Origin of the sequence: Hymenobacter sp. CRA2 (assembly GCF_002007105.1) — a bacterium.
Lineage (GTDB): Bacteria > Bacteroidota > Bacteroidia > Cytophagales > Hymenobacteraceae > Solirubrum.
Window position 1 is genome coordinate 224,248 of record NZ_MVBC01000004.1, and the last position, 55,698, is coordinate 279,945.

Annotated in this window: 54 protein-coding genes and 1 pseudogene (2 of these 55 cut by a window edge); 27 read left to right on the plus strand and 28 right to left on the minus strand. The window is 63.4% G+C overall.

Features of this window, described 5'->3' with window-relative positions; genetic code table 11:
* The 9 genes from B0919_RS08915 to B0919_RS08955 form a co-directional block, all read right to left on the minus strand.
* Window positions 1-798: the 5' portion of a hypothetical protein gene (locus tag B0919_RS08915; RefSeq protein WP_078011883.1), read on the minus strand. Its footprint begins 567 nt before the window's first position; only the first 798 of its 1,365 coding nucleotides appear in the window; its start codon is at window positions 796-798; the stop codon falls past the left edge of the window.
* A 150-nt stretch (window positions 799-948) separates the two neighbouring features.
* Window positions 949-1,491: an LPS assembly lipoprotein LptE gene (lptE, locus tag B0919_RS08920; protein ID WP_254846525.1), complete on the minus strand. Its 543-nt coding sequence runs from the start codon at window positions 1,489-1,491 to the stop codon at window positions 949-951.
* Window positions 1,478-2,788, minus strand: a complete 1,311-nt coding sequence (locus B0919_RS08925) for a sigma-54 interaction domain-containing protein (protein WP_078011884.1) — start codon at window positions 2,786-2,788, stop codon at window positions 1,478-1,480. Before B0919_RS08925 ends, lptE begins: the two co-directional genes overlap by 14 nt.
* Before the next feature lie 157 nt (window positions 2,789-2,945).
* Complete coding sequence (miaB, locus tag B0919_RS08930) at window positions 2,946-4,385, minus strand: tRNA (N6-isopentenyl adenosine(37)-C2)-methylthiotransferase MiaB (protein WP_078011885.1); 1,440 nt, start codon at window positions 4,383-4,385, stop codon at window positions 2,946-2,948.
* Between the two features lie 141 nt (window positions 4,386-4,526).
* Window positions 4,527-5,801 carry an anthranilate synthase component I family protein gene (locus tag B0919_RS08935; RefSeq protein WP_254846526.1) on the minus strand — a complete coding sequence of 425 codons (1,275 nt, stop codon included), beginning with the start codon at window positions 5,799-5,801 and terminating at the stop codon, window positions 4,527-4,529.
* A gap of 50 nt (window positions 5,802-5,851) precedes the next feature.
* Window positions 5,852-7,402, minus strand: coding sequence for a hypothetical protein (locus B0919_RS08940; RefSeq protein WP_078011887.1), 1,551 nt, complete (start codon window positions 7,400-7,402; stop codon window positions 5,852-5,854).
* 67 nt (window positions 7,403-7,469) lie between these two features.
* Window positions 7,470-8,216 (minus strand): zinc ribbon domain-containing protein, encoded by a 747-nt coding sequence (locus tag B0919_RS08945; RefSeq protein WP_078011888.1) that lies wholly within the window; start codon window positions 8,214-8,216, stop codon window positions 7,470-7,472.
* On the minus strand, window positions 8,206-9,309 hold the full coding sequence (locus tag B0919_RS08950; protein WP_078011889.1) for a Nif3-like dinuclear metal center hexameric protein: 1,104 nt from the start codon (window positions 9,307-9,309) through the stop codon (window positions 8,206-8,208). Before B0919_RS08950 ends, B0919_RS08945 begins: the two co-directional genes overlap by 11 nt.
* Window positions 9,310-9,415: 106 nt before the next feature.
* Window positions 9,416-10,105 carry a uracil-DNA glycosylase family protein gene (locus tag B0919_RS08955; protein WP_078011890.1) on the minus strand — a complete coding sequence of 230 codons (690 nt, stop codon included), beginning with the start codon at window positions 10,103-10,105 and terminating at the stop codon, window positions 9,416-9,418.
* Between the two features lie 105 nt (window positions 10,106-10,210).
* Between B0919_RS08955 and lpxK the strand changes: the two genes are divergently transcribed.
* The 5 genes from lpxK (at window position 10,211) to B0919_RS08980 (ending at window position 15,634) form a co-directional block, all read left to right on the plus strand.
* Complete coding sequence (lpxK, locus tag B0919_RS08960; RefSeq protein ID WP_078011891.1) at window positions 10,211-11,278, plus strand: tetraacyldisaccharide 4'-kinase; 1,068 nt, start codon at window positions 10,211-10,213, stop codon at window positions 11,276-11,278.
* Window positions 11,271-13,244: a putative porin gene (locus tag B0919_RS08965; protein ID WP_176132941.1), complete on the plus strand. Its 1,974-nt coding sequence runs from the start codon at window positions 11,271-11,273 to the stop codon at window positions 13,242-13,244. Before lpxK ends, B0919_RS08965 begins: the two co-directional genes overlap by 8 nt.
* A 118-nt stretch (window positions 13,245-13,362) precedes the next feature.
* A complete protein-coding gene (locus B0919_RS08970; RefSeq protein WP_078011893.1) occupies window positions 13,363-14,004 on the plus strand; it encodes a tRNA-(ms[2]io[6]A)-hydroxylase in 642 nt (213 codons plus the stop codon).
* Window positions 13,988-15,067, plus strand: a complete 1,080-nt coding sequence (locus tag B0919_RS08975) for a hypothetical protein (protein ID WP_078011894.1) — start codon at window positions 13,988-13,990, stop codon at window positions 15,065-15,067. The genes B0919_RS08970 and B0919_RS08975 overlap by 17 nt, the downstream gene beginning before the upstream one ends.
* Before the next feature lie 105 nt (window positions 15,068-15,172).
* Window positions 15,173-15,634: a hypothetical protein gene (locus B0919_RS08980; protein WP_078011895.1), complete on the plus strand. Its 462-nt coding sequence runs from the start codon at window positions 15,173-15,175 to the stop codon at window positions 15,632-15,634.
* A 9-nt stretch (window positions 15,635-15,643) separates the two neighbouring features.
* On the opposite strand, the gene B0919_RS08985 is transcribed toward B0919_RS08980, so the two are convergent.
* From B0919_RS08985 to B0919_RS08995, 3 genes are all read right to left on the minus strand, one after another.
* The gene (locus B0919_RS08985; protein WP_078011896.1) at window positions 15,644-17,485 is read right to left on the minus strand and encodes a glycoside hydrolase family 2 protein; all 1,842 of its coding nucleotides are present in this window, start codon (window positions 17,483-17,485) and stop codon (window positions 15,644-15,646) included.
* A 109-nt stretch (window positions 17,486-17,594) separates the two neighbouring features.
* Window positions 17,595-18,743, minus strand: a complete 1,149-nt coding sequence (locus B0919_RS08990) for an arabinogalactan endo-beta-1,4-galactanase (protein ID WP_078011897.1) — start codon at window positions 18,741-18,743, stop codon at window positions 17,595-17,597.
* A gap of 123 nt (window positions 18,744-18,866) precedes the next feature.
* Window positions 18,867-20,141 (minus strand): asparagine synthetase B, encoded by a 1,275-nt coding sequence (locus B0919_RS08995; protein ID WP_078011898.1) that lies wholly within the window; start codon window positions 20,139-20,141, stop codon window positions 18,867-18,869.
* A gap of 282 nt (window positions 20,142-20,423) precedes the next feature.
* Here B0919_RS08995 and B0919_RS09000 point away from each other — a divergent pair, with 282 nt between their 5' ends.
* Both B0919_RS09000 and B0919_RS24670 read left to right on the plus strand, forming a co-directional pair.
* The gene (locus B0919_RS09000; RefSeq protein ID WP_078011899.1) at window positions 20,424-21,674 is read left to right on the plus strand and encodes an ABC transporter permease; all 1,251 of its coding nucleotides are present in this window, start codon (window positions 20,424-20,426) and stop codon (window positions 21,672-21,674) included.
* Between the two features lie 943 nt (window positions 21,675-22,617).
* Window positions 22,618-23,241: a helix-turn-helix transcriptional regulator gene (locus B0919_RS24670; protein ID WP_139362013.1), complete on the plus strand. Its 624-nt coding sequence runs from the start codon at window positions 22,618-22,620 to the stop codon at window positions 23,239-23,241.
* Window positions 23,242-23,316: 75 nt separating this feature from the next.
* Here B0919_RS24670 and mtaB read toward each other — a convergent pair whose 3' ends face one another.
* Window positions 23,317-24,666 (minus strand): tRNA (N(6)-L-threonylcarbamoyladenosine(37)-C(2))-methylthiotransferase MtaB, encoded by a 1,350-nt coding sequence (gene mtaB, locus B0919_RS09005; protein ID WP_078011900.1) that lies wholly within the window; start codon window positions 24,664-24,666, stop codon window positions 23,317-23,319.
* A gap of 142 nt (window positions 24,667-24,808) precedes the next feature.
* On the opposite strand from mtaB, the gene B0919_RS09010 reads away from it, so the two are divergent.
* The gene (locus B0919_RS09010) at window positions 24,809-25,681 is read left to right on the plus strand and encodes a pirin family protein (RefSeq protein WP_176132943.1); all 873 of its coding nucleotides are present in this window, start codon (window positions 24,809-24,811) and stop codon (window positions 25,679-25,681) included.
* Here the strand turns inward: B0919_RS09010 and B0919_RS09015 are convergent.
* Both B0919_RS09015 and B0919_RS09020 read right to left on the minus strand, forming a co-directional pair.
* The gene (locus B0919_RS09015; protein ID WP_078011902.1) at window positions 25,678-26,061 is read right to left on the minus strand and encodes a hypothetical protein; all 384 of its coding nucleotides are present in this window, start codon (window positions 26,059-26,061) and stop codon (window positions 25,678-25,680) included. The two genes, B0919_RS09010 and B0919_RS09015, sit on opposite strands and share 4 nt — an antisense overlap.
* A 47-nt stretch (window positions 26,062-26,108) precedes the next feature.
* Entirely contained in the window at window positions 26,109-27,971 is a 1,863-nt protein-coding gene (locus tag B0919_RS09020; protein WP_139362014.1) for an LTA synthase family protein, read from the minus strand.
* Window positions 27,972-28,231: 260 nt separating this feature from the next.
* Between B0919_RS09020 and B0919_RS09025 the strand changes: the two genes are divergently transcribed.
* Window positions 28,232-30,418: a glutamine synthetase III gene (locus B0919_RS09025; RefSeq protein ID WP_078011904.1), complete on the plus strand. Its 2,187-nt coding sequence runs from the start codon at window positions 28,232-28,234 to the stop codon at window positions 30,416-30,418.
* A 180-nt stretch (window positions 30,419-30,598) separates the two neighbouring features.
* Here the strand turns inward: B0919_RS09025 and B0919_RS09030 are convergent, their stop codons facing one another.
* Genes B0919_RS09030 through B0919_RS09040 form a run of 3 tightly spaced genes read right to left on the minus strand, consistent with a single transcriptional unit; the run spans window position 30,599 to window position 32,452 of the window.
* Window positions 30,599-31,402 (minus strand): hypothetical protein, encoded by an 804-nt coding sequence (locus tag B0919_RS09030; RefSeq protein WP_078011905.1) that lies wholly within the window; start codon window positions 31,400-31,402, stop codon window positions 30,599-30,601.
* Window positions 31,402-31,902, minus strand: coding sequence for a glycine-rich domain-containing protein (locus tag B0919_RS09035; RefSeq protein ID WP_078011906.1), 501 nt, complete (start codon window positions 31,900-31,902; stop codon window positions 31,402-31,404). The genes B0919_RS09030 and B0919_RS09035 overlap by 1 nt, the downstream gene beginning before the upstream one ends.
* 40 nt (window positions 31,903-31,942) lie before the next feature.
* Entirely contained in the window at window positions 31,943-32,452 is a 510-nt protein-coding gene (locus tag B0919_RS09040; RefSeq protein WP_078011907.1) for a hypothetical protein, read from the minus strand.
* Window positions 32,453-32,662: 210 nt separating this feature from the next.
* Between B0919_RS09040 and B0919_RS09045 the strand changes: the two genes are divergently transcribed.
* The 3 genes from B0919_RS09045 (at window position 32,663) to B0919_RS09055 (ending at window position 35,250) form a co-directional block, all read left to right on the plus strand.
* Window positions 32,663-33,637, plus strand: coding sequence for an NAD(P)H-quinone oxidoreductase (locus tag B0919_RS09045; RefSeq protein WP_078011908.1), 975 nt, complete (start codon window positions 32,663-32,665; stop codon window positions 33,635-33,637).
* Between the two features lie 176 nt (window positions 33,638-33,813).
* Complete coding sequence (locus B0919_RS09050; protein ID WP_078011909.1) at window positions 33,814-34,524, plus strand: MarR family winged helix-turn-helix transcriptional regulator; 711 nt, start codon at window positions 33,814-33,816, stop codon at window positions 34,522-34,524.
* A 69-nt stretch (window positions 34,525-34,593) separates the two neighbouring features.
* Window positions 34,594-35,250, plus strand: coding sequence for an NAD-dependent epimerase/dehydratase family protein (locus B0919_RS09055; RefSeq protein ID WP_078011910.1), 657 nt, complete (start codon window positions 34,594-34,596; stop codon window positions 35,248-35,250).
* On the opposite strand, the gene B0919_RS09060 is transcribed toward B0919_RS09055, so the two are convergent.
* On the minus strand, window positions 35,231-35,692 hold the full coding sequence (locus B0919_RS09060) for a hypothetical protein (RefSeq protein ID WP_078011911.1): 462 nt from the start codon (window positions 35,690-35,692) through the stop codon (window positions 35,231-35,233). The genes B0919_RS09055 and B0919_RS09060 overlap by 20 nt on opposite strands.
* Window positions 35,693-35,957: 265 nt before the next feature.
* Between B0919_RS09060 and ispG the strand changes: the two genes are divergently transcribed.
* The 6 genes and pseudogenes from ispG to B0919_RS09090 all read left to right on the plus strand — a co-directional run bounded on the left by ispG (window position 35,958) and on the right by B0919_RS09090 (window position 40,880).
* Entirely contained in the window at window positions 35,958-38,024 is a 2,067-nt protein-coding gene (ispG, locus tag B0919_RS09065; protein WP_078011912.1) for a (E)-4-hydroxy-3-methylbut-2-enyl-diphosphate synthase, read from the plus strand.
* Window positions 38,025-38,044: 20 nt separating this feature from the next.
* Window positions 38,045-38,362, plus strand: a complete 318-nt coding sequence (locus B0919_RS09070) for a hypothetical protein (RefSeq protein ID WP_078011913.1) — start codon at window positions 38,045-38,047, stop codon at window positions 38,360-38,362.
* A gap of 99 nt (window positions 38,363-38,461) precedes the next feature.
* A pseudogene (locus B0919_RS09075) lies at window positions 38,462-38,674 on the plus strand (GIY-YIG nuclease family protein); the annotation flags it as partial.
* Window positions 38,675-38,791: 117 nt separating this feature from the next.
* Window positions 38,792-39,442, plus strand: coding sequence for an HAD family hydrolase (locus B0919_RS09080; RefSeq protein ID WP_078011915.1), 651 nt, complete (start codon window positions 38,792-38,794; stop codon window positions 39,440-39,442).
* Between the two features lie 347 nt (window positions 39,443-39,789).
* Entirely contained in the window at window positions 39,790-40,455 is a 666-nt protein-coding gene (locus B0919_RS09085) for an HAD family hydrolase (RefSeq protein WP_078011916.1), read from the plus strand.
* A 104-nt stretch (window positions 40,456-40,559) separates the two neighbouring features.
* A complete protein-coding gene (locus B0919_RS09090; protein WP_078011917.1) occupies window positions 40,560-40,880 on the plus strand; it encodes a DUF6984 family protein in 321 nt (106 codons plus the stop codon).
* A gap of 26 nt (window positions 40,881-40,906) precedes the next feature.
* Here the strand turns inward: B0919_RS09090 and B0919_RS09095 are convergent, their stop codons facing one another.
* Window positions 40,907-41,257, minus strand: a complete 351-nt coding sequence (locus B0919_RS09095; RefSeq protein WP_078011918.1) for a hypothetical protein — start codon at window positions 41,255-41,257, stop codon at window positions 40,907-40,909.
* A 265-nt stretch (window positions 41,258-41,522) separates the two neighbouring features.
* On the opposite strand from B0919_RS09095, the gene B0919_RS09100 reads away from it, so the two are divergent.
* Genes B0919_RS09100 through B0919_RS09110 form a run of 3 tightly spaced genes read left to right on the plus strand, consistent with a single transcriptional unit; the run spans window position 41,523 to window position 44,526 of the window.
* Entirely contained in the window at window positions 41,523-42,713 is a 1,191-nt protein-coding gene (locus tag B0919_RS09100; RefSeq protein WP_176132945.1) for a sensor histidine kinase, read from the plus strand.
* Window positions 42,710-43,825, plus strand: coding sequence for a sensor histidine kinase (locus tag B0919_RS09105; RefSeq protein WP_139362015.1), 1,116 nt, complete (start codon window positions 42,710-42,712; stop codon window positions 43,823-43,825). Before B0919_RS09100 ends, B0919_RS09105 begins: the two co-directional genes overlap by 4 nt.
* The gene (locus B0919_RS09110; protein ID WP_078011921.1) at window positions 43,822-44,526 is read left to right on the plus strand and encodes a LytR/AlgR family response regulator transcription factor; all 705 of its coding nucleotides are present in this window, start codon (window positions 43,822-43,824) and stop codon (window positions 44,524-44,526) included. The genes B0919_RS09105 and B0919_RS09110 overlap by 4 nt, the downstream gene beginning before the upstream one ends.
* 18 nt (window positions 44,527-44,544) lie before the next feature.
* Here B0919_RS09110 and B0919_RS09115 read toward each other — a convergent pair whose 3' ends face one another.
* On the minus strand, window positions 44,545-45,000 hold the full coding sequence (locus tag B0919_RS09115; protein WP_078011922.1) for a nuclear transport factor 2 family protein: 456 nt from the start codon (window positions 44,998-45,000) through the stop codon (window positions 44,545-44,547).
* 290 nt (window positions 45,001-45,290) lie between these two features.
* Here B0919_RS09115 and B0919_RS09120 point away from each other — a divergent pair, with 290 nt between their 5' ends.
* Window positions 45,291-45,470: a DUF6728 family protein gene (locus B0919_RS09120; protein ID WP_078011923.1), complete on the plus strand. Its 180-nt coding sequence runs from the start codon at window positions 45,291-45,293 to the stop codon at window positions 45,468-45,470.
* 148 nt (window positions 45,471-45,618) lie between these two features.
* Entirely contained in the window at window positions 45,619-46,836 is a 1,218-nt protein-coding gene (locus B0919_RS09125; protein ID WP_078011924.1) for a Bcr/CflA family multidrug efflux MFS transporter, read from the plus strand.
* On the opposite strand, the gene B0919_RS09130 is transcribed toward B0919_RS09125, so the two are convergent.
* Entirely contained in the window at window positions 46,833-47,420 is a 588-nt protein-coding gene (locus B0919_RS09130; RefSeq protein ID WP_078011925.1) for a DUF1003 domain-containing protein, read from the minus strand. The two genes, B0919_RS09125 and B0919_RS09130, sit on opposite strands and share 4 nt — an antisense overlap.
* A 184-nt stretch (window positions 47,421-47,604) precedes the next feature.
* Here B0919_RS09130 and B0919_RS09135 point away from each other — a divergent pair, with 184 nt between their 5' ends.
* The 3 genes from B0919_RS09135 (at window position 47,605) to B0919_RS09145 (ending at window position 49,249) form a co-directional block, all read left to right on the plus strand.
* Window positions 47,605-47,970, plus strand: coding sequence for an MmcQ/YjbR family DNA-binding protein (locus B0919_RS09135; protein WP_078011926.1), 366 nt, complete (start codon window positions 47,605-47,607; stop codon window positions 47,968-47,970).
* A 102-nt stretch (window positions 47,971-48,072) separates the two neighbouring features.
* Window positions 48,073-48,519, plus strand: coding sequence for an Rrf2 family transcriptional regulator (locus B0919_RS09140; RefSeq protein ID WP_078011927.1), 447 nt, complete (start codon window positions 48,073-48,075; stop codon window positions 48,517-48,519).
* Window positions 48,520-48,595: 76 nt separating this feature from the next.
* Window positions 48,596-49,249, plus strand: coding sequence for an NAD(P)-dependent oxidoreductase (locus B0919_RS09145; RefSeq protein WP_078011928.1), 654 nt, complete (start codon window positions 48,596-48,598; stop codon window positions 49,247-49,249).
* A gap of 208 nt (window positions 49,250-49,457) precedes the next feature.
* Here B0919_RS09145 and leuS read toward each other — a convergent pair whose 3' ends face one another.
* The 5 genes from leuS to B0919_RS09170 form a co-directional block, all read right to left on the minus strand.
* Complete coding sequence (leuS, locus tag B0919_RS09150; protein ID WP_078011929.1) at window positions 49,458-52,241, minus strand: leucine--tRNA ligase; 2,784 nt, start codon at window positions 52,239-52,241, stop codon at window positions 49,458-49,460.
* 110 nt (window positions 52,242-52,351) lie between these two features.
* Window positions 52,352-52,606, minus strand: a complete 255-nt coding sequence (locus tag B0919_RS09155; protein ID WP_078011930.1) for a hypothetical protein — start codon at window positions 52,604-52,606, stop codon at window positions 52,352-52,354.
* On the minus strand, window positions 52,603-52,986 hold the full coding sequence (locus B0919_RS09160; RefSeq protein WP_078011931.1) for a hypothetical protein: 384 nt from the start codon (window positions 52,984-52,986) through the stop codon (window positions 52,603-52,605). The genes B0919_RS09155 and B0919_RS09160 overlap by 4 nt, the downstream gene beginning before the upstream one ends.
* Before the next feature lie 266 nt (window positions 52,987-53,252).
* Window positions 53,253-53,963, minus strand: coding sequence for a spheroidene monooxygenase (locus B0919_RS09165; protein ID WP_254846527.1), 711 nt, complete (start codon window positions 53,961-53,963; stop codon window positions 53,253-53,255).
* A gap of 89 nt (window positions 53,964-54,052) precedes the next feature.
* Entirely contained in the window at window positions 54,053-54,568 is a 516-nt protein-coding gene (locus B0919_RS09170; RefSeq protein ID WP_078011932.1) for a pyridoxamine 5'-phosphate oxidase family protein, read from the minus strand.
* 211 nt (window positions 54,569-54,779) lie between these two features.
* Here B0919_RS09170 and B0919_RS09175 point away from each other — a divergent pair, with 211 nt between their 5' ends.
* On the plus strand, window positions 54,780-55,373 hold the full coding sequence (locus tag B0919_RS09175; RefSeq protein ID WP_176132946.1) for an ACP phosphodiesterase: 594 nt from the start codon (window positions 54,780-54,782) through the stop codon (window positions 55,371-55,373).
* Window positions 55,374-55,474: 101 nt separating this feature from the next.
* Here B0919_RS09175 and B0919_RS09180 read toward each other — a convergent pair whose 3' ends face one another.
* Window positions 55,475-55,698, minus strand: partial view of a hypothetical protein gene (locus B0919_RS09180; RefSeq protein ID WP_078011934.1) — the 3' portion only. 211 nt of this gene lie beyond the right edge of the window; the window shows 224 of its 435 coding nt (coding positions 212-435); the start codon falls outside the window, past its right edge — the gene reads right to left on this strand; the stop codon is at window positions 55,475-55,477.

Sequence of the window (55,698 nt, forward strand, 5' to 3'; positions counted from 1 at the left end):
AGGCGGCCGGATGGGCGGGGCGGCGAGTGGTAGCTCGTCGGCTGCCGGTAGGACAGTGGTTGATGAATCTGCCGAAACGGGCAGCAAAGCCAGGTCAGCGGACAATGTCACGGCCAGCGGAGCCGCTTCGTCTGCGCTAACGGGAGCAACGGCTAGCCCGGCGTTTTCGGCCATTTCCGCGGCCACCGGTTCGTTTTCCTCCCGGGTTTCTGCTACAATTGCCTCGGGTGCAGTTCCCACCAAGGCCGGCGTTTCATCGGCCGTAGCATCCGCGGTCGGCAATTCTACTGGTTCAAAAGCAGCGGGTTCCGCTACTGAATCGTCAGGTGCCGGCTGCTCCGCAACTACTTCCTCGACGAGAACCGGGCTAACCTCATCCGGGCCATCGGTAATTGCCACCGGTTCCTCGGCTGCGGTGGGCATTGGGGCTTCCTCTACTGGCTCTTCAAATGCAGAGTCAGCAAAAGCCTGGCTTTCGGGAGCAAGGGACGTCGCTATGATTGCCGGCGCAGGTTCGGCAGCCGCAGCCGCTTCGGGCTCGGCAACTGCGGGCGCGGGCACTGTTGGGGTCAGCTCTATCAGCTGGCGCAGCAACTCCCGGTCCGAAGCGTAGGTGGCGGCGCGGCGCAGGCGCTGGCCTGCCAGCATGCTGCCGCGGTCGTGGGCGGCTTTGGCCAGCAGCAGGTGCGCGGTTTGGCAGTACGGAAAAGCCGTGGCCAGTTGCTCCAGTTCCCGGACTTCGGCCTCCGAAATGCCGGTTGCGTGGTCCAGTAGGTGTAGCAGAGTGGCACGGTTCATCCGGCGGACTGATTAAAAAGGCTTGGGAGGAAGGACGTTAGCCGCTACTGGCAAGCAGGGCCATAGTTCCCGACGGGCAGCGGCGCGGCGAAGAGGGGCGCAACATTACGGCAATTTACCCAATTCACCGCCTCAGAACCGCGAAATCAGCTACCAGTTGGCCACCGATTTATTGAAGACGTCGGTGATGATGCGGTCCGTGATGCGGCGGTTGGCCACGGGGTCGTTCACGATGTTGGCCACGTTTTCGGTAGCCCCAAAGTCGGCGTTGCTTTGGAAGGTTTGCTCGAAGTCCTGCTTGGGGTCCTTCGTGTTGGTGAACTTCATGCGGACCTGAATGGTCAGGCGGTTGATGCCTGCCTGGTCGCGGCCATCGGTGCTCTGGATAGCCGCCGGCGCGAAATCGTACGCCACAATCTGGCCATCGAACTGCAAGTCGCCGTCGCGCGGCACCAGTTTCAGCGTGGTGTTGCGCAGAAAGTAGTCCTTGATATCCTCCGTGAAGCGCTGCGTCAGAAACGACGGCCCGTTGGAGGCGTTGTTCTGAATCGGGGCAATGGAGAAGGTCTTGATCTGCGTATAATCGATGCTGGTGCCGGTAAACGAATACACGCCGCAGCCGGCCAGCGGCCACAGGCTCAGCAGCAGTACCATCAGCAGGCCTACCCGGCTGCCGCGCTTATTCCAAATCATATTGTTTGAGTTTGCGGTACAGCGTACGCTCCGAAATGCCCAGGTCCTGCGCCGCGTACTTGCGCTTGTTGTGGTGCTTTTTCAGGGCTTTGATAATCATTTCCTTTTCCTTGGCCTCCAGCGACAGGCTTTCCTCCTCGGTTTCGTGCGTGATGTCCTCCACGCGCTGCACTTCGTCGTCTTCCTCGTAATCAGCGGTGGGCTGCGTACTGATAATGAAGGGCTCGGTGGGCTCGGCCGGCCGGGCCGTGAGGCGTGCGCCGCCGTCGTAGGGCGCCACACTCAGGTTGGTAAACAAATGGCTGTTTTGGCGCACAAGTTCCTGCGCCTGCCCCGCGTCGCCGTTGCGGGCCGAGCCGGCGGCCACCTCCAGCACCAGACGCTTCAGGTCGGTCATGTCGCGGCGCATGTCGAAGAGTACCTTGTAGAGCAGGTCGCGCTCGGAAAGGCCCTGCGGAGCGGTGCCGTCGGCGGTGGCGCCGAGCAGCATGGGCAGGTTGGAGGACTGGTCTTGCGGCAGGTACTGGCGCAGGCGGCGGTTGTCCACCTCGCGCTCCGTTTCCAGCACCGACATCTGCTCAGCAATGTTCTTGAGCTGGCGGATGTTGCCGGGAAAGCGGAAGCGCTGCAATTCCTGCACCGCGTCGGACGAGAGGGTGATGGGCTTGACGCGGTAGCGCTCGGCAAAGTCAGTAGCAAACTTGCGGAACAGCAGGTAGATATCGTCGCCCCGGTCGCGCAGCGGCGGCACGGTGATGGGCACCGTGTTGAGGCGGTAGTACAGGTCTTCGCGGAAGCGCCCTTCCTGCACCGCGTTGAGCAGGTTCACGTTGGTGGCGGCCACCACGCGCACGTCGGTCTTTTGGACCTTGGAAGAGCCCACGCGGATAAACTCGCCGTTTTCGAGCACGCGCAGCAGGCGGGCCTGGGTACCCAGCGGCATCTCGCCGATTTCGTCGAGGAAGATGGTGCCGCCGTTGGTCACCTCGAAGTAGCCCTTACGAGCCTCGGTAGCGCCTGTAAACGAGCCTTTTTCGTGGCCGAACAACTCCGAGTCGATAGTGCCCTCCGGAATGGCGCCGCAGTTGACGGCAATGAACTGCCCGTGCTTGCGCGGCGACAGGGCGTGGATAATCTTGGAAAACGATTCCTTACCCGAGCCGCTTTCGCCCGTGATGAGCACCGTCATGTCGGTGGGGGCTACCTGCGCCGCCACCTGAATGGCGAAGTTCAGCGAGGGCGCATTACCGATGATGCCGAAGCGCTGCTTGATGCTCTGGATTTCGGAAGGAGTCAAGTCTGGAAGTGGGTTTTCGTGGGGTAGACGCTGGGCGGCGAGAAATATTTTACGTCGCCGCAAAAATGACGGCTGGGCAATAGGGCGCCCGCAAAAAAAGTTATCCTGAGCGCCGCGAAGGTCCTTCGGTGCGCTCAGGATGACAGGCGCGGGGAACTTACGCTACCGCGTTGCCGAGCAGAGTGGTGCTCGTGCACTCGTGCACGAGCACGTTCACGTAGTCACCTTTTTTGAAGTGCTGGCGCGGGAAAATGACCACCTTATTCTGGTCGTTGCGGCCGCTCAGGTGCTCCTCGCTGCGCTTGGAAACGCCTTCTACCAGCACGCGGTGCACCTTGCCCACGGCCTGCTGGCTGCGGATAAGCGAGTGTTTCTGCTGCAGGTCAATAACTTCCGTTAGACGGCGCTTTTTCACGTCCAGCGCAATGTCGTCCTGCAGCTTGCGGGCCGCCAGGGTGCCGGGGCGCTCCGAGTAGTAGAACATGTAGGCCATGTCGTACTTCACCAGCTCCATCAGGCTGAGCGTCTGCTGGTGCTCTTCCTCGGTTTCGGAGCAAAAGCCGGTAATCATGTCGGTGCTGATGCCGCAGTCTTCGCCCAGAATGCGGCGGATGGCCGCTACGCGGTCGAGGTACCACTCCCGGTCGTAGGTGCGGTTCATCAGCTTGAGCACCCGCGAGTCGCCGCTCTGGGCCGGCAGGTGGATGTAGTTGCACACGTTGTCGTATTTGGCCATCGTGTACAGCACCTCGTCGGTGATGTCCTTGGGGTGCGAGGTGGAGAAGCGTACCCGCAGCTCGGGGCTCACCAAGGCCACGCGCTCCAGCAGGCCGGCGAAGTTTACGAACTCGCTGCCATCCTCCGACTGCCACTTGTAACTGTCTACATTCTGGCCCAGTAGCGTGACTTCCTTGAAGCCTTTGTTGAACAAGTCCTGGGCTTCCTGCACGATGCTGTGTGCGTCGCGGCTCCGCTCGCGGCCGCGGGTAAAGGGCACCACGCAGAACGAACACATGTTGTCGCAGCCGCGCATGATGCTGATGAAGGCCGTGATGCCGTTGGAGTTCAGGCGCACCGGCGTAATGTCAGCGTAGGTTTCCTCCCGGCTCAGCAGCACGTTCACCGCCCGCTGCCCGTTGTCCACCTCCTTGATCAGGCGCGGCAGGTCGCGGTAAGCGTCGGGGCCGACCACGAGGTCCACAATCTGCTCTTCCTCCAGAAACTTGCTCTTCAGACGCTCAGCCATGCAGCCCAGCACGCCCACGAGCAGGCCCGGGCGCTTGCGCTTGTGGGCGTTGATCTGCTGCAGGCGCTGGCGCACGGTGATTTCCGCCTTCTCGCGGATGGAGCAGGTGTTCAGCAGCACCAGATCGGCCTCGGCCAGCTCGGTGGTCGTGTCAAAGCCTTCGTCGTACAGAATGCTCGACACAATTTCGGAGTCGGAGTAATTCATCTGGCAGCCGTAGCTCTCGATGTAGAGCCGGCGCTGCCGCCCGGTGTTGGTGGCCTCGGTTACGCGCACATCGGCGGGCAGCTGGTTGGCGGCCGGCGCGGGGGCGTTATCCAGAAAATCGAGCGTAAGCAGGGGTTGAGACATGGCCTCGAAAAATCAGCGTAAGGAGGGCAAAGGTACGGCTTCCGGGGGAGAAATGACAGTTTGGCAGTCAGAGGAAGCGCTGATTAGGTAAACTGCTGGAGGACTGATTGTTCTTTCGGATAGCCAAGAACGGCTAATCACCTAGCCGTTTGACTGTTCTAGAATTTGGCTGCCCAGCACTTCCAGCATGGCCTGCGCTTTCAACAGGCATTCGTCGTATTCGCGTTCCGGAACGGAGTCGTAGGTAATGGCCGAGCCGACCTGGAACGAAAGGTATCCCGTGTCGGTGCGGTACTGCAGGGAGCGGATGACTACGTTGAAGTCGAAGTCGCCACCAGGCCAGATGTAGCCGAAGCAACCGCTGTAGAGGCCCCGGCGGCTGCGTTCGTACTGCTCAATGAGCTGCATGGCACGTACTTTGGGCGCCCCGGTCATCGAGCCCATTGGGAAAGTGGCCCGCAGCACGGCCTCCACATCCTCTTCGGGGCGCAACTCGGCTTCGACAGTTGAAATCATCTGCCAAACGTGCCGGAAGGGATAAAGGCCGAACAGCTCGGGCACCCGCACGGTACCGGTGCGGGCCACGCGGGCGAGGTCGTTGCGCACCAAATCCACTATCATCAGGTTCTCGGCCCGTTCTTTTTCGTCATGCAGCAGGCGTTGGCGCTGGGCCTCGTCGGTAGCGGGCGTGGTGCCGCGGCGGATGGTGCCCTTGATGGGCTGCGAAACGATGGTGGAGCCTTGGCGCGCCAAAAATCGCTCGGGTGAAGCGCAGAGCAGGTAATGGTCGTGGTAGCGGCAGAAGCCAGCAAAGGGCGTGGGCGAGGCGGCATTGAGCTGCTCGAAGACGCTGAGCGGGTCTAACGCAACGCGCTCAGCGTAAAACTCCTGGCAGAGGTTCAGTTCGTACACCTCACCGTTAAGAATGTCTTCCTGCACGGCCGCCACGGCCCGCAGATAGTCTGCTTTGGCCATGCGCGGCCGCAGCTGCGGCCCGGCCGGAGGCTGCGAACCAGGCAGCGCGGTGGCCAGAATCTGCTGCAGCGTGGCTGCGGGAGCGGTTCCGTGAATGGTCACGGCGGCTGCTTCCCAACATAGCCACGTGTGTGGAGTGAAAAAATGCAGCTGCGGCCAGGCCAGCCCGGTGGGGTTGAGGCTGTGCAGCGCCTCAATTTCGTTTTTGACGTCGTAGGTCAGAAAACCGCAGCGCGGCGCCTCCATCGCGGAGCCGGACAGCCAGGGACGCAGCTCCGCCAACGCGGTGGGGGCGACCGTAGCGGCATCGGCTACGGCCAGCAGGCGGCTAAAAGAGCCGCGCGGGTAGGGCAGGTCGTTGGAATCGAAGTAGGCGCAGTGCACAAAAGCCGCCGCCCAGCGCAGGGCGCGGGCCCGGAAATCGGCAGGCAACTCGGACAAGGGAACGGAAAGCACGGCGTAAAATTACGGCAACAAGCTTGGCGCTCCGCCTAGCGCAGGCTGGCCAAGGCCACCTTGGCCTTGGCGTCGGTGCTGGTTTTGTACTCGTGCTTGCTGTAGCTCAGGGCCTTTTCGAAGTAGGCCTTGGCCTGCGCTTTTTGGCCGGCTTCCTGGGAGAGGTAGCCCATTTGAAGGGCCGACTGCGGCGCGAAGTAGTACGGCGCCGTGCCGCTGAGGCTGATGCAACGCGTGTAATACTGGCGGGCTGAGTCCAAGCGACCCAGGCCGTGGTAGGCGCGGGCACGCCGGTAGGGCTCCTCCAGCCGGTCGCGCAGCGGGGTACCCGTTGCGGGCCGAAACTCATCGAGCGTGGCCAGGGCCGGGCGGTAATAGCCGCCGTCGAGCTGCAGGCGGGCGCGGGTCAGGTAGCGGTTCAGCGGCACGTTGTCCTCCACGAAGCGCTGGGCGTAGCGGTCCTCTTCTATCACGGTTGCGCCGCCCTCCTTAATCTGGCGGCGGCAGCGCTCGGCCTGGGCCGCGTCGCCGCTGAGCCAGTAAGCTAGGTAGAGCTTAAACCAGGCATCCTTGCGGTAGTGCACGCCGCGGTAGTCGCTGATGAACTGCTGATTGGCCCGGGCTGAGGCGGCGTACTGGCCTTGGTAGAGCAGCAGGTCGGCGGCCATGTGGTGCAGGTAAGGCACCGACACGTAGGCCGCCCCCGTGGGGCGGCTGCGGTAGGCAGCCAGCGCGGCGTCGGTGCGGTGCAGCTTTTTCTGCACCGACATGCCCAGATAGTTGAACAGCAGGTTGTCGGGCTGCTCGCGGCGCAGGCGGTCGGTCAGGGCCGCGGCTTCCTCGTCGGCGCCGTAGTAGGTCTGGCCGATGAGGGCCAGTAGAATCTGCGACTCGGGCTGAAAGTCGTGGGGGCGGTGCGCGGCGGTGCGCAGGTGCTGCAGGCCGGCGGTGGTATTGCCGGGCAGACCCAACAAGTTCAGAAACCAGCGGTAGCCCTCCGGCACCGAGCCGATAAGGAACTGGCACAAGCCCAGGGTTTTCTGCGTGGGTAGGTAATTGGGCCAGCGTTTGGCGTTTTGCTGCACTTGCAGGTAGGCCTGGCGCAGGCTCCAAGCGCCCTGCAGCTCGTGGCCGAACATGACTTGCGCCGCCGCTTGGTGCAGGCGAATTTCGGCCCGAGCATAGTCGCGCAGGGCGGAGCGGGGCAGCTCGTCCAGAATGTCCAAACTAGCGTCCTGGGCCTCGATAACGGCGTCGTAGCGACTGGCATCCTGGGTGACGACCAACTCGGTGAAGCCCACGCCTTCGCTCACGAGCAGGGCGCCCGGGCTGCGCGGCTGCTGTCGCAACTCGCTCTGCACCAAGGTGCGGGCGCTGCCAGTGCGCAGCTTCAGCAGCTCGGCGTAGGCCCGGCGGCAGGTTGGGGAGAGTTGGTCAGTGGCCGAGGTGGCGTCGGCGGCTTGCTCCTCCTGTGTCGGCAGCTGAGCGGCGCTTGCTACTGGCCCGGGGGCCAGCACGGCCGCCAGCAGCAGGGCGGCGGTCCATGCCCCGCGGCACACCCGTCTGTATACCTTGGCAGTCTGCATCCGGAGCTATAACAAAAAAGGAACGACACGAAGGCCGTTCCTTTTTTCTAACACAACATCGGGTTGGTTACGCGCGGGCTTCCACATCGGCCAGAATACGGCCGCAGTGCTCGCACACGATGATTTTCTTGTGGGCGATGATGTCGGCCTGGCGCTGCGGGGGCACGGTGTTGAAGCAGCCGCCGCAGGCGTCGCGCTTCACCATCACCACGGCCAGGCCGTTGCGGGCGTTGCCGCGGATGCGGGTGTAGGCCGACAACAGGCGCTCTTCCACGGGCTGGGCCGCCGATTCGCGCTCGGTCATCAGCTTCTGCTCGTCGGCTTCGCTTTCGCCCACGATAACCTGCAGTTCCGACTGCTTGTTGATCAAGTCCTTGCGGCGCTCGTCCAGGCGCTGCTTGGTGCCGCTGATTTCCTGGTTTTTCTGGTCGATCTGGTACTGGGCCTCGCGGATCTTCTTCTCGGAAATCTGGATTTCGAGCTTCTGCAGCTCCATTTCCTTGCCAATGGCTTCGTACTCGCGGTTGTTGCGTACGTTTTGCTGCTGGTCCTCGTAGCGGCGGATCAGGGCTTCAGCATCCTTGGCGGCTTGCTTGCGCTGCTTGATCTGCTCGTTGAGGGCGGCCACTTCCTCGTCGAATTTTGCCACGCGGACTTCGTAGCCGGCAATTTCGTCTTCCAGGTCGCGCACTTCTTCCGGCAGGTCGCCGCGTACGCGCCGAATTTCGTCGAGCTGCGAGTCGATGCGTTGCAGGTTGAGCAGGGCTTCCAGCTTACTGGCTACGGTGATGTCCGAAGCGGAGTTAGAAATCATAGCGAACAGGGTTCGTGGGGGTCTCGGCTAACAAGACCGCAAAAGTACGCGCAAATTTCTCTATAAGCAATTCCTGGAACAGCTCGCCGGTATATTGTTCGCTTTCGTAGTGGCCCACGTCGCAGAGCAGTAGCCGGCCTTCGGGGGCGAAAAACTCGTGGTATTTGATGTCGCCGGTCACGTAGGCGTCGGCGCCGGCGGCCACGACTTTCCTGGTGAGGAAAGAGCCCGCGCCCCCGCACACGGCCACCCGCCGAATCACAGCATGGAACTCGGTGTGCTTGACCACGGGCACGCCGAGCCGCTCGCGCAGCCGGTGCAGAAACTCCTTGGCCGGCAGCGGTTCGGGCAGCTCGCCGATCATGCCGGAACCGACTTCCTGGTTGAGGTTTTCCAGCTTGATCAGCTCGTAGGCCACTTCTTCGTAGGGGTGGGCCTGCCGCAGGGCGGCCAAGGCCTTGTGCTGCAGATGCAACGGCAGCAGTACCTCCACGCGCTGCTCGGCCACGCTTTCGGGCCGGGTCGGGGTGCCAATGGTCGGATTGGTACCGGGGCCGGGCGTGAAGGTGCCGGTGCCGTCGAAGCGGAAGCTGCAGTCGTGGTAGTCGCCGACCTGGCCGGCCCCGGCGGCGTACAGGGCCTGTAGCACGGCTTCGGTGTGCTGGGGCGGCACGTAGGTGATAAGCTTTGCCAGCAGGCCGGGCTTGGGGTCGAGGATGCGTAATTGCTCCAGTCCCAGCTTTTCGGCCAAATGGCGGCTCACGCCGTGGCGCACGTTGTCGAGGTTGGTGTGGGCGGCGTACACGGCCACATCGAGGCGCAGGGCGCGCATAATGGTGCGCTCTACTTCGGTGGCACCGGTGAGGCGCTTCAGGGGCGCGAAAATGATCGGATGGTGCACTACGACTACGTTGCAGCCGCGGCGCACGGCCTCGTCGATAATAGCCGGGGTGCAGTCCAGCGCGATGAGCACGCCCTTGACGAGCATGTGCGGGTCGCCGCACTGCAGGCCGGCGTTGTCGTAGCTTTCCTGGTAGGGCAGGGGGGCCCAGGCCTCCAGAGCGCGGGTAAGGTCTTGGACGGTGACAGACATAGTTGGGGGCGAAGTTCAGGTGTTTTTAGCCCACCGAGGACTCAGAAAAGGCAGAACTATGCGGTCCTGCGCGTAAACCTTCAGCGCCTTCGGCGAGCTAAATACGTCAGGTCCTGATTAATTCGCCAAGCTGGGCGGCATAGCGCGCCACAAAATCGGGCACCTCGCGGCGCTTGTATTGCATCAGAAAACGTGGGTGGTCCAGCACGATAAGCCGCTCGAACAGGCCCAGCTCCTTATTAAGGCGGGTGAAATATTCCCCGTTGCGCCGGCCCAGGCTCACGGCCACGTCGCGGCGCAGGCCTATGGCTACTTGCTGGCGTAGTGAGGTCTGTATATCGGGCCATAGGGCCGTGGTCAGTGCGGGCGCGTCGTAGTAATTGTAGTTACGGCCGTGGCGTAGCAGTACCAATGGGTATAGGGAACCAAGGTAGAAATGCTGGTAAAATGGCGTGGGGCCGCCCAGGGCTGCCACCAGCTGATAGATAAACTGGCTGGAGAGTTCGGCCCGCCGCGGCAGCGCATTAGGAATGCCACAGGGGCCGGCCAGGGCGGCGGGGTCGGTGAAAGCCACGCCGGTGGTGCCGGCGCCGAAGCGGCCGGGGTTGATGCCGAGCAGGGCGACGCGCGGCTGATTGTCAGTGTAATAGCGCCGGGCAAACTGCGGCAGCAGCTCGGCCGCCGGCATAGCCAACGAAGGGTTGAAAGCGTCGACTTCGCCGGGCAGGGGCGGCGGGGCAGGAAAGGCTTGCAGAAAGCTCAGCAGGCGGTCGGCGAAGGTAGAGGGCGGCGTCATTCGCAAAATCCATACGCAACGACGCACAAAGGGGCCGAGGCCGCTGGCAATTCCCGTATTTTTGCCGCCCGTCGCCGTTGTCGGCGCCGCTGTTGTCTTCCTGCCATGCCCCGTTTGCTTACTTGGTTGCTGCTGCCCCTGAGCTGGCTCTATGCCGGTGTCATGGCCGTGCGCAACTGGCTGTACGACGCGGGCCACTGGCGCAGCACGGGTGCCACGGTTCCGCTCATTGGTGTGGGCAACCTGCGCGTGGGCGGTACCGGCAAAACGCCGCACGTGGCCTGGGTGGTGGAGCAACTGCAGGCCTTGGGTCAGCAGCCGGCCATTCTGAGCCGCGGTTACGGCCGCCAGACGCAGGGCTTCCGCCTGGCCACGACTGCCGACACGGCCGCCACCGTCGGCGATGAGCCCTGGCAGCACTTCCATCATTTCGGCGGGCAAGTGCCGGTGGTAGTGGATGAAGACCGGCGCCACGGCCTAGCGGAGCTGGCCGCGCAGCAGCTGGCCGTGACGGCGGTGGTGCTCGACGACGCTTACCAGCACCGCCGCGTGCGGCCTACGCTTAACATCCTGCTGACCGAGCAGGCCCGGCCGTTCTGGCTCGACCACGTGCTGCCCGCCGGGCGCCTGCGCGAGAGCCGTACCGGCGCCCGCCGCGCCGATGTGGTGATAGTGACCAAGTGCCCAGCCGACTGGCCCGCAGCGGAGCGCAACGCCGCCGCTGCCGACGTGCGGTGCTACGCCCGCCCCGGGGTGCCAGTACTGTTTTCGACTTACGTCTACGGCGAGCTGCAGGCCGTCGGAGCCGAGGCTGCGCACCTGCCGCGGCGGCCCCAGCAGCCCGTGGTGGTGCTTACCGGCATTGCCCAGCCCGAGCCGCTGCTGACGGAACTGCGCGGCCGTGGGTACGTGGTAGTGGCCCACCACCGCTTTCCCGACCACCACGCCTTCACGCCCGCGGAGTTACGGGAGGTGGGGGCCAGCTTGCCGGCCGGTGGCGTAGTTGTCACCACCGAAAAAGACGCTGCCCGGCTCCGCGAGCCGGCGCTGCACACCATTGCGGCCGATTTGCCGTTGTTCTACGTTCCCATTCGGGTCGCTTTCCTGGCCGACGGCGCCGCGCGCCTCCAGGCCTTGCTCACGCCCTTGCTTACGCCCCGTGCCGTTGCCTGACGTTTTTGCTATCTGCGCTTATCCGCGGCGTCGCCGCTTTGTGCCACTGCTGTGGCTGCTGTTGCTGTTGCCTGGCTTGAGTCGGGCCCAAGTTATCGACGACTCCACGAAAGTCATTTACGGCCCCAAGACCACCCTCGTGGTGCGCGAGGTGAACGTGTTGCGCAACGTGCCCGAAGGCACTGTGCTCGATACCTCCCTGACCGGAATTCATAACAGCCGCAACTGGTACTACGACAGCACCTTTCAGCAGGACCTGGGCAACGTAGGGCTGGCCTCGCGCCGTTTGCTGTGGGACACCAATACCCAGCTCGGTGCCCGCTTGGGGCGCAACGCCTTCGATAAGTACTTCCGCGACCCGGCCACCATTCCGTACTACGACACCCGCTCGCCCTATACCTTCTTCCGCTTCGTGCAGGGCTCACAGGGCGAGCAGATATTTGAGGGTTCCTACAGCCGCAGCATCAAAAAGGCGGTGAACGTGGGCATTGCCTACGAGCGGTTCGGGGCCAACAAGCAACTCGGCTCGCCGGGCAATTCGCGCGCCTCCCAGGTGGCGCACTCCGGGGTGCTAATTTTTGCCCGCTACCAGACCAAGGACGACCGTTACCACGTGCTGGCCAACTACTACGTGGGCCGGCACCGCGCCATCGAGCAGGGCGGCATCCGGCCCAGCGCCACCGACGGGGATACGTTGAGCAACCTTTTTGACTACCGCGCGGAAACCGTGTGGCTGACGCAGGCGCAGAACGTGGACAACCGCGACCGGTTTCACTTGGCCCACACCTACAACCTGGTCGGTAAAGGGCTGACTGCTTTTCACGTGCTGGACTGGCAGCGGCAGTACAACCGCTACACCGACGACGCGCTGTCGATAAGCAACCTGGCGCCCGTGTTTTACCCGCGGTTCCGGTTGGATTCCACCAAAACCGATGACCGCGCCAACTACCGCCAGATCGAGAATACCTTTGGCCTGCTCGGGCGCAGCAGCTGGGCCGAATACCGCGTGTACGGCCGCTACCGCAATGCCCGCCTGACCACCAATAGCTTCTTTACGCGGGCGCTGCCGGGGCGGGTGGCACAGGCCGATACGGCTATCAACCAGCTATTCGCGGGCGGCAACTTGGCTTTCCGCTGGCGCAAGATTTTTGGTGTGGAGCTGGCCGGCGAATACAAGTTCTTCAATGAGTTCTGGCTGCGCGGGCAGTTGCGCCTCGGACCGCTCACCGGGCAGGTGTTGCACTCCACCTACGCGCCCACGCTCACGCAGCAGCGCTTCTACGGCAACCACTACTACTGGAACCGCGACCTGCGCAATACCACCGTCGACCACGTGACGGTGGGTCTGGACCAGCGCTTCGGCGACGCGCAGGCCCGCCTGCAACAGCGCATTCAACTGTCGGCCAGCGGGGTAAACATTTATCAGCTGGTGTACTACGGGCAGGACGGAGCCAACTCACGGGACTTCCGGCCCCTGCAGCTTTCCGACAGCAAGCGCTTGTTCATTGGCTTTGTGCGCCACCAGCTGCGCTACGGCGTGCTGCGCCTGGATAACCAGTTGACCTACACGCAAGGCGGCGACGGGGAAGGCCTGCGCATTCCCAAGCTCGTGGCCAACTCGCGCATCTATTTCGAAGGGCACCTGCTAAAGAAGGTGCTCTACAGCCAGGTCGGGGTCGAAACCTATGTGCAGTCGCGCTACACGCCCTACGACTACTCGCCCAGCACCCAGCAGTTTTTCGTGCAGGACCAATTCACCTCCCGCACCTATCCCATCGTGGACGTGTTTTTCACGGCCGACATCAAAACTGTGTCGGTGTTCCTGAAAATGGCCTACGTCAATCAAGGCTTGTACCGGCACGACAGCGGGTTCTTCCCCGAGACGGACGGGTACTTTCCTACGCCGTTTTACACCGGTATTCCGCGCAGCTTCCAGCTGGGCCTGAAGTGGAATTTCTTTGATTAAATGGTTGAATAGCTAAGAGGTTAAACAGTTGGTGGTTGTGTTTGGTCAGTAAAAGCAGCGCTTAAGGCCAACGCCCATCCACGAACTGACCACTCAGCCATTCGACAAGCAACAAAACATGACCGATCCGAACCATTCGCTGCCCTCGGCCGAAGTGGCCCAGCAACGCGAAAAAACCATCCTCAAGCTCAAGCTGAACACCGACCCCCGGTGGGTGGACATTGCCAGCAAAAACATCGGCGACATCCTCGTCGACCACGCTTACTGCGAGCAAAAAGCGGCCTCCACGGGCATTTCCCTGATTGTGAGCTACCCCGAAAAAACGCGCTTGGTGGACGAGCTTACCGAGCTGGTGGCCGAGGAGTGGAGCCACTTCGAGCGGGTGCTGCAGGAGCTGCGCAAGCGCGGCCTGCCGCTGGGCCGCCCGCGCCGCGACGAGTACGTGGTGGAACTGCTCAAGCACGTGCGCCGCGGCGGGGCCCGGGAGCGGCAGCTTATGGATCAGTTACTGGTGTCGGCCCTGATTGAGGCGCGCAGCTGCGAGCGGTTCAAGCTGCTCTGGAAGCATATCCCCGACGCCGAGCTGAGCAAGTTCTACTACGAGCTGATGGTGTCCGAAGCCGGTCATTTCGTGGCCTACGTGGATTTGGCCAAAGAATACTGCGACCCGCAGGAAGTGGACGCCCGCCTGCAGGAGCTGCTCAAAATCGAAGGCGACATTGTGACGAACCTGCCGGTACGGGATGACCGGATGCACTAAGCCCATTGCCCAGCGGCCGCTGCCCGCCCGTTGGGGCTGGCTGCTGGTGCTGCTGGCAGTGGCGCAATACCAAGCACAGGCGCAGGATGCCACACCCGCGCCGCCGGCCGTGCCCGATTCGGTAAATAACCAACTCACCGCCCGGCACGTGCGAGTACCCGGCTCCACTTTCTACGTGCGCCCGGCCGCTGGCTATGGCCCCGAAGAATCCCTGAACGGGCTGGCCAAGCCCGGCGGAGCGTTGCTGGAAGTGATGCGTGTGCCCGGGGCTAACTTCCTGAAAGTGCGCCAACTCATTGTGCAGCAGTACCTGGCTGAGCGCGGCGCCCGCGTGCACACCCAGCGCGAGCTGACGTTCAACGGTTACCCGGCGGTGTTCGGGGCGGGCGAAAGCCTTGAGCCGGGCCAGAACCTGATGGTATTGGCGTTCGGCGACACGGCGACCATCGCGCTGGTGTTCGGGTTGTACCCCGACCAAGACGCGGCGGCCGAAACCGAGCTGCGCGAGATGCTGCTCGGCGGCTGGTACGACCCCCGGGGGCAGGTGCCGCCCCTGGAGCTGGCCCCGTTCGTCATCAGCCTGGCTGGCACGCCTTACCGCCTCCAGCAGGTGCAGCCCGATGAAAAGCGGTACGTATTCGGGGCCAGCCCGGCAGCTGCGGCTGATTCGTTTGCCACGCGCTTCACGGTGCAGGTGCTGTCGCCCACAGCCCCGGCGCAGGCCCGGCAGCACCTGCAGGCGCTGGCGCAAGCCGCCACCACACCCGGCGCGACCTTGCAGAGCCAGGAGCGGCAGCTGCCCGCAACGGGCGGCTGGAACTACGAAGTGCGCGGCACTAGCACGTGGCGCGGGCGGCGGTATAGCTTCTACCAAGCCATTAAAACCGATGAGGAAGCTACGCTGATCCTCCACGGCGTGGCGTTTCAGGCACCCCTGGCAACACCGGCACCCCGCACCGGCACCACCAGCAAAGGCAAACCCGTGGCTAAGCCGCCGGTGGCCCCGCCCGACCCCGTTGCCGGCTTCGAGCGCGTGGCCGCTACGCTACGAATGAAGCGCTAAGCTCGGCTGTCAAGGCGGTAAAAGCGTGCTATTAAGCCGAGTAGTGCTTCAATACTGCCGGGCTATTGGTATATTACGCCTGTTTAATGGTAGCCCAGGTATAGCATGAAAAAGGTTTTTACTATTGCTTTCTTACTCGGTTCCGGCGCGGCGTTTGGGCAAACGGCCACCAGTGAGCCTTCCCTGAATTTTTGCGGCGTCGACATAGCGGTGCCGACGGGCTGCGCGCCCGACTCGAAGTACGAGCTGCACTGCGACCAGTTCCAGCTCATGTGGCTCTACCTGAACCCGGGGCAGCTCAACCCGGTAGTGGAGGACATGGTGCGGGCCGAGAAGAAAAAGCACAAGCCGGCCGAGCAGCAGGCCTTCGAGGGGTTTATTCTCGACGCGCCGGCCAAGGGCTACCGCCTGAGCTACCCGACCAGCATGGGCATGGGCTACCAGCTGATTTTTTACGGCGTAGCCAAGGGGCAGCCCGTGGTGCTGCAGCTGACTATGGACCGCGACGCGGAAAAAACGGCGGATTTGCCCGAAACGGCTCGTAAGCTCGTGCGCCTGCCGCATTAAGCCGCCCGGCTAGCCGGGCGGCTGCTGGCGCGAGTTCAGCAGGCCCGCAGGCACCGACAGCTCACCCGTTTGCGGGTCGATCAGGCCATTGCGTTCGTCCTCGATGTTGGTGGCCTGCGTGTACACGTCGCCGGCAATGGGGCGCTTGCGCATCTCCTGCTTAAAGGCCCGGATCCGTTCGGTGCGGGCCTCCGCGTCCAGCGGGCCGCCGTAGTCGGGGAAGCCGAAGCCGCCCCACTCGCTGACAATCAGCGGGACCTGGCCGCGGTAGAAGAACGGGTCGCCGACCACGAGCGGAAACGCGGCCACGCCTTCTACTTGCCCTTGGGTGAGGCGGTCGAGCACTTCGCGCCAGCGCTCCAGCTCGGGCGTGTAGAGGTGAGCCGTGAGCAGGTCAGACTTCAGACGCCCTTCCCACGATACGTGCTGCCACCCGTCATTATCGACCACCAGAAACTGCGGGTGCTCGATGTGCATGTAGTGGTAGGTATCGATGATGTAGCGGCGCGTGGCGGCGTTGGTAGCAATGTCCTGCGCGCCCCAGTCCTCGTTGTAGAGGCTCCAGATAACGATGGAGGGGTGGGTTTCCATCAGCGCCAGCATGCGGGCCAGCTCGGCGCGGTGGTTCTGGCGGCTGCGCGGCGTGGAGGAGTGCGGGCTGGGCACTTCCACCCACAGGAGCAGGCCCAGCTCGTCGGCCAGCTGGTAAATGCGCGGGTCGACGCCGGCAATGTGCACACGCACCAGGTTGCAGCCCAGCGCCTTCATGGCGTGGAAGTGACGCTGAATTTCCTCGAACGTGGCCGTGCCGGGCTGGTACAGAATGCCGTCGAGGTACACGGCCTCGTTGTTGAGGTACACGTGCCGGCCGTGCGCTTCGATTTTGCGCAGCCCAAACCGCGCCTCGATCTGCGCCGCGTACCCATCCTGGTCGATGAGCTGGGCCACGAGCCGGTACAGCTGCGGGTGCTCCGGCGACCAAAGCTCGGCCCCGGGCACCTCCAGCACCACGCGCTGCTGCTTCTGGCCGGCTTCCAGGCGCAATGGGAAATCGGAGGTAGCCAGCGGCTCGTTGCACCCGTTTTGGCGTTTGCACACCTGCAGGCGCAGCGTGTACTGGCCCGGGTCGTGGATGCGGGTGGTCAGGTTGAAGCGTACGAGGCGGTCTTCCACCAGGCTGGCCACGCCCACGCGCGAGCGGAGCCGGTTGCGCTCTACCAGTTCCAGCCACACCGAGCGCACGGCGCCGGTGTAGGTTTGGTACCAGATGCCGCCGCGCTTGTACACGTGCGACTCCTGCTTGCCGCGCGGCGTTTCGGCATCCATCGTGTCGGCCACGCGCACGGTGAGGCGGTTCACCGGGCGCAGCATGTCCTCGTTCAGCTCGAAGGAAAAGGAGGTGTATTCGCCGTAGTGCACGTCTTCACCCTCCACGGTGCGCAGCTGCCGCCCATTAAGCCAGACCCGCGTTTCGTAGCCGCAGGCCCCGAACGTGAGCTGGTACATGGAGCGGCCGGCCGGCTCATCCTGGACGGGCAGAGTAAATTCCCGCTCGTACCAGGCCACCACTTGGTCTTGCCAGCGGGCCGGGTCGGTCTGGCCGCGGGCTTCGGCTAAGTGCATTTCCACCGAGCCCGGCCACTTGGCCACGTGCTCGTAGTCGCGCCCAAGGTACCAGCACTCGCGCAGGCCCACGTCGTTGGTGTCCAGCGAAAACCGCCACTCGCCGTCGAGCAGCATGGCATTGTTGAGGCGCAGCACCGCCCGCGGCAGCGGGTTGGGGGTTTCTTCAATGGGTTGTTTTTCCTCTTCGCTGATCGAGAGGCCGTAGTTGACGTGCTCAGTATCCATAGGGCGGAGTAGGTGCAGCCCTTACAAACGGATTACAGTCGAGAACGGATACTAAAAACGGCGCCCGTTACGGGGCGCCGTTCTATAAATAGCTGTTGCGGAGAGCTTATCAGTTGGCGCGGTACGCTTCCAGCGCCGGCACTCCGGCGTTGTTGAAGTCAAACAGGGCCTGGTTTTCGGCCGAAGAGCCGTTGGCGGCCGTGGGTCCGCGGAATGCCACCCAATCCGGTGCCCAGTAGCAGAATCCGATGCCGTGGCCGCCGGGCAAATCTGCAATCAGCTGGCGCAGGGCCAGCAAATAGGCGCGCTGCCCGGCTGGCGTGGCCTCATACTCCGGGATAATCTGGCTGGCCAGCCCGACGGTATTGTTAGTGTAGTCGTTCCAGCCCAGCGTGAAGGGGTAGGCCGTTTCCACCACCAGCAGATCTTTGTTGAAGCGGTTGACCAAGGCGGTGAGCTGCTGGGCAAGGGTAGGCAGGTTGCGGCCGTGAAACTGCGGGTAGTACGAAAGAGCTTGCACGTCGTAGGGAACGTTTTGCTGCGCCATCTGCCCGAAGAAATAATCCGCCCCGGTGGGCCCGGCGAAGTGCAGCACCGTGCGAATCCGGTGCGCAGGGTCGGAATCGGTGACGGCCTGCAGGCCCTTGCGCAGCAGCGCAGCCAGCGCCGGGTAGTCGGCCGGAGATTGGATGCGGCCCTGCGGCCAGAGCATGCCACCGTTGATTTCGTTGCCCACCTGCACCAGATCGGGCGTGGCCTGCTGGGCCGCCAGCACCCGCAGCACGCGGCGCGTGTAGTTGTACACGCTGTCCTGCAGTGTGGCGGCGGGCAGGCCCTGCCAGGCGCGGGGCGTGGCCTGCTGCCCAGGGTCGGCCCAGGTATCGGAGTAATGAATATCCAGGAGCAAGGTCAGCCCGGCCTGCTTCACGCGGCGGGCGTAGGCGGCTACTTCAGCCAGGTGGCTGTGCCCGCCAGTCGGCGTGTGCCAGAGCCGCAGGCGCACCAGGTTCATGCCCCGCTGCTTCATCAGCGCCAGCGGGGTTTCCGTGCGGCCCTGGTCGGTAAAGCGCGTGCCCGCCGCCTCGATTTCGGGCGAAAACGACAGATCGGCGCCCCGGTAAAACGAAGGAGTGGCCGTGGGCGGATCAGGATCCGGCTGCGGGTCGCTGGAAGAGTGGTGGCAGCTGCTCAGGGCGGCCGATGCCCCAAAGGCCAGGGCCAGTAATCCGGTGCGGTAGAGGTAATTCACGAGCCGCATGAATGAAAATGAATGAGTAAACGGGAGGGAGCGGGCAGAAATGGGCTACGAAGATAGCGCCGGGGCAAACGAAAAGCTCCGGCTGCCCAGCAGCCGGAGCTTCCGCGCCGATAAGCAGTCGTATCAGGTCTTCTGCTTTTTCTTCTTGGCGGCCGGGAAGAGGATGTTGTTCAGGATCAGGCGGTAACCCGGGGAACTGGGGTGCAGCGACAAATCGGTGGGCTCTTCCTCCACCAAGTGCTGGTAGTCTTCCGGGTCGTGGCCGCCGTAGAACGTCCAGGTGCCCTTGCCCAGGTCGCCGTGCATGTAGCGCACTTCGCCCGAGCCCTTGTTGTCGCCGAGCACCAGCACGTCGGACTTGATCAGGTTCTTGCGGAAGGCCGTGGTCTGCCCCATAAAGCCCTTGATGACCTTCTCGTGGCTCTGGGTGAGCATGGTGGGCACCGGGTCATTTTTGGCCGAGAAGGTGAAGAGCTGGAAGTAGTCGTTGTCTTCGCCCACGCCCCGCTCGTAGGGCTGCATGTCGATGTTGCTGTACTCGTATTGGTACGGGTCGCGCACGATCTGGAAGTCCTTGAAGGCCAGCGTGCGGTTGTAATTGAGCTTCTGCTGGGCCTGCGGGTCGGCCGGGTCGCCGTCGTACATGCTCTCCACCATGTCCACCCCGAGGCCGGCCAAGGCAATGTCGTAAGTATCAGTGGCCGAGCACATGGCGAAGAGGAACCCGCCGCCGGCCACAAACTCCTGCATTTTGGTGACCACCGACGCCTTCATCTGCGACACCTTCGGGAAGTTATGGCGCCGGGCGGCGGCTTCGGCGTCGCGCTGCTGCTGCTGGTACCAGGGGCGGTTGCGGTAGGAGGCGAAGAACTTGCCGTACTGCCCGGTGAAGTCCTCGTGGTGTAGGTGCAGCCAGTCGTACTTGGTGAGCTTGCCGTCGAGCACTTCGTCGTCGTAAATCTCGGTGTAGGGAATCTGGGCGTAGGTCAGCACCATGGTCACCGCGTCGTCCCAGGGCTGCTTGCCTTTGGGTGTGTACACGGCAATCTTAGGCGCCTTTTCCAGTTTCATCACGTCCATGTTGGCGTTGGGGTCAGCTATCTGGCTCAGGATGCCGCTGTACTGCGCGTCGCTGACGACCTGGTAGCTTACCCCGCGGATAGCCAGCTCCTGCTCCATGCCCTGCATGGCCGGGCAGGCGAAGGCGCCGCCGCGGTAGTTCAGCAGCCAGTCCACCTCTACGTCCTTGGTCAGCAGCCAGTAGGCTGCGCCGTAAGCCTTCAGGTGCTCTTTCTGGGCCTCATCCATGGGAATGAGGATTTCGCTGGCGCGCACCGCCGCCGGGAGCAAGGCGGCCAGCAGCAGCAGCGCGGAGGCGAGCAAACGTTTATAAAGCATGTCAGTCACAAGGCAAAAGAGCGGAACGGGCACCGGTACGTTGCATCAGAACGGCGGGCGGCGCCGGTGCGTTCCGCGGCGCGGCCATCGACGGCCGAGCTGGTCGGGCCTTCGTCTCTGTTGAAGTCCCACGCGGCCTGATGGGGCATGGGCCAGCTAAACAAATGTAGCGAAACCCCTACAGGTTTACCCGAAAGCTTATACCTTCGGCAGGCCGATGGTGGCGCGGCCCCGCCGGGCGCGGGCCGATTGGATTTATAGACTTTTTTTGTCTGGGTGGGCATGAATTTGCTGGAAAATATTCGCGAAGCCTTCCGTTCCATTCAAAGCAACCTGCTGCGCACCGTCCTGACGGCGCTTATTGTGAGCATCGGCATTATGTCACTGGTGGGCATCCTCACCGCCATCGACGCCATGAAGGCCTCGCTGAACGCGACCTTCGCCAGCCTCGGCGCCAACTCCTTCGACATTCAGGCCAAGGGCTACAACAACCGCTTCCGCCGTGGCGGGGTGCGCGGCAAGGTGTACCCCGCCATCAGTTACCTGCAGGCTACCCAGTACAAGCAGCAACTCGGCGACGAGGGCCGCGTGGGCCTCTCGGCGTTTATTGCCGGGGCCGCCAAGGTGAAGGCCGGCAGCAAGGAAACCAACCCCAACACCCAAGTGGTGGCCGGCGACGAAAACTACCTGCTCAACCAGAGCTACAACTTGGCTGCTGGCCGGGCGTTTTCGCAGCTGGAGCTGGACAACGGCGCCAGCGTGGCCATCATCGGGGCCGAAGTCCGCGAGAAGCTGTTTGGCCCCGTGCCCGATGCGGCCGTGCTCGGTAAGTATGTGTACCTGCTTGGCCGCCGCTTTCTGGTGGTGGGTACGCTGGAGCGTAGCGGCTCCGGCATGGGCGGGGGCGGCGGAGCCGACCGCCTCGTGCTGATGCCCCTGGCTACCGGCAATCAGATGCCCCGTCAGCAGGCCCTGACCTACGACATCAAGACCGCCGTGCTGCGGCCTGAGAATCTGCCCTTCGCCATGGACCAGGCCCGTGGCCTGATGCGCGCTGTGCGCCACGACCGGCTTGGGCAGGAAGACAGTTTTGAAATGGAAAGCAGCGACTCGCTGGCCGGCAAGCTCGACTCCCTGTCGGGTACCATGAAGGTGGGCGGCTTCCTCGTAGGCTTCATCACCCTGCTCGGGGCCAGCATTGCCCTCATGAACATCATGATGGTATCGGTGACGGAGCGCACCCGCGAAATTGGCATCCGCAAAGCCTTAGGGGCTACGTCGCGGCAAATTCGGCTGCAGTTTCTCATCGAAGCCATTGTCATCTGCGTGCTAGGCGGCGCCCTGGGCATCGTGTTGGGCGTGAGCATGGGCAATGCCGTGTCGCTGCTAGTGGGCGAAGGGACCTTCCTGGTGCCCTGGCTGTGGATGATGCTGGGCCTGCTGATCTGCGTGTCGGTAGGATTGGGCTCGGGGTACTACCCGGCTAGCAAGGCGGCCAAGCTAGACCCCATCGAGTCGTTGCGCTACGAGTAAAAGCCGCGGAAGCTGCCTGCCGCCATGAAACGGCCGAGGCTGGTGCTGACGCCTGCTGCCGTGGGGTTCCGTTTTGCCCGGCAAGGGCCATGCGTTTTCAAGTGCCACAGATGAAGCTTACGGGCGCGGTTGTAACCGGAATCTTAACCGGCAACTGCTCACCCGCAGGGCTTTTCTGAAGGTATGCCGGGCGTGTGGAGCCCCGCAGGGGCTATGCCTTCTTCCGGTTCATCTTCGGTCGCCGGCACTGCAATCCGATCAACGAACAGACGTAAGTAGGGGCGGGACTGTTCGCGGAATCGTTGGATGTTACGGCGTATTCAAGCGTGCATCGTCGATGCAAAAGGTCGGCCGGCAGCGTCAACCGGAGCAGGTGGCGTAGGGGAATTGATGCTACGGCAAAAAACTGCGTATTGGCAGCCGGAGCAGGCTCTATCGGCTGCGAATATGCCGTGCTGCTGAATCAAGGCTTGCTGCTGTCGGAGGAGCTTATGGCCTATTTCTGCGGGCTAAACTAGCTGCATATTTATTTCCTGAAGTTCGATCTGCGTGAAACAGGGCTCTGGCTGATCTGCAGTCATATCCTCCTGCACAAGCTGTCGTGAGTTGACACCTGTGGAGGGCCTATCACTGGACTTTGAAACCATCGATTAGATAGCCTTGCTATACAGCATCAATTGCCTTGGCACATGAGGCCTACCCGAGGCTGAACCGGTGGATATACTTGCGGGGTAGGTAGGAGGTGAACTTATAATAGTTTGAACTGACGCCGCAAGCATTTTCGCTTTAGTAGCAAGCGTCGCAGAGCCTTGAATCCGTATCTGATACACCTTTCGTGCACGATTCGGATAGCTGGCATAAAGGCTGTTGTTGCAGCCACTAGCACTAGCAAATCGGCTCAGAAAATGCTGATAAGTGGTTGTAACAAATTTTTATATTACATTTGGGCAAATTTTATTTGAAGATGGCAGTTCAGCAAACGGTAGGACAGCGGTTTACCCAACTGATTCAGGCACTAGGCATGTCTAAAAATGCCTTTGCACTTTCTTTGGACAAAACAGCAACTGTTATCCAGCATATAGTCGAAGAAAGGAATAAGCCCGGGTTTGATCTTTTGTGTAAAGTATTTGAAGTATATCCAAATGTATCTAAAGACTGGTTGTTGCAGGGGAATGGATCAATGTTTCCATATGGACAAGTGCCTGTTGAGCCTGAAACAGCTCAGAGTACTCAAGTTACACCACTGCAAAAAGGTGATGACCCAGTTACCGTAGCTACTGAGCCAGTGGCTCCAACCGAGCGTACCAGTGCTGTCGCAGCCGAACCCGCCTCTACATCGGTGCCTGATGCAGTCGTCCCACCTGTTGCTGTAGCGCCTCCTGTATTGCAGGCTCCCGTTTCAGTGGCCCCGGCACCTGCGCCTGCCCCAGCCCCTGGCTGGGAAGCTGCCCTGTATGCTCAGCAGCTACAGCACCAGTTGGCGCTGGCAGATATGCGCAATCAGCACCTACTGGAACAGCAAAAGATGCTGCAGCAAATGGTAGAGCTGCTACGCCAAACCAAATAGAGCAACGCCCCAACGCCAAGGGCCCGTCAGCACAGCGCTGGCGGGCCCTTGGCGTTGGGGCGCGGCGAATGTTGCCTAATGCGTTAGTACCTCGAGGCCCAATTCTTCAGCTTCCATCAGGCCAGCAGGGTTGACGGCCATCAGGCGCAGTTTCTTCAGCTCACCCACCAGCAGCGGATCGTACTTAGCCGCCACACGAATGTAGTTCGGCGTGAAGCCTTCCATGCGGCCGTCGGGACCGAGGTCGTCTTCGAACAGCACTTCGGTTTCGAGGCCCACGTGTTGCTCGTAGAAAAAACGCTTTTTCTTTTCCGACAGGCTGCGCAGCTGCGTCGTCCGCTCGTGGCGCACGCGGTCCTGCACCCGCCCGGGCAGAGTCGGGGCTAGCGTGTTGTCGCGCTCGGAGTAAGGGAAGACGTGCAGATAGGAGATGGGCAGCTCGTTCAGAAACTGGTATGTGTCGAGAAAGTCAGCTTCCGTTTCGCCGGGAAATCCCACGATAACGTCGACTCCGATGCAAGCGTGGGGCATAACTTCTTTGATCAGCGCTACGCGCTCCTGGTACAGCTCGCGGCGGTAGCGGCGGCGCATCAGGCCTAGGATCTTGTTGGAGCCCGACTGCAGCGGGATGTGAAAGTGCGGCATGAAGCGTTGCGACTGCGCAACTGTCCGGATAATATCGTCGGTGAGCAGGTTCGGCTCGCAGCTGCTGATGCGAAAGCGCTGAATGCCTTCGGCTTCATCCAGTGACTTTACCAAATCGGTAAACGTTTCTACGCGCTTCCGCTCCGGGCCTTGCAGGCCGAAGTCACCCAGGTTTACGCCCGTCAGCACGATTTCCTTAACGCCGGTACTGGCCAAACGCTGCACGCGCTCGACTACGCTTTGCACCGAGCCGGAGCGGCTGTGGCCGCGGGCCAGCGGGATGGTGCAAAAGGAGCAGGAGTAGTCGCAGCCGTCCTGTACCTTGAGAAAAGTGCGCGTCCGGTCGCCGAAGCTGTGGGCGGCGTGAAACTCGGTGGCCTCGGAAATAGGCGAGGCAAATACCTGCCCAGGCTGCCCGGCGAGGGGTTTGCGGAAAGCGGTTTCGTCGAGAATTTCGGCGAGGCGGAATTTCTCGGCGGCCCCCAGCACGGCGTGCACGCCGGGAATTTCCGCAATTTCCTGCGGCTTCAGCTGCGCGTAGCAGCCTACGATGGTGACGTAGGCTTCGGGGTTGTGCTTAAGGGCTTGCTGCACCACCTTCCGGCATTTGCGGTCGGCGTGGTCGGTGACGGAGCAAGTGTTGATGACGTAAACGTCGGCGCCTTGCTCGAAGGCTACTTTCTCGAAGCCGCGTTCCTCGAATTGTCGGCCCAGGGCCGAGGTTTCGGAGAAATTGAGCTTGCAGCCCAGCGTGTAAAAGGCAACGGTGCGCGTGTTCATAGGATCGGCAAAGATACAACACCGGGCGGGCAGGTGGTTCCAATAAGGAGAGTAGAACCAATAAGCGGCCGCCCGGTTCAGCCACTGCGTCCGCTCAATGCAGCCTCACCTGCTAACTTTCGCCGCCTCACGTTACTGCCCGATGTCCCTGCGCACGCCACTGCCTGCCGTTACCGCCCGCGCTGCGGATGCGGACGGCCTACCCATCTTCCACGCCCTGCCCGCTGGCGGGCTCGACCAAATCGACCCTTTTCTGTTGCTCGACCACATCGGGCCCGTCGTGCTGGAGCCATACAACGCCGGGCTGCCCTTCGGGCCGCACCCGCACCGAGGCTTTGCCACCGTTACCATTGTGCTGGCCGGCGCGGTGCTGCACCACGACAGCCGCGGCAACCGGCAGGTAGTAGGAGCAGGCGGCGTGCAGTGGATGACGGCCGCCCGTGGAATTATTCACGCCGAAAACCTACCGCGCGAGTTGCGCGAAACCGGCGGCGAGCTGGAGCTGCTGCAACTGTGGCTCAACCTGCCCGCCCGGCTGAAGATGGAGCAGCCCGCTTACCAGGGGCTGCCGGCCGACGTATTGCCCCGGCTAACCTCCGCCGGGGGCCGCGCGGAACTCACCGTCATTGCCGGGCAGTGGCCCGGGGCGGCGGGCCCCGCCCGGCCGCTAAGCCCGGTGCGGTTGGGAGTATTACGCCTACAGGTCGCCGGCGAGTACCGCTGGACCGTAGAGGCTGCGCACCATACTTTACTATATGTGCTGCGTGGCGAGGTCACCGTCAACGGCCACGCGGCGAGTGGCCGCACGCTGGTGCCGCTGGCCACCGATGGTACCGACGTAGTCATTGCCGCGGCTACCGATGCGCTGCTACTGCTGGGCGCGGCCGCACCGTTGGCTGAGCCCGTGGCACGCCAGGGACCCTTCGTGATGAACACCACAACCCAGCTCATGGAAGCCGTGCGGGACTATCAGATGGGCCGGATGGGTATGCTGCTCGAAAGCGAAACACGCTAACCGGCCGGCGGAACCGGTAGGGCCGCGGCCAGGCGCTGGTGCAGCAAGCCAGTTAGCCCAGGCAGGTCCAGCGGCTCCATGTCGGCTGCGGTGATGAGCGGAGTAGTGTGGCCCATGTCGTCCTCAAGGAAAATAGCCGGCAACGGCTGACTTACCAGTGCCGGGTACTTCTCGGGTAGGTCTTCGCGGTAGAGGAAGCGCGTCGGCAGGGGCAGCGTCCGCAGAAACGCCTTCCACTCGGGCCGCATGCTGGTCAGCCCGTAGGTTAGCCCGCACAAGTGACACGGGTAGGTCCCCGGCGACACCACTTTGTGCAGCGAATCGAGGATGGCATGCCCCAGGCCGGCCGAGGCGTTGTAGATGAAAAGCAGCTGGGGCATCGGCAAAGGAATGACGCTCATCCTACGCAAGCGGGCGGTCGACGGCTTTAGCGCCGCAGAAAGTCGGCGAAGGATTCCTGCTGGTACGCTTCGCCCTGCTGCATCTGCTGATCGGGCACCGTGGCGGCGCGCCCGATCAGCTGCCGCCCCACGTTGTCCATCATCACCACCCCGCGCGGCGTGATCATGCCGAAACCATCGGTGAAGCAGTAGAACGCAAAGCCGCCCGGCGAGGCCGCCGGGGGCGGGGCCAGCAGGTTGCGGCTCCACACGTACTCCTGCGCGGGCATGCCCAACTGCGTCAGTAGGGTGGCTGCCACATCCGTCTGGCTGCCAAAATTCTTGATGGTCCGGCCCGCCGCGTCGGGTGCAAGCGCCCCGCCGGTCAGCACTAAGGGAATGTGAAACTTGACCGGGTCGTGCACGGCCGACCAGTGCGGCAGCGGGTGGCCGTGATCGGCCACGAGCACCACCAGCGTGTTGGGCCACCATGCTTCCTGCCGGGCCTGAGCCAGAAACTGGCCCAAGGCGTGGTCGGTGTAGGCTACGGAGTTGCGGAACTGGGCTTCCTCGTCGCGGCCGGGGAAGCGCGGCCGCATGGGCACGTCGAAGGGCTCGTGGCTGCTGAGCGTAAAGGCGGTGACGAAGAAGGGGGCACGTTCGTGGCGCAGGTCGCGCAGCAGCCGGCCCAGCAGCACGTGGTCGTGGGCCCCCCACTTGGAGTTCTGGTCGCGCTGCGCGAAGTCCTGCCGATCCACCAGGCGCTGGTAGCCGCCGGCCAGCAGGTAGGATTTCATGTTGGCAAAGGCCAGCTCGCCACCGTAATAAAAGGCCGAGTGGTACCCGTGGCGGCCGAACGTGTGGGCCAGGTTCGGCAGGCTCTGGGTTTTGCGCGGATACTTAATAATGCTGGTGGCGGGCTGGTTGGGGTAGCCGCTGAGCAGGGCCACAATGCCCTTTTGGCTACGGTCGCCACTGGCGTATAGGTTATCGAACGACACGCCCGTGCGGGCCAAACTGTCGAGCGTAGGTGTGACGCCTTCTTCACCGCCGAGGTGGCCTACCAGCTTGGCCGTAAAGCTTTCCAAGATGATAAAAAGCACGTTGGGGCGGGGCGTGCGCAGCAGCTGCAGCGGCGCCGGATTGGGCGCGGGCAGGTACAGCTGCGCCACCGCGCGCCGGGCGGTGCTGTCGGGCAGGTAATCGTAAGGGTTCTGGCGCATTTCGCCCAGCGGCAACGACTGCACCACGTTCCACGGCACATTGATGGCCGCGTGGTTGGCAAAGGGCTGCGAAGGGGAGAAGTACACGTCGCTTTGGTTGACGGGAATCTGCTGCACGCCCCCGCGCAGCGGCACCACCAGCAGGGCCATGTACAGCACCCCCACCACAAACGCCCGTAGCCGGCCGAAGCCCGGCGGTTGCATGGGCAGCGGCGTGAGCAGCCAGCGGTACAGCGCTACGCCTATTCCCATCAGCAGTATGAAAACCAGCCCGAGCAGCAGCAGCGGCGCGGAGCCGGCCGAGGCCATCATCTCCGTGGGCGTGTTCAGGTACTGCAGCGGCGTGCTATCGAGCCGGAAGCCCCAGGCCCGGTACAGCTCCAGATCCGCCGTGCTCAGCAGGGCTACCACGGTGCCGGCAATAGCGGTGTAAATGGCCAGCGGACGAGTGGCCCGCCAGCGCGGAAACCAGCCCGCCGCCGTTAGCAGCAGAAAAACCGGCAGGCATAGGTAGGCCGCTGCCGAGCCATCAAGCCGGGCTCCGTATAAGAAGGTGCGAACCAGGGCGCCCGCCGATAACGTGGCGGTGTGTGACCAATGGTACAGTAAAAACGCGGCTCGCCCCAGAGCGAACAGCAGCAGCCAGTACAAGAAATAGCGTGGCTGGAAATAAAAGCGGTTTCTCACGGGCGGGGTGCGAAGCCGCAAAGGTAACGGGTGACGTTTAGCTTCGGTGTATGCTACTAGTAGGAGCTAAGAGAAGTGAATAACAGCCGGGGTTTCGGGAAATAGGCAGGTATTTTAGGGGGTATGTCCGATAAAAATGGTTAGTTGGTCAAAAAAGCCTGCAAAAAAGTAGGGGGTGTTTGTGAAAAATAACTTTCGCTTCTACCTTTGGCCCTATCAAAAGCAGTTTCCCCGCTTTTCTACCTCACCTTTCCCGCTTCGTGGCAACCCTCCGTTTTCGTGCTTTGAATCTGGTCGACCAGCGCACCCCTGTGCCGGTCGCGTCCTCCGAACGCCGTTCGGAGTCTTTCGGTCGCAACGTGTTCAACCTGGAGGCCATGCGCGCCACCATGTCGGGCGACTATTTCAAGAAGCTCCAGTCAGCCATCAAGCAGGGCCAGCCCGTGGAGCGCAGCGTGGCCGACGCCGTAGCCGGGGCCATGAAGACCTGGGCCATGAGCAAAGGCGCCACGCACTACACGCACTGGTTCCAGCCGCTGACCGGCGCCACCGCCGAAAAGCACGACTCCTTCTTCGACCTGAACTCCGACGGCCGCCCCATCGAGAACTTCAAAGGTTCGGCGCTGGTGCAGCAGGAGCCCGATGCCTCGTCGTTCCCCAACGGCGGCATCCGCAACACCTTCGAGGCCCGCGGCTACACCGCCTGGGACCCGACTTCCCCCGCCTTCATCCTGGAAACGGCCGGTGCCAAGACGCTGTGCATTCCGACCATCTTCGTGGCTTACACCGGCGAGGCCCTTGACTACAAAGCCCCGCTGCTGAAGTCGCTGGCCGCCCTGGAGCGCGCCGCCCTGCCCATCTGCCAGTACTTCGACAAGGACGTACAGCGCGTAAACACCACGCTGGGCATCGAGCAGGAGTACTTCCTGGTCGACAAGGCCCTGTACTCGGCCCGCCCCGACCTGCTGATGACCGGCCGCACGCTGTTTGGCCACGCCCCGGCCAAGGGCCAGCAGCTCGAAGACCACTACTTCGGCTCGATTCCGCCCCGCTTCCACGCCTTCATGCTCGAGTTCGAGGAAGAAGCCAACAAGCTGGGCATCCCGCTGCGCACCCGCCACAACGAAGTGGCCCCGCACCAGTTTGAGTGCGCCCCCACCTTCGAGGACGCCAACCTGGCCATCGACCACAACCAGCTCCTGATGGACATCATGGACAAGGTGGCCGACAAGCACGACCTGAAAGTGCTGCTGCACGAGAAGCCCTTCGCGGGCGTCAACGGCTCGGGCAAGCACAACAACTGGGCAATGAGCACCGACTCCGGCGTGAACCTGTTCTCGCCCGGCCGCAAGCCCAAGGAAAACCTGCAGTTCCTCACCTTCTTCATTAATACGGTGAAGGCCGTGCACACGCACGCCGACCTGCTGCGCGCCTCCATTGCCTCGGCCTCGAACGACCACCGCCTGGGCGCCAACGAAGCGCCGCCGGCCATCATGTCGGTATTCGTGGGCAAGCAGCTCTCCGAAGTGCTCGACGAGCTGGAGCGCAACGCCAAGCTGCCGCTCGACAAGGGCGACAACCTGTACCTGAAGCTGGGCATCGACAAGATTCCGCCCATCCTGCTCGACAACACCGACCGCAACCGCACCTCGCCCTTCGCCTTCACCGGCAACAAGTTCGAGTTCCGCGCCGTGGGCTCGTCGGCCAACTGCTCCTCGGCCATGACCGTGCTCAACGCCATCGTGGCCGACCAGCTGGACGTGTTCCGCAAGGAAGTAGATGCCTTGATCGACGGCGGCCGCAAAAAAGAAATGGCCATCATCGACGTGCTGCGCCAGTACGTGATTGATTCGAAAGCCATCCGCTTCGAGGGCAACGGCTACTCGGATGAGTGGAAGGAAGAGGCCGCCAGCCGCGGTTTGTCGAACGTGCCGACCACGCCGCCGGCCCTCGACGCCTTTGTTACCGAGCCGGCTTCGCAATTATTCGCGCGTTTGGGCATATATTCGCACGTCGAACTGCACGCCCGCCACGAAATCCTCCTGGAGGACTACATCAAGCGGGTGCAGATCGAAAGCCGCGTGATGGGTGATTTGGCAGTCAACCATATCATTCCCACGGCGGTAGCGTACCAAAACAAGCTTGTGCAAAACGTGCGCGGCTTGCGCGAACTAGGCCTGGATGACGAGTACTCGCAGGTAACTGTGGACTCCATCAAGGAAATTTCGCGGCGCATCGCGACCATCAAGACCACGGTGGGCGAGATGATAGACGAACGGAAAAAAGCCAACAAGCTGGAGGACACGCGCGAGCGGGCCCTGGCCTACGGCGCAAATATTCGTCCGCTGTTCGACGTTATTCGTCGGCAAGTTGACAAATTGGAACTTCTAGTGGCCGACGAAGATTGGCCCCTAGTAAAATACCGCGAGCTGCTCTTCTTGCATTAGCAGCCGCCGGTGCAACCGGTTCGAATTCGGGTGGGAATGCAGTTCGACCGGTTCGCCACTAAGCCCGTTGGCCCCGCAGCAAGTGCGGGAGCCGGCGGGTTTTTTCATTTTTAGGCGGTTTTGGCTGCCAATTACCAAAGCCTGGTTGTCCTCCACGGATGGCCGGGCTTTGCTGTTATGCTAGTCGCCGCCGCAACCACCGCAGCCGCTGCACCCGCTACTGCTGCAGCCGGAGCAACCCGAGGAGCAGCCACTGTCGCCGCCGAAGTCGCCGCTGGCACCGCCACCGCCCGAGTGGCCGCCCCCGAAATCCGAGCCGCCAAAGTCGCTGCCTTCGCTGCTGTCCGCATCCAGGCTGCCGCCGCTGTCGGGGCCGGCTGCCGCTAGCTGCCCCCGGCGCAGGCCTAGAATGCGCAGCAGCTCGTCGTCGAACAGGCGCAGCGCGAAGGGCAGCGGGGCGCCCAGCAACAAGGCCTTGCCGTGCAGGCTACCCAGCAGTGGCTCGGCCCGGGGCCCGCGTGGCAGCTGGGCCAGCTCGGCGCCCACGGTGGAGAGCAGGTTCAGGCCCGTCGGGGTCAGCGCAAACGACTGCCAAAGCTTGTGCCAGGCGTTGCGCAGCACGCAGCCGCGCAGGCCTGGGCTTTCCGTTACCAGCAGCCGGTACTGGTGGGCCGGCGGCACCTGTTCGAGCAGCACCGCCACGTAATTGCGCAGCAGAATCATTTGCCGGCCAGGCGGTAAGGGGCGCAGCAGCGGCACCTCGTGGGGCCGCGCTGGTTCGTTGCCCCAGGCGTCGCCGGAGCGCACGTAGTAGCAGTCGATGGGGGCGTCCTGCGGCCGGGCCTGAAACGGACGGTGCTCCAGGCGGAGCACGTCGCGCAGGATGAGGTCGGCGAAGGTCAGGCGCAGCATGTGGCGCACGGGTGCCTCGTAAATTCGCTGCAGGACAATGATTTCGGCGGGGGCAAGACGGGCCAGCTGCATCAGAAAAGACGGAAGAAGCGAAATTTGGGCAGCAGCCAGTAGCGGTCGAGGTTGACGCGCCGGAAGTTGATGTCGCCGAACCGATCGGCGCCGTCGGGCCAGATGTCGGCGGGTGGGGCGTGGCCGAAAACGACCTGGTACAGCACCTTCGTGCGGGCATACCAGTCGGTAAACTGTTCCCGCTGCTGGTTGCCGCCGCGGGTGGGGCCGTGGTGAATGGAGCGCCCAAGCACGTGAGGGCAGAATTCTTCCCAGTAAGAGCGCGTGTAGAGCAGGTGCAGGTGCCACACCTGGTCGACTTGGTCGGAGGGTGTGAGCGGGTGCTCGGCCACGCAGAGCAGCAGCATAAAGCGCTTGTACTCGTACACGGCGCGCAGGCTGTAGGCCAGCGACCAGCCGTTTTCGCGGGCCAGGCGGTCAGTAAATGTCAGGGCCGCGTGCGGGTCATCGAGCTCGAAAGCCTCGATTTTCTGCCAGAGCGCGAGGTAGTCGGGGCGCATGAGGCGGATGAGCGGCGGGTGAACGGACGAGCTTTGTACGCTACGGCGTGCCGGACGTTGCAGCGGCGGGAAGCTCCGGCAGGTCGTGCTCGAGCACTTCGGCCCGGGAGCCGAAATCCGGCATGACGGCCCGGCGCAGGCGGTTTTTTAGCTCGTCCAGGGTGTGGCGCACGTTGGTTACCGTGGGGTGCTGCTGCAGGCGGGCGGCGGCTTCGGTCTGGAGCACGGCCCGCACAATTTTCTCCACCACGAAAGGCAGAATCCAGCCCACCACGTTCGAGGCCAAGACGCCGCGCAGGCCCAGCCGGGCCAGCAGCCGCACCGACATGCGCTCCAGCAGCAGGGCCTTCACGGCCGGGGCGGCTTTGTCGGTCAGAAAGTCGGCCACCAGTTTGGCGTTGCCCTTCTGCACCTCGGCGCGTAGCACTTCCTGCACCGATTCGGCAGCCGTACGGAAGGCCTTGCGAAACAGCGGGCCGGTTTGCCAGGCGCGTAGCCCCAGGGCGCGGGCCGAGTCGAGCAGGGTAGGGAAGATGGACGGGGCTTTCATACGCTGCCAAGAAACGCAAAACCCGGAGAAAGGTGGTGAACAGGGCCCGACAGGCGAAAAAATCAGCCGCTGCAGGGCCTGCGGGCGTATGAAGGGCGCAGATTTCCTTTATTGCAACACGGCTATGTACCCCCGTTCACGCTGCGGCCATTGGCTGCTGCCGACGGTGGTCCAGGCCGCTAAGCGCCCCTACCTACTACGTTACCTAGCATGCACGCCATCATTATCAGCCGGCCCGGCGGGCCCGAAGTTTTGCAGCTCGAACACCGCGACGCGCCGCGCCCCGAACCGCATCAGGTGCTGGTGCAGGTGCTGGCCGCCGGTGTCAATCGGCCCGACGTGCTGCTGCGGCAGGGAAAGTACGGCGGCGCCGGCGACGTAACGGGCTCGGTGCCCGGCCTGGAAATAGCCGGTGTGATAACCGAAGTGGGCGCGGCGGTGAGCCGCTGGCAGGTAGGCGACGAAGTGTGCGCCCTGCTCGCGGCAGGCGGCTACGCCGATTATGCCGCGGTGGACGCCCGCCATTGCCTGCCGATACCGGCGGGCTGGCGCATGTCGGAGGCTGCCTCGCTGCCCGAAACGGTGTTTACCGTGTGGCACAACGTGTTTCAGCGCGGCGGCCTGCAGCCCGGCGAGACGCTGCTGGTGCACGGCGGCGGCAGCGGCATCGGCGTGACGGCCATTCAACTGGCGCGGCTGCTGGGCTCGGCGGTGTACGCCACAGCGGGTTCCGACGAAAAATGCCGCACCTGCGAAGCCTTGGGAGCTGCGCGCTGCTTCAACTACCGCACCGAGGATTTCGAGGCCGAACTGCAGGCCCAGGGCGTGGACGTGGTGCTGGACATGATTGGGGGCGACTACACGGCTAAAAACCTGAACCTGCTCAAAGACGACGGCCGGTTGGTGTTCGTCAACGCCATGCAGGGGGCCAGGGCCGAGTTCAACGCGCTGGAGGTGATGCGGCGGCGCCTGACCATTACGGGCAGCACGCTGCGGCCGCGCTCGGCCGACTTTAAGGCTGCGCTGGCGGCGGAGGTGGAGCGGCACGTCTGGCCGCTGCTGGTGAACAAGCAGTTTAAGCCGGTGTTATTTCGCAAGTTTGCACTCCAGGAGGCCGAGCTGGCCCACCGACTGATGGAAAGCAGCGCCCACATCGGCAAAATCGTGCTGCGGGTAAACCGCTAGCACGCGCGCCGCCCGAAACCGGGCTCAGCTGATGCCTGAGCACGATTTTTTATTTGCCAAAATGAAAACGCGGGCGGCCTGAGGCCGTACGCTCCAGCTTACAGGGCGCGGTGCGCCGAGCCCTTCACCCAACGCAGTTGCCGCCCAGCTGCCGTTGCAGTTTTATTAGTACAGCCATGGATTATTCGTTGCTGAAGCAGTTGCTCGAGCAGGTCGAAGCCTTTGAGCAACACCAGCAAGCCAGCCACGGCACCCCCGCCGACCTGCCCCAGTTCGCCACTTGGCTGCATGCCCGGATGGCTACGGTGCCGGCCGCTGCGTCGACGCCCGTTCCCGATGAAGTGCACCGCTCGCACGAGACGGTGGAAGTGCAAATCAGCAAGCTGGTGGTGTTTATGAACCGCTACGCCCGCGTATACAGCCGCCTCGCCCTGGCCGGCTCGCCGCTGCTCACCATCGACGATTTTGCGTACCTGGCCAGCCTGCACCGCAAACAGCCCCTGAGCAAAACCGAGCTGATTACCCTGAACATCCACGAAAAAGCGTCGGGCACGGAGGTCATTAAGCGGCTGCTGGCCAACGGCCTTATTGCCGAGCAAGCGCACACCACCGACCGCCGCCGCAAGCAGCTGACCGTGACGGCAGCCGGCCGCGAGGTGCTGGGCTGGGTAATCAGCCGCATGATGCAGGCTTCGCACATGGTAGTGGGCGACCTGAACCCGGAGGAGCGTCAGCAACTGCTGTACCTGCTGCAGCGCCTCGACAAGTTTCACCTGCCCATCTTTCTGGCCCCGCGGCCCGAGAGCTTCGAGGAACTGCTGGAGCAGTGGTTGCCCTACCCGGAGGCCACGGCTCAGGCCCTGGCCCCGGTCGCCAAGCAACTCTAAAGCGGTACGGGAGGTAGAATAACGCGGCGCAGACGGCTGCGCCCGTTCCAAAACCACACCTCCGCTGCCATGAAAACTGCCCTTGTAATCGGTGCCACCGGCCTGGTGGGCGACTACCTGCTGCGCCAGCTGCTGACCGACCCACGCTTCGAGCGCATCAAAGTTTTTACGCGCCGGCCCACCGGCTACCACAATCCGGACAAGCTCGAAGAGCACATCGTGGACTTCGACAAACCCTCGGAGTGGCAGGACCTGCTGCAGGGCGACGTGCTGTTTTCGACCTTGGGTACCACCCTGAAGCAGGCCGGCAGCCAGGAGGCGCAGTACCGCGTCGATTACACCTACCAGCTCCAAACCGCCGAGGCCGCGGCGCGCAACGGCTCGGATACCTACGTGCTGGTGTCGTCGGTGTCGGCCGATCCGGAGTCGCGCATCTTTTACTCGCGCATGAAGGGCGAACTGGAGCGCGACGTAAAAAGTCTGGCCTTTGCGCGCATCCGCATTTTGCAGCCCGGCGTGCTGGCCGGCCCCCGGCAGCAGGCCCGCCCGCTGGAAAAGCTCGGCATCGGGGCGGCCGCGTTGCTGGGCGCTATTCCAGCCCTGCACAAGTACCGCCCCGTGCACGGCCGTACGGTGGCCAAAGCCATGATCAACGCCAGCTTCGACGAGGAAGCCGGTCTGCAGGTGGATACGCTGGAAGACGTATTCAGGCGGGCCGGGGAGTAGGCTCGGGGCCGCCGTAGCGCGCCATAATGCTGCTACTGCCGCTGCGGGCATCGTAACCCACCCACACCTCGCCCCAGTCGAACTGTCGCTGCTCCGGGCCCAGCTGCGTCGTGAGCCACTGCTGGTAGCGGATGGCCTGCTGCCGCTCGGCTTCCTCATTCCAGTTGGCCCAGTTCTGCTTGGGTGCGGTATCCTGCGTGAATACCAGTTGCCACTGAATAAGGTACCGGCCGATGAACGTCAGCACCACCACGACCAGCCAGTCGGCCGGCTCCAGCCGCACGTGGTAGTGCTGCCAGCCGTTGCCCAGGTTGGTGGGCGTGATGGTGGCACCGGGGAAAAGATGCGGCAAGTCGGCGGGCGTGGTGGTATCGGTGATGCAAGCCGAGGGGCCGAGCTGCAGGTGGCCGGTGTGCGGGTCGAGCTGGATAGGAGGGCGCATAGGATGAGTTAGCCGAAACCGGCTCTAAAGTTAGGGCTAGTTCCCCTCCTCCGCTGAGGAGGGGCTGGGGGTGGTTGACCAACTAGTTGAACAACTTTTAGAATTAGACTTCTAGCCCTAGCCTTTCAACCACCCCTAGCCCCTCCTCAGCGGAGGAGGGGAACTAGCTTTGGATTTCCTAGCACCCGCAACCCTCGTACCTTTGCCCGCTGAGCAACTTTGCCGCCCCCAAAGTGGTTTTGGCTCCGACTACGTTACCCCGCGCATGAGCACCTCCGAATCCAAGATTTACTGCCCCAGCCTGACCGAATACAAGCGCCGCGAGGCCCGCGTCGTCAACATCGGCGACCTGCCGCTGGGCGGGCATTACCCCATCCGCGTGCAGAGCATGACCACCGTCGACACCATGGACACCATGGGCTCGGTGGAGGAGACGCTGCGCATGGTGGAGGCCGGCTGCGAGTACGTGCGCATCACCGCGCCGAGCATGAAGGAGGCCCAGAACCTGCTCGAAATCAAGAAGGAGCTGCGCCGCCGGGGCTGCTCGGTGCCGCTCATCGCCGACATCCACTTCACGCCCAACGCCGCCGAGCTGGCCGCCCGCATCGTGGAGAAAGTGCGCGTGAACCCCGGCAACTACGTCGACAAGAAGAAATTCCAGACCATCGAGTACACCGACGCGGAGTACCAGGGCGAGATTGAGCGCATCCGGGAACGGTTTCGGCCGCTGGTGCAGATCTGCAAGCAGTACGGCACGGCCATGCGCATCGGCACCAACCACGGCTCGTTGTCGGACCGCATTCTGTCGCGCTACGGCGACACGCCGCTGGGCATGGTGGAATCGGCGCTGGAGTTTCTGCGCATCTGCGAGGATGAGGGCTACTACGACGTGGTGCTGTCGATGAAGGCCTCGAACACGCAGGTGATGGTGCAGGCCTACCGCCTGCTGGTGCAGAAGCTGGCCGCCGAGGGCCTGCAGCCCTACCCGCTGCACCTGGGCGTGACCGAAGCCGGCGAAGCCGAGGACGGCCGCATCAAGTCGGCCGTGGGCATTGGTACGCTGCTGGAAGACGGCCTGGGCGACACCGTGCGCGTAAGCCTCACCGAGCCGCCCGAAGCCGAAGCCCCCGTGGCCCGTATGCTCATTGACCGGTACACGAACCGGGCGGCCGAAGCCAAGCCAATTGCCCCGCTGGGGAATGACGAAGGAAAAATAACGAAGGAAGACGGCAACAGCGAATCTTCAAGCATCCTTCCTGCTTCTTCCTTCATCCCGATCGACCCGTTCCAGTACCACCGCCGCGCCACGCACGAGGTGCTGAACATCGGTGGGCAGAACGTGCCGCGGGTGCTGGCCGACATTTCGCGCCTGCCGCAGGTGGAGTACAACGACCTGCGCTGCGTGGGTCACCTGTACTCGGCCTTCCTCGACAAGTTCCAGATGAACGACCTCGGCGCCGACTACATCTACAGCGGCCAGCGCCCCATCCCGTTCATGCTGCCCAACGGCCTCAAGGAGCTGGTCGATTACTCCGCGTGGATTGACGCGGGCAAGCGCGAAGACCACTTCCCGGTGCTCACGCACAGCGAGTACGCCGTGGCCGCCGCCAAGCACCCCGAAGCCAACTTCGTCTTCCACTCGCTCGATACGCTGACCTCGGCCGCCATCGAGCAACTGCGGCAGGACCGCACGGCCGTTGTCGTCCTGCACACCGACAACGCCCACGCCATGCCCGAAATCCGCCGGGCCTTCTTCCGGCTGATGAGCCTGGGCGTGACCAACCCCGTCATCATCAACCGCCAGTACCCCGAGCAGGCGCCCGAGCAAACCCAGCTCTACGCCGCCACCGACGTGGGCGGCCTGCTGCTCGACGGCCTCGGCGACGGGGTGGTGCTCAGCACCGAAAAGCTGCCCGACGCCGACCAGAACACCTGGCTGGCGCGCCTCGACGGGCTGAACCAGCTCGGCTTCGGCATCCTGCAGGCGGCGCGCACGCGCATGAGCAAGACGGAGTACATCAGCTGCCCGAGCTGCGGCCGTACCCTGTTCGATTTGCCCGAAACCACCGCCATGATCCGCCGCCGCACCGACCACCTCAAGGGCGTCAAAATCGGCATCATGGGCTGCATCGTGAACGGCCCCGGCGAAATGGCCGACGCCGACTACGGCTACGTAGGCGTGGGCCGGGGCAAAATTGCCCTCTACCGCGGCCAGGAAGTCATCAAGAAGTCGGTGCCCGAAGAAGCCGCCGTCGACGAGCTTATCAACCTCATCCGCGAAGACGGCCGCTGGGTGGAGCCGGTAGCGGTGGAGGAGCCGGTAGGGGTGTAGAGCACTGCTGCTACAAGGGTATGAAGATCGAGCTACTAGCGGGTGCTGTTCCCCTGGGCGTCTGCGAAGCACAAGTCATTGACGCGGCAATGGGCGTGATAGGTGGTCAGCTGTTACCGGCTCCAGCTTATTTCGGCCATTATCAGTCCCTGTTCCGTGCGCATTTGCAGCAGCCCAACTGGCCTGGCATGCAGACGCTTGGGCTGAAAGCTGTTATGCCTTTAGGAAACGAATTGGAAGCTGCTGGCGGAATTTGCATTACTGATGTGGAGGGCTTCCACGAGATTCAAGTTGAGTTTTGTGGTGTCGATCATACAGTGCTAACTGAGTGGGAGTAAGGCTGCGAATTAGTTCGACTACGAACTGCAACTGTTCTTTATTGCAACCGCAGGTTCACGCCGCCAACGCCCCAAAACGGCGTTGGCGGCGTCACGAATGACTTCAAGCGTCGCCTGTACGAACACAGTGCTGGATGGGGCGACGCCGAAGAATTCACCTGGCGGTATCAGGCGGACTTGCTGGTGTACTTCGAAATATGCCCCGATGCCGTCCAGACCATAGCGCGTGAAAAGCAGCTGAAAGGATGGACACGGGCGAAAAAAGACGCGCTGATTGCCGCGCTCAATCCAACATGGCAGCCAGCCTATTGATTTAGAAACCTGGGCCGGCTGACCCCAACGAAGCGGTAGAGATGCTTCGACAAGCTCAGCATGACGTTCGGGAGGATATTTCCTCCTCCATAGTTGCTCCACCTAACCCCAACCACATTGAAAGCCTTTCTCTTCGACCTGAACGGGACCATGATTCACGACATGGACTACCACACCACGGCCTGGCACCGGCTGCTCAACGAGGAGCTGGGCGGGCAGTTTACCTGGGAGGAGCTCAAGCCGCAGATGTACGGCAAAAACCAGGAGTTTCTGGTGCGCATGTTCGGGCCGGAGCGGTTTACGGCGGCCGAAATCGAGCGGCTGTCGCGGCAGAAGGAGGAGCGGTACCAGGCCGAGTTTCGGCCCCACCTGCAACTGCTACCGGGGCTGCTGGAGTTTCTGCAAGGGGCTAAGGAGCGCGGCATTCCGGTGGCCATCGGCTCGGCGGCCATTCCCTTCAACATCGATTTCGTGCTCGACGGGCTCGACATCCGCCCCTACATCCAGGCCGTGGTCAGCGCCGACGACGTGACGGAGAGCAAACCGCACCCCGAAACCTTTCTCAAAGCCGCCGCCCGCCTGGGCGTGGAGCCGAAAGATTGCCTGGTGTTTGAGGACGTGCCCAAGGGGGCCGAAGCCGCCCGCAACGCCGGCATGCCCTGCGTCATCCTGACCACCACCCACCAGGAGGCCGAATTCGACTACCTCGACAACGTCGTGCACTTCGCCCCGGACTTCCGCGACGCGTTTTTCCGGCAGCTGCTGTAGCCCCGGCGCAGCCTCTTCGGGCCCGCCGAAGGCGTAAAGGCTCTGTCTGCACGACAAAACAGGCTTGTAGTACTCCGCAAGGCTGTTTTGTTGTGCAGACAGAGCCTTGTAGTACTCTGCAAGCCTGTTTTGTCGTGCAGGAAGACCCTTGTAGTACTCCGCAAGGGTGTTTTGTCATGCAGAAACAGCCTTGCGAGGTACCTCAGATCTGTTTTGATGGGCAGAAACCGACTTGTGAAGTACGCCCCGGCCCGCCGCAACGCCTCGGGGTGGCACCGGTAACCAAGCGGCGGGGCGATAGAACGGCGTTGCGCTACCTTTGCGGCGCTTTCCACCAACGTTTGCGCATGATTCGCACCGTCATTTTTGATATGGACGGCGTGCTGGTTGACACCGAGCCGCTGCACCACGACGCTTTTTTCCGCCACTTCGCCGAGCTGGGCCTGCGCATTTCCGATACGGAGTACGCCACGTTCCTGGGCTCGTCGACCAGCAACATGTACCAGCGCATCAAGCAGGAATACGGCCTGCGGGAAGAGGTGCCGGCCTTGGTGCAGCGCAAGCGGGAGCTGTTTGGCGTGGCCTTCGAAGCCAATACCACCCTGGAGCTGCTGCCCGGCGCCCGGGAGCTGGTGCTCGACCTCTACCAGGCCGGGGTGCCGCTGCAACTGGCGTCCTCGGCCTCGCACGAGACGATTGACCGCGTCTTCACCCGCTTCCAGCTGTACCCGTACTTCCAGAACCGCGTCAGCGGCGAGGAATTTCCGCAGTCCAAGCCCAACCCGGCCATTTTCCTGCGCGCGGCGGAGCTGGCCGGCATGCCCCCGCAAGCGTGCCTGGTCATCGAGGACTCGGCCAACGGCGTGACGGCGGCCAAGGCGGCGGGCATGTATTGCGTCGGCTACCGCAGCGCGCATTCGGGCGGGCAAGACCTGCACTTCGCCGACCACATCGTGGCGGACCTGCGGGAGCTTAGTGCCGCCAGCATTCTGGCGCTGCCGGTGGGGAGCTAAGCGCTGCGGCGGCACCGGGCCAAATGGGCCCGTGGGGCGGCGCGCCCACTCTTTTCGGGCGGCCGCGTATCTATACCCATTCACCACTGGTCCCCGTCCGCCGCATGTCCCACCGCGCGCTGAATCTGCCGGAGCTCGGCCTGCTCATCTACCTGCTGCGCGACAAGCCCGGCGCCGAGCGGCTGCTGGCCGCGCTGCACACCGTACACGTGACGGAAATTACCCCCGACGGCGTCGGCAGCCTGCGGTTTGTCAACCCCATGCCCGAGCGCCGCCTGGGCGAGAGCATTGCCACCACGCAGTTTCTGGACGAAGACGGCGTGCCCGTGCTCGTGGCGTTGTATCTGGACCGCGAAGGGGAGCTGTACGAGCTGGATTGCTGGAAAACCGACGACTCGCCGGTGCGGCGCATCCCGGCGTTTTAGGGGCCGTGCGCCGTGCCTCGGCCGGCTCAGCGCACGGCGTAGATGCGCTGCACGCGGCGGTTCTGGCCCAGCTGCTGGCTCAGAGCCGCCACGGCCTGCTCGGCGCCGCGCGGGTTGAGCAGGACCGTTTGCAGGGCCAGATTGAGTTTTTGGGCGGTGCGGCGGCACAGGCCGTTGCCACGGCTCAGGTCCAGGCACAGGTCGTTGAGCCGGGTTTCGTACACGAGCTGATCCTGCGCGTCGTAGAAGCGCACCACGGTGTGGTCACGGGTAATCAGGTTGGTTTCCAGGTTCCAGTAGCCGCCTTGCGGGACTTGCTGCGCGTGTACCAGGGCGGGCAGCAGGCAAAAGCAGGCAATGAGCAGGAGCGTTTTCATGGGGTGGGGTAGGCTAAGGGTGACACATAGGCTAGGGCGTCGGCCGCTAACCGGTACCAAGATGGCCCGCCCAAACGGCCCGCGCCGGCTTATTCGCCCTTCGATGTACGGGCAGGGAAATACGGTAGCCAGCGGGCGGCCAACGACCGGTTCGGTCGTTGGTCGATGAAGCATTGCAGTTGGTCTATTAATCAGATAACAAGCCGCTTACCTGCGGCAGAATCGGTATATTCACCGAGGCTCAACGCAAACGGTGGGTATGGCTATGGCTCAGGTAATCAACCAGACGCTACGGCAGGTGCTGCGGGCGGTAGACGAACGGAGCGGGCTGCGCCACGGGCTGTTCTGGCTGGTGGTCGGCCTGCTGGAGGCCGCGTTGCTGCGCTACAAGTGCGCGTTTGTCGACCACCTCGGGCTGGCCCTGGTGTATGCGCTGGGGCTGCTGCTGAGCTCGTACGGGCCGGCCACCTACGCGCTGCTCTACGGGGTGCTGCCCGAGCTGTGGGCCGAGCAGCCCCGCTACGGCCGTCTGCTGATCCTAGCCCTGGGGTGGCTGGGCGCGGCGTCCGTGCTGTCCTACGCCGTGTGGGCCTGGGGGCTGCTGCCGCTGCAGGCCGCTATGGTTTCCGGGCCCCTGGATAGGCAACTGGCCTTGTCGTCGGCGTTGCACGTGCCCTTGCTGCTGGTGGCCGGTGCCGCCGCCGGGCTGTGGGGCTACCGGCGCTGGCACCGCAAGGAGCTGGCCAATGAGCAGCTGCAGCAGGAAAACTACCGCGCGGAGCTGCAGCTGCTGCAAGCCCAGATTCACCCGCATTTTCTCTTCAACACGCTCAATAACCTGTACGCCCTCACGCTCCGGCAGTCGGAGGAGGCGCCGCTGGTGGTGGAGCGGCTGCGGGCGCTGCTGCATTTTGTGGTGGAGCAGGGCCACGCGCCGCTGGTGAGCCTGCGCGCCGAGCTGGCTCTGCTGCGCAACTACGTAGCCCTGGAGCAACTGCGCTACGGCCCGCGCCTGACCGTGGTGTTCGATGCTCCCGCCATGCCGCTCCACGCCGGCATCGCGCCGCTGCTGCTGCTGCCGCTGGTCGAAAACGCCTTCAAGCACGGCTCCGCCGAGCAGGTGGGGGCCGCCCGCATCGTCATTCGGCTGGGCCTGGAGCCCAACTACCTCACCTGCACCATCCACAACACGAAAAATGCCGACGCGCCCGCCATAGCTGGCGGTATTGGCCTGCGCAACGTGCGCCAGCGCCTGCAGCTGCTGTATCCCGGGCAGCATGAGCTAGGGGTGGAGGCGCTGCCCGATACATTCAGTGTGCAGCTGCGCCTGCGCCTGCGGGAGCTGGAGGCGGCCGCCGTGCCGCCCCGTCGGCGGGCCTGGCAGGTAGCGGGGCGCCGCCGGCGGCCGACCCTGTTCCGGTGGCGGGCGGCCGCGGCCAACTGGGTACCCGCATGAGCGCCGTGCTACGACACCGGGTGGTCCGGCACGGGCTGTTCTGGGCGGCAATGCTGGCCTTCTCCCTGATTATACAGCTGCCCGCGCACTGGGGCAACGGCGCCCGGATGTACGTGAGCGGCCTGTTTTTCAACCAGCTGCCGGCCTCCATGCTGGCCACGTATCCATTGCTGTACTGGCTGCTGCCCCGGTTGATGCGGCAGCCCCTGGCGTTTATGCTGCTGCTGGCCGCGTGGGTGGCCACCTGTGCCCTGCTGACGGTGCTGACCGTTATCTGGTTTGATTTTGTGGTGACGCCCGGGCTATTGCACGACCGGCCCGTGCCGGAGTTTCACCACGGCAGCTACTGGCGGCTGAACTTCACCTTCTTCATCACCGTGCTGACGGCTGGCATCGCCGTGACGGTCAAAATCACCCGCGAGTGGGAGGCGCAGCGCCGCCAGCGCCAGCGGCTGCGGCAAGAGCGCCTGCGCACGGAGCTGCAGCTGCTGAAAGCGCAGCTGCAGCCAGCGTTTCTGTTCGGCACGCTCCGCTCGCTGCACCGGCTCACGGCCGCCAAGGCGGCTGAGTCGCCGGGGGCGGTGCTGCACCTGGCCGAACTGCTGCGCTACATGCTCTACGAAAGCCCCCACGACTCCGTACCGCTGGCCGACGAAGTGGCCATGATGCAGCGCTACGTGGCCCTGGAGCAGCTCCGGCTGGGGCGCCGCGTGGAGGTGTCGCTCAACTTCAGCGGCGCGTTGGAGGACTACGTCATCGAGCCGCTGCTGCTGCTGCCGTTTCTGGAAAACGCACTCCGGCACGGCACCGCCCCCGCCCTGGAGTGCGCCTGGATCAGCCTGGATTTGGTAGTGCGCCACCACCGGCTCGAACTCAAAGTCATCAATAGCCACATGCCCGGCGCGGCGGGCTGTACCGAAGGCCCGGGTCTGCGCCGCGTGCGCCAGCGGCTGGAGCACCACTACGCCGGGCGCTACCGGCTGCAGGTATTGCCGGAGCCCGATACCTTTCTGATCATCCTGCACCTGCCGCTCGCGGCGCGGGCGCAGCTGGCCCCGGGCCGGCTGCAGTCGACGGCGGCGGCCGCCACTCTTCAGCCGCAACTGCCATGAAACTAAAGTGCTTGCTGGTCGACGACGAGCCGCCGGCCCTGGAGGTGCTGACCGCCTACGTGCGCGAAGTGGCGCACCTGGAGCTGGTGGGCACCTGCGAAAATGCCCTACAGGCCTTCGCGGCCCTGCAGCAGCAGCCCGTCGACCTGCTGTTTCTCGACATCAAGATGCCCAAGATGCTGGGCACCGATTTTCTGCGTAGCCTGCCGCACCCGCCGCAGGTCATCTTCACCACGGCCTACCGCGAGTACGCCTACGAGGGCTTCGAGCTCAGCGCGGTGGACTACCTGCTCAAGCCCGTGTCGCTGGAGCGGTTTCTGAAGGCCGTGGCCAAAGCCACCAAAACCGAGGCGCCGCCCGCGCCCGCCGAAGCCCCGGCCGGGCCCAACCCCGATGCTTTCCTGTACTTCCGCATCGACCGGAAGATGGTGAAAGTGGTGCTGCGCGAGGTGCTGTACGTGGAGGGCCTGAAGGACTACGTGAAGATTCACTGCGCCGCGGGCCCGGCGCTGGTGGTCAAGCAAACCATCAACAGCATGGAGGAAAAGCTTTCGGCCAGCAATTTTCTGCGGGTCCACCGCTCCTTCATCGTCGCCCTCGACAAAGTGCGCACCTACAGCCCGAGCCACCTGGAAGTAGCCGGGCAGGAGGTACCCATCGGGCGCATGTACCGCCAGCAGGTCGGCGAGGTATTGCGCTGACCTGCTGGCTTCGCTCACTTACTTGCACTGGTCCTTGCGGCGCGTGTCAATGACGTAGGCAATGCGCCAGCCGGCGGCCAGCTTTACCAGCTGAAACGAGTTGTAGCCGCAGTGGCTGAACTTGCCGTCGAGGTAAAACTGGTACGGCGTCCACGCACTGGCCAGACCGGCGTCGACGAGCACCTGCTCGAAGCGGATTCGCTCGTCCCACACGTCCTTGTGCGGCGTGCCCACGGCTTTCAGGAAGTCCTTCGGGTTTTCGGTCAGCACCTGCGTGGTGCCGCCGCGGGTACTGATGGTCTGGAGCACCACGCTGGGGGCCAGCGAGCTGCGCACCAGGGCGCTGTCGCCCTTGCGCATGCCGTCGAAGAACGTGTTGATGGTTTTCCGGACAGCTTCGGTTTCGGCGGCCGGGGCTTGGGCCAGGGCCGGCGCGCTGAGCAGCAACAGGCAGGGGAGTAGCAGGTGTTTCATGGGCCGTTGGGGCGGGAGAGTTGGATGGAAAAGTAACACGCCCGGCGGGCTCGGTTGCACGCACCGACCGTAGGTAGCACCGGCAATAGAGCCGCTCATCGCGGCCAGCCCGTTGGGCCCGCTTGCGCCTGGTTTTCGCCGGGTTTGGGGCCAGCTTTTCCCGGCTGACTTACCGTTTGCGGGCAACTATCCACCCGCCGCGGCTGTTACCCCATAGTCAACGATAGTGGCCGGCGCGCAGCGTTTTGCTACCTTCGTTGCTTTCCCGCAGCCGCTAACCTTTCGCCTCTATGCGTACCAAAGGCTTGTTCGATTTCGGTCCGGTGTTCGGTTATTTCTTCCGCAAGAAAGACCCGAACCGCCACACCAACTTCAACCTGCGCACCATGCATACGATCAATAAAATATCGATGCTGATGTTCCTGGCGGGGTTGATTTTCATGCTGTTTAAGTTCGTCATCCTGCGCTAAGCCGCCGGAAGCTGGACGTATTTCCTTGCCTAAGCCTGTCGGCCCCACGCGCCGACGGGCTTTGCCGTTTTTACCGTTGGCCCGGGCTTTTCGTCGGCTGGGGCGTGCCGCCCATCGGCCGCCGTAGCGCCCGGTTTTCACTTACCTAATGACCTCAAAGACCACGGGCCACGGCGGCCTGATTCTGCTCCTGGGCCTGCTCACGGCCTTCGGCCCGATGAGCATCGACATGTACCTGCCGGCCTTCCCGACCATCGCCCGCGAGTTTGGCGTGCCGATTTCGGCGGTGCAGTTCACCCTGGCTTCCTACAACATCGGCATTGCCCTCGGGCAGCTCGTGTACGGGCCGCTGTCGGACCAGCTCGGGCGCAAGGGCAGCCTGCTGGCCGGCATGCTGATTTACGCCCTGGCTGCCATGGGCTGCGCCTTCGCCCACAGCGTGGATCAGCTGGTGCTGGTGCGCGCCCTGCAGGCCGTGGGCGGCTGCGCGGGCATGGTGCTCACGCGCGCCATCGTGCGCGACCGGTTTCAGGGCAACGAGTCGGCCGGGGTGTTCAGCATGCTCATGCTCATCATGGGCGTGGCGCCCATTCTGGCGCCCACCGTGGGCGGCCTCATCCTGGCCCACCTGCACGACTGGCGCTTTATCTTCTGGCTGATGGCTGGGCTGGGCTTCACGGCCCTGCTCAGCATCTTCCTGAGCCTGCCCGAAACGCTGCCGGCCGAGCGGCGCAACCCCGTGGCGCTGCGCAACTCCTTCCGCACCTACGGCCGCCTGTTGCAGGACCGCGAATTTGTGGGTTACGCGCTGGCCGCCGGCATGGTGCAGGGCGGCATGTTCACCTACATCACCGGCTCCTCGTTCGTGTTTATGAAGCTGTTCGGCCTCAGCGAGCAGCAATTCGGGTTACTCTTCGGGCTGAACGCCTGCGGCATCATCGGCGCCTCGCAGCTCAATAACCTGCTGCTGCGCCGCTTCACCTTCGATGAGATTCTGCGCGCGGTGGTGCGGTTTTACGCGGGCGCGGCCGCCGTGCTACTGCTGATGGCCTACACGGGGTGGTTTGGCATTTATGGCATCGGTGTGCCGCTGTTCTGCGCCGTGGCCTGCGTGGGCCTGGCCGTGCCCAATGCCACCGCCGGCGCCATGTATCACCACGGGCAGCAGGCCGGCAGCGCTTCGGCCCTCATGGGTACGCTCATGTACAGCTGCGGCGCCGTGGCGGCCATCACCGTCAGCGCCCTGGCGGCCGAGTCGGCACTGCCGATGGCCGGCACGCTGGCGGCCTGCGCTGCGGCCGGGTTGCTGATTCAGACCTTGATGCTGCGCAAACCTGCCACGGCCACCGCGCCCGCGGCCGTTTAGCTTGGCTGGGGGCGGCCGGGCTCCGGCACCTCGCCGCTTGTCGGTTGCTCCTGGTGCTCCTCCATAGCGTCGAGCACGCGCTCGGGGTGCACGTCTTGGGCCAGCTCATCGATTTCCGGGTCGTGGGCGGCGGCAATGTCCATCTTCTTGGCCATGGCCGTCACCAGCACCACCAGGCGCGTCACCTCGTGTTCGGTCAGCAGACTGATTTGCAGGTCCAGATCGGCGCGCTTATCAGCCTGAACCGCCATCCGGTTTTGGCTGATCAGCACGAAGGTGGAGAGGAAAATGGCTTCGACCGACGCCACCATGGCCAGCACCACGAAGGACTTATCGAACGGGGGCAGCCCCAGCCAGCCCAGGTTCCAGACAACCCAAAGGCCGAACAAGGCCAAGTGAATGAAGACGAAGGCCATGCTGCCGGTAAAGCCCGTGACGGTATCGGCCAGGCGGTCTTGCCAACGCTTGCGCTGCTCGTCGGCCCGCTGCCGCTGCAGCAGCGCCTCGATGTTGCGCTGCACCACGCGCGCCATGTTCGGCTGGCTGTCGTCGGGAGTGGCTGGGGGCTGGTGGGCGGAGTTCATACGTGGGGGATAGGTTATGCCCTGGAGTGTACGGGAATAAGAGAAATTGAAGCTGGGCAGTGTTTCATATGTGGCTAGCTGCGAGTTGGATAGGATAATACTCGGGTCGGCCTTGAGCCGGCCGGTAGCTCCGGTTGGCTTTCGAGCTGGTTTGCTACCTTGCCGCCGTAGTTTCACCGCCGCCATGAACATCGAAGAACTCCGCGACTACTGCCTCACCAAGCCCGGCACCACCGAAGAGACGCCGTTTGGCCCCGACACCTTGGTATTTAAAGTCGGCGGCAAAATCTACGCCCTCACCAGCATCGACGACTACGGCAGCGTCAACCTCAAGTGCGACCCGGACCGCGCCGAGCAGCTGCGCGAGCAGTACGACTTCGTGGTGCCCGGCTACCACATGAACAAAAAGCATTGGAACACCGTGCTCATCGGCACCGGCATCACGGTGCGGCTGCTGCAGGAGCTCATCGATCATTCCTACGACCTGGTGCGCGCCTCGCTGCCCAAGGCCGTGCGCGAGGAGCTGGCCGCCGCCGAAAACGAGCTGTAGGGCAAGACCCAAGCAAACTGGCGTCGCCGCGGGGTGAACATTGCCACAACCAGCGCGGTTACACCAGCAATTGGGCCGGGCCCGCACGTTTTTTCTGCCGTCATGCAAATCAGTAGCCGCTTTTCCGTCGCCGTGCACGTGCTGTCGCTGCTGGCCATGTACCAGCCAACCGACGCGCCGCTGACCTCGGAACGCATGGCCGGCAGCGTCAATACCAACCCGGTGGTCATCCGCCGCATCCTGGGGCAGCTGAAAAAGGCTGGCCTAGTGGAAGTACGCCCCGCCGCCGGCGGCACCTTTCTGACCCGGCAGCCCGCTATCATCAGCCTGCTCGACGTGTACCGGGCCGTGGAAGTGGTGGAGGCCGGCCGTCTGTTTGGCATGTCTGAAAAGCCCAACCCGGCCTGCACGGTGGGGCGCTACATTCAGTCGGCTCTCGACGTGACGCTGCAACGCGCCCAAACCGCGCTGGAGCAGGAACTGGCGGGCGTGAGCCTGCAGCAGGTAACGGTGGATATTGCTGCCAAGGCCGCCGTGGGAGCCGGCTAAATTTTTTTGTCGCTTATTGTAACAATAGCGGTTACAGTAGGTTCTTGCCCTACAAAACCATCTAATTCCTAACTCCATGAAAATTGCTCTCATCGGTGCCACCGGCTTTGTCGGTTCCAACCTGCTGCGTGAAGCTCTGCAGCGTGGCCACCAGGTCACGGCCATCGTGCGCGACCCCGGCAAGCTCGCCGCCGAGCAAAACCAGAACCTGACGGTGGTGCAAGGCGACGTGAACCAGCCGGCGGAGCTGGCCGAGCAGCTGAAAGGCCACGACGTGGTCCTCAACTCCTTCAACGCCGGCTGGACCAACCCCAACCTGTACAACGACTTCCTCAGCGGCTGCCGCACCATTGAGCGGGCCACTGAGCAAGCCGGCGTGCCGCGCCTGCTGGCCATCGGCGGGGCCGGCAGCCTCTACATCGGCGAGCAGCAACTGGTGGACGGCCCGCAGTTTCCGGCCGAATACAAGCCCGGGGCCACCGCCGCCCGCGACTACCTGGGCGAGCTGCGCCAAAACCAGACGTTGGACTGGACCTTCTTCAGCCCGGCCATCGAGATGCACCAAGGCATCAGCACCGGCCGCACCGGGCAGTACCGCCTCGGCACCGAAAATCCGGTGTTCAACGAGGAAGGCCGCAGCATTCTTTCCGGCGAAGACTTGGCCGTAGCCGTGCTCGACGAGGTGGAAAAGCACCAGTTCAGCCGCCAGCGCTTCACGGCAGCGTATTAAGTCAGTCCTAAAAAGGCCCTCATGTCGAGCATGTTGCGCCTCAAGCAAGGGACCGAGGCAGCGTGCCGGCTAGTATTTGCTCGTTGAGGTTACTCTCAGACGTCCGCTCGCGAGATGTTTCGACCAACTCGACATGAGTTCGGTAGACAATAAAAAGCCCGCTGGTCGAAAACCAGCGGGCTTTTACGTGCCTGATGGGCAGCGGTCCTTACACCACCACGTTCACCATGCGCCCGGGCACCACAATGACCTTCTTGGCCGGCTTGCCTTCGGCGAAGCGGGCCAGAATATCCGTAGCGCGCACGGCTTCCTCGATTTCGGCGGCGGTAGCGGAGGCGGCAAACTGCATCTGCTCGCGCACCTTGCCGTTGATGGCCACCGGGTAATTCACCGTGTCCTCCACCAGGTAAGCCTCGTTGAACTCGGGGAAAGGCGCGGTGCTCAGCGAGCCGGCTTCGTGGCCCAGGGCTTCCCACAGCTCTTCCGCGAGGTGCGGGGCGTAGGGCGAGATAAGCACCACGAGCGGCTCCAGGATGGCGCGCTTGCGGCAGTTCAGCGCCGACAGCTCGTTGACGCAGATCATAAAGGTGCTGACCGAGGTGTTGAACGAGAACCGCTCAATGTCCTCCTGCGCCTTCCGGATGGCCTTGTGCAGGGCCTTCAGCTCGGCCGGCGTGGCCGGTTCGTCCGTCACGGCCCAGTCGCGGTCCTCGGGGTAGAACAGGCGCCAGAGCTTACGCAAGAAGCTCAGTACGCCGGTCATGCCCTGCGTATTCCAGGGCTTGTATTGCTCCAGGGGGCCGAGGAACATCTCGTGCAGGCGTAGGACGTCGGCCCCAAAGCGCTCCACTAAGTCGTCGGGCGAGGCCACGTTGAAGCGATTCTTCGACATCTTCTCCACTTCCCAACCACAGACATAACGGCCGTCGTCCTCTAAAATAAACTCGGCCGAAGCATAGTCAGGGCGCCACTTACGGAAAGCTTCCGGGTCGAGTACGTCGTTTTCAACGATGCTAATGTCCACGTGCAAGGACGTAGTATCGTACTGGTCTTTCTTGCCGAGTGAAACGAACTTATTCGTGCCGTTGATGCGGTACACAAAGTTCGAGCGGCCCAAAATCATGCCCTGGTTGATGAGCTTCTGGAAGGGCTCTGCGGCAGTGACCAGGCCCAAATCCTTCAGGAACAGATGCCAGAAGCGGGAGTAGAGCAGGTGCCCGGTGGCGTGCTCGGCACCGCCCATGTACAGGTCTACGTTGTGCCAGTACTGCTCGGCTTCTTCGCCCACAAACCGCTCGTCATTCTTCGGGTCCATGTAGCGCAGGTAGTACCAGCTGGAGCCGGCCCAACCGGGCATGGTGCTCAGCTCGAAGTCGAACTGCCCGCGGTACTTCCAGTCCTGGGCGCGGCCCAGCGGCGGCTCGCCGGTTTCGGTGGGCTTGTACTCGTCGATTTCGGGCAGCACCAGCGGCAGATCCTCCTCGGCCACCCCGAAGGCCATGCCGTCGCGGTAATAGATGGGAATCGGCTCGCCCCAGTAGCGCTGCCGGCCGAAGATGGCGTCGCGCAGGCGGTAATTGACCTTGCCCGTGCCGATGCCCATTTCCTCCAAGCGGCCAATGGCCGCCTGAATGGCGGGCTTCACGTCGAGGCCGTTGAGGAAGTCGGAGTTGAAGATGCGGCCTTCCTTGGCCACGTAGGCCTCGCCGGCCGCTTCGTCGTAGCCTTCCACCACCGGCACGATGGGCAGGGAGAAGTGCTGGGCGAAGGCGAAGTCGCGGGTGTCGTGGGCGGGCACGGCCATGACCACGCCGGTGCCGTAGCCGGCCAGTACGTAGTCGGCTACCCAGATGGGCAGCGGCTCCTGGGTGAACGGGTGCAGGGCGTAGGCGCCGGTGAATTCGCCGGTGATGGTTTTCACGTCGGCCATCCGGTCGCGCTCCGAGCGGTTCTTGGCATACTCCACGTACTTCTGCACTGCTTCGCGCTGCTCGGCGGTGGTCAGCACGTCGATCAGCTCCGACTCCGGCGCCACGGCCAGGTACGATACGCCGAACAGGGTGTCCGGGCGGGTGGTAAACACCGTCAGCGGCAGCTCGGGGTGGTTCTGCACGTCGAAGCGCACCTCGGCACCCACGGAACGGCCAATCCAGTTGCGCTGCATTTCCTTCACCGCGTCGGGCCAGTCGATGGTGTCGAGGCCCTGGAGCAGACGCTCGGCGTAGGCGGTGATGCGCAGGTTCCACTGGGGCATCAGGCGGCGCTCCACCGGGTAGCCCCCGCGCTCCGATACGCCGTCCTTCACCTCGTCGTTGGAGAGCACCGTGCCCAGCTGCGGGCACCAGTTCACGTAGGTTTCCGACTGGTAGGCGAGGCGGTAGGGGTGCACGGCGGCCACTTTCTGGGCCTCGGTCATCATCTGCCACTGACCGGCCGAGAAGTCGTGCACTTCTTCCGCGTCGCACACGGCGCGCACGTCCTGGGAGCCCTCAGCGGCAAACTTCTCCTGCAGGGTGCGGATGGACTCGGCCTTGTTCGTGTCGAGGTTGTACCACGAGTTGAACAGCTTGAGGAAAATCCACTGGGTCCACTTATAGTAATTGGGGTCGGAGGTGCGTACCTCGCGCGACCAATCGTAGCTGAAACCCAGCAGGTTGAGCTGCCGGATGTAGGTTTCGATGTTCTTCTCCGTGGTCAGGGCCGGGTGTTGACCGGTCTGGATAGCGTACTGCTCCGCCGGCAGGCCGAAGGAGTCGAAGCCCATGGGGTGCAGCACGTTGAAGCCGCGGTGGCGCTTGTAGCGCGACACGATGTCGGAGGCAATGTAGCCCAGCGGGTGGCCCACGTGCAGCCCGGCCCCGGAGGGGTACGGGAACATGTCGAGCACGTAGTACTTGGGCTTATCGGAGTGGTTTTGGGCGCGAAAAGTCTGGTTCTGTTGCCAGAACTGCTGCCACTTTTTCTCTATCTCCTGCGGTCGGTAGCCGGGCATAGGGCGGTTAGTCTATTGCTGAAACCGCGAAGTTAGGCCTTTGGACCGCGTTTGGTGTAGAAATTCTACGCAGGATAGCGCGTACGGGCGTGGATTTTCTGCGCCAAAATTCACACCCTGCCCCAGCGCTGGGTCAGCAGTACCAGTTCACCGATATCCTTAATGGGGCCGCGGTAGAGCACGTCGGGGCTATACAGGTCGCCGGACGACAGCTCCACGTCCTGCTGGGCGTCGAAGGGCACGAACACGCGCAGCGAACCGGCGGGCGTGAGCCGTACGTACAGGTCGCCGCCGGTGTAGCAGGTGCCGGCCGGCACGTAATCGGCGTACAGAAAGCCGGCCTGTTCCAGCTCGTCGTGCGTCATGTGGGCAGGGAAAAAGTGCGGGCAGCGTCGAGCAGGGTGGGCACAATGGTCGGTAGCAGGGCCGACGAATCCGTCAGGCGGGCACGGGCGTGGTCGCCCACGTGGGTAAGCACTAGGTTGCGCCCGGCGTGGCTCAGGGCTTCGTGGTAGGCCAGCAGCAGGTCCACGGCCTCGGCCGAGGGTTGCTGGCACAGGCTGCAGTCGACCCACACGGCGGGCTTGTTGCTGCGGGCGGCGCGGTGCAGGGCGCGCTCCAGCGGTATTTCGGCGCCGATATCGGCTATTTCGCGCAGCACCAGCAGGTAGCTGTCCGGTAATTGTTCACGGTAGACTTCCAACATGTTTTCCAACCCATTGATGAACAGTACAAAACTATCCATTCGGGCCGGGCAGGTACACCGCGTAAATACGCGAAATGGCAGGGCGTAACTACTGATTTTACCCCGAAATAACCCTTCAGGGGCGCGCGGGCGTGCCAAATACGGTCGAGTAGATTCCGTACAAATAGCCCCTTAAAACCCGTAAAAATGCGGTATGGGGCCCCTGCAGCGTGTGTGACCTTTGTGCTGAGCAGGCCGCCCGTCAAATGCGGCAACTGGTACGACTTCAGGTGTGGGGTCGTACCGTGACGGGTGGTCTGCTTTTTTTATTGCCCCGGGCCCAAGGCCAGCGGGTCGTGGCCGTCCCAGGTGCCGGTGGTGCGCAGCACCCGAAAGCGGGCAAATAACTCCTCCGAGTACCAGCGCTCCTGCCGCGTGCGGCGCACCACGTCCTGGTGCCGGCCGTCGTGCTGCGCGCCGTAGGCGTACTGCCGCATCAGCGCCGCCGACTCCCACACGCTGAACGTGGCCTGGCGGATAACCGGCAGCTCGCCCAGCCCAATGGCGGCCAGCAGGCCCGGTGCCTGCGCCACGGCCCGGCTCACCGGCGGCACGGCCTGCCAGAAGCTCCAGGCGCGCAGCAGCCGAATGCTGGCCCGGGTAAGTACCGCGACCGGGCCGTCGGCGGTTTTCGGTGCGGCCTCGCCGGTGAAGGGCGCTTGAGCATCCCAGGCACCATGGGCCTGCAGCGGTTCGAGGTAGGCCGTCCACGTTTCCTCGGCGCGTTGCTGGTAATCCTGCCACGCGGGGTGCGTAGCAAAGAACTGCTCCGCAGTGGCCGCATCGTCCCACACCGCCAACAGGCCGTAGCGCTGCAGGTTGGGCCGCAGGCCAAAGTCAAAACCCGAGCCCAGCAGCTTGTGAAAGCGAAGCCCCGTCACGCGCTTGAGCTGCGGCGGCACGGTGCCCATGCGGGCCAGGGCCCAGCGCCGGTGGGCGGGCCGCACGGTGATGATGGTAAGCGTGGTGAGCGACAAAGTGAGCGGCAGGAAAGGCGGGGAGAATACAACAAAGAAAGGGACGGAATGGCTTCCGTCCCTTGCGTGCTGCGGCCGGGTGGAGCCGGTTAGCGGGTTTTTACCTGCGCGTGCTGGTTCACGTCGTCGTCCTTGCTCTTTTCGCCGGTGGCCACGGCGCGGGCGTAGGCGTAGGCGCGGCTGAGGATAGAGCTGGGCGAATCCCAGTATTCGGCTTTCTCGACGACGATTTTCAGGATGCGGATGCTCGGATCATCTTTGCCCTTGGGAAACCAGGCGCGCATATCTTCCGACCAGAGCTCTGAGATTTTGGCTTGGTCGTGGTATACCGAGGCCGTGCCCGTGACGGAAGCGTACACGTTGTCGCTGGGGTTGGCGTAGCTCAGGTTCACGCTCGCGTCGCGGCGTACTTCGAACACCTTGGCCGAGTCGGCATCGGTGAAAAACAGCAGCGAGCCGTCGTGGTCGGGCTTGAGCGTGTACATCGGGCGCGAGTGCAGCTGGTGTTGCTCATCGGCGGTGGTGAGCATGGCGATGCGCACGTCCTTGATTTTCTCGAACAGTTTGGACAGATCGTGGGTGACGGGCGTTTGTTCAGAAGCCATGAGAGCGGGTGTTTGGTGTGGAATCAATGGAATAAGGAGTACCGGGGCTTACGGGCCGCGCGGCGGCGGGGTTGGGCACCGGTCATAACTATTGGTAGGATAACATGGTATTGGAAGGCAAAAACCACCCAGCGCTGCCTGTGCGGCCCGGAGCCTTGCTCCGCCTGCCATGGCCTGCGCAAAGCGTAGTGCGCACTACTACTTTCCCCTCGTGAATTTTCTCGCCCACCTCGTTCTTTCCGGCCCCGACGATGCCGACCGGCTCTTCGGCAACTTCGCGGCCGAAGCCGTGCGCGGCCGCGCGGCCGTGGCTGCTTACCCGCCCGCCGTGCAGCGCGGCATCCGCCTGCACCGGCTCATCGACTCGTTTACCGACGCTCATCCCGTGGTGCGCCGCAGTACGGCCCGTCTGCGCGCCGCCGGCTTGGGCAAGTGGGCGGGCGTCGCGGCCGATGTGGGCTACGACCACCTGCTGGCCCGCGACTTCGCCCGCTACCACTACAACCCCGCCGAGCCACTGCCCGCCTTTGCCCAGCGCATGTACGCCCTGATCGAGGACCGCCGCGCCGAGCTGCCGGAGCGGCTGCAGCACATGTTTGAGCACATGCGCCAGCACGACTGGCTGACGGGCTATGCGTACCCGTTGGGGTTGGAAAGGTCGCTGCTGGGGCTGAGCCGGCGCGTACCGGGCGCGGCGGTATTGGCCACGGGCGCGGCCGCTTTTCTGACGGAGCTGCCAGCCTACGAGGCAGACTTCGCCGAATTCTGGCCCGAACTGCAGGCAGCGGTGCAAGCGGCGGATTAAGTTACCGCAGGGGGCTCCCTGTCTGCCATACTAACTCATATTACGCACCAAAGCCGGAGCGGCAAGGCCCCGGCTTTGGTGCGTGGAGTATCCACAGGTGTTTAGCGCGAGTAGAAGATTTCAAACTCGATGTGTTCACCGCCCGAGGACGTAGGCTGAATGTACCCGAGCTGCAGGCGCTTGTCCGTCAGGTCGTTGATGGTGAGCTGGCGTTGCACCGACGATTGGGGATACGTCAGCATGAGCAGATTGCCATTGCGGGTGTAGCTATACGGAGCCGTGGTAGTGCCCTGCAAGCTGCCGTTGTCGGTAAACGTCGTGGCGT

Coding starts and splice junctions, on each gene's coding strand:
- B0919_RS08950 (WP_078011889.1), bottom strand. CDS start 9,309: ATGTCTGTCACCGTCCAAGACCTTACCCGCGCTCTGGAGGCCTGGGCC.
- B0919_RS08980 (WP_078011895.1), top strand. CDS start 15,173: ATGAAAAAGGTTTTTACTATTGCTTTCTTACTCGGTTCCGGCGCGGCG.
- B0919_RS09120 (WP_078011923.1), top strand. CDS start 45,291: ATGCGTACCAAAGGCTTGTTCGATTTCGGTCCGGTGTTCGGTTATTTC.
- B0919_RS08945 (WP_078011888.1), bottom strand. CDS start 8,216: ATGATTTCTAACTCCGCTTCGGACATCACCGTAGCCAGTAAGCTGGAA.
- B0919_RS09045 (WP_078011908.1), top strand. CDS start 32,663: ATGCACGCCATCATTATCAGCCGGCCCGGCGGGCCCGAAGTTTTGCAG.
- B0919_RS09035 (WP_078011906.1), bottom strand. CDS start 31,902: ATGCGCCCCGACTACCTCGCGCTCTGGCAGAAAATCGAGGCTTTCGAG.
- B0919_RS09135 (WP_078011926.1), top strand. CDS start 47,605: ATGAACATCGAAGAACTCCGCGACTACTGCCTCACCAAGCCCGGCACC.
- B0919_RS08990 (WP_078011897.1), bottom strand. CDS start 18,743: ATGCGGCTCGTGAATTACCTCTACCGCACCGGATTACTGGCCCTGGCC.
- B0919_RS09040 (WP_078011907.1), bottom strand. CDS start 32,452: ATGAAAGCCCCGTCCATCTTCCCTACCCTGCTCGACTCGGCCCGCGCC.
- leuS (WP_078011929.1), bottom strand. CDS start 52,241: ATGCCCGGCTACCGACCGCAGGAGATAGAGAAAAAGTGGCAGCAGTTC.
- lptE (WP_254846525.1), bottom strand. CDS start 1,491: ATGATTTGGAATAAGCGCGGCAGCCGGGTAGGCCTGCTGATGGTACTG.
- B0919_RS09070 (WP_078011913.1), top strand. CDS start 38,045: ATGAAGATCGAGCTACTAGCGGGTGCTGTTCCCCTGGGCGTCTGCGAA.
- mtaB (WP_078011900.1), bottom strand. CDS start 24,666: ATGAACACGCGCACCGTTGCCTTTTACACGCTGGGCTGCAAGCTCAAT.
- B0919_RS08975 (WP_078011894.1), top strand. CDS start 13,988: ATGACCGGATGCACTAAGCCCATTGCCCAGCGGCCGCTGCCCGCCCGT.
- B0919_RS09060 (WP_078011911.1), bottom strand. CDS start 35,692: ATGCGCCCTCCTATCCAGCTCGACCCGCACACCGGCCACCTGCAGCTC.
- B0919_RS09155 (WP_078011930.1), bottom strand. CDS start 52,606: ATGACGCACGACGAGCTGGAACAGGCCGGCTTTCTGTACGCCGATTAC.
- miaB (WP_078011885.1), bottom strand. CDS start 4,385: ATGTCTCAACCCCTGCTTACGCTCGATTTTCTGGATAACGCCCCCGCG.
- B0919_RS09015 (WP_078011902.1), bottom strand. CDS start 26,061: ATGCCCCAGCTGCTTTTCATCTACAACGCCTCGGCCGGCCTGGGGCAT.
- B0919_RS08940 (WP_078011887.1), bottom strand. CDS start 7,402: ATGCAGACTGCCAAGGTATACAGACGGGTGTGCCGCGGGGCATGGACC.
- B0919_RS09140 (WP_078011927.1), top strand. CDS start 48,073: ATGCAAATCAGTAGCCGCTTTTCCGTCGCCGTGCACGTGCTGTCGCTG.
- B0919_RS09110 (WP_078011921.1), top strand. CDS start 43,822: ATGAAACTAAAGTGCTTGCTGGTCGACGACGAGCCGCCGGCCCTGGAG.
- B0919_RS09090 (WP_078011917.1), top strand. CDS start 40,560: ATGTCCCACCGCGCGCTGAATCTGCCGGAGCTCGGCCTGCTCATCTAC.
- B0919_RS08985 (WP_078011896.1), bottom strand. CDS start 17,485: ATGGATACTGAGCACGTCAACTACGGCCTCTCGATCAGCGAAGAGGAA.
- B0919_RS09130 (WP_078011925.1), bottom strand. CDS start 47,420: ATGAACTCCGCCCACCAGCCCCCAGCCACTCCCGACGACAGCCAGCCG.
- B0919_RS09125 (WP_078011924.1), top strand. CDS start 45,619: ATGACCTCAAAGACCACGGGCCACGGCGGCCTGATTCTGCTCCTGGGC.
- B0919_RS08955 (WP_078011890.1), bottom strand. CDS start 10,105: ATGACGCCGCCCTCTACCTTCGCCGACCGCCTGCTGAGCTTTCTGCAA.
- B0919_RS08970 (WP_078011893.1), top strand. CDS start 13,363: ATGACCGATCCGAACCATTCGCTGCCCTCGGCCGAAGTGGCCCAGCAA.
- B0919_RS09000 (WP_078011899.1), top strand. CDS start 20,424: ATGAATTTGCTGGAAAATATTCGCGAAGCCTTCCGTTCCATTCAAAGC.
- B0919_RS09010 (WP_176132943.1), top strand. CDS start 24,809: ATGTCCCTGCGCACGCCACTGCCTGCCGTTACCGCCCGCGCTGCGGAT.
- B0919_RS09100 (WP_176132945.1), top strand. CDS start 41,523: ATGGCTCAGGTAATCAACCAGACGCTACGGCAGGTGCTGCGGGCGGTA.
- B0919_RS09105 (WP_139362015.1), top strand. CDS start 42,710: ATGAGCGCCGTGCTACGACACCGGGTGGTCCGGCACGGGCTGTTCTGG.
- B0919_RS09160 (WP_078011931.1), bottom strand. CDS start 52,986: ATGGATAGTTTTGTACTGTTCATCAATGGGTTGGAAAACATGTTGGAA.
- ispG (WP_078011912.1), top strand. CDS start 35,958: ATGAGCACCTCCGAATCCAAGATTTACTGCCCCAGCCTGACCGAATAC.
- B0919_RS09050 (WP_078011909.1), top strand. CDS start 33,814: ATGGATTATTCGTTGCTGAAGCAGTTGCTCGAGCAGGTCGAAGCCTTT.
- B0919_RS09170 (WP_078011932.1), bottom strand. CDS start 54,568: ATGGCTTCTGAACAAACGCCCGTCACCCACGATCTGTCCAAACTGTTC.
- B0919_RS09055 (WP_078011910.1), top strand. CDS start 34,594: ATGAAAACTGCCCTTGTAATCGGTGCCACCGGCCTGGTGGGCGACTAC.
- B0919_RS09145 (WP_078011928.1), top strand. CDS start 48,596: ATGAAAATTGCTCTCATCGGTGCCACCGGCTTTGTCGGTTCCAACCTG.
- lpxK (WP_078011891.1), top strand. CDS start 10,211: ATGCCCCGTTTGCTTACTTGGTTGCTGCTGCCCCTGAGCTGGCTCTAT.
- B0919_RS09115 (WP_078011922.1), bottom strand. CDS start 45,000: ATGAAACACCTGCTACTCCCCTGCCTGTTGCTGCTCAGCGCGCCGGCC.
- B0919_RS09030 (WP_078011905.1), bottom strand. CDS start 31,402: ATGCAGCTGGCCCGTCTTGCCCCCGCCGAAATCATTGTCCTGCAGCGA.
- B0919_RS09095 (WP_078011918.1), bottom strand. CDS start 41,257: ATGAAAACGCTCCTGCTCATTGCCTGCTTTTGCCTGCTGCCCGCCCTG.
- B0919_RS08995 (WP_078011898.1), bottom strand. CDS start 20,141: ATGCTTTATAAACGTTTGCTCGCCTCCGCGCTGCTGCTGCTGGCCGCC.
- B0919_RS09085 (WP_078011916.1), top strand. CDS start 39,790: ATGATTCGCACCGTCATTTTTGATATGGACGGCGTGCTGGTTGACACC.